The 55,024-nt window shown below is 66.6% G+C and carries 59 protein-coding genes and 2 riboswitches (2 of these 61 cut by a window edge); of the genes, 34 read left to right on the top strand and 25 right to left on the bottom strand.

Translation table 11 applies throughout. From position 1 onward, the window contains the following. The 4 genes in view from AC1REM_RS09060 to xseA are tightly spaced (at most 16 nt apart) and all read right to left on the bottom strand, a layout consistent with a single transcriptional unit that may run on beyond the window. A protein-coding gene (locus tag AC1REM_RS09060) for a carbonic anhydrase (protein ID WP_204939511.1) crosses the window boundary here: on the bottom strand, positions 1–95 show its start. Its footprint begins 580 nt before the window's first position; the window shows 95 of its 675 coding nt (coding positions 1–95); it begins with the start codon at positions 93–95; its stop codon lies off the left edge, out of view. Further along, entirely contained in the window at positions 92–742 is a 651-nt protein-coding gene (locus AC1REM_RS09065; RefSeq protein ID WP_492514322.1) for a DUF4245 family protein, read from the bottom strand. Before AC1REM_RS09065 ends, AC1REM_RS09060 begins: the two co-directional genes overlap by 4 nt. Then, entirely contained in the window at positions 739–996 is a 258-nt protein-coding gene (locus AC1REM_RS09070) for an exodeoxyribonuclease VII small subunit (protein WP_378789534.1), read from the bottom strand. Before AC1REM_RS09070 ends, AC1REM_RS09065 begins: the two co-directional genes overlap by 4 nt. Positions 997–1,012: 16 nt before the next feature. Next, entirely contained in the window at positions 1,013–2,317 is a 1,305-nt protein-coding gene (gene xseA / locus AC1REM_RS09075) for an exodeoxyribonuclease VII large subunit (RefSeq protein WP_492514323.1), read from the bottom strand. Between the two features lie 174 nt (positions 2,318–2,491). On the opposite strand from xseA, the gene AC1REM_RS09080 reads away from it, so the two are divergent. The 4 genes from AC1REM_RS09080 (at position 2,492) to AC1REM_RS09095 (ending at position 6,257) form a co-directional block, all read left to right on the top strand. After that, the gene (locus tag AC1REM_RS09080; RefSeq protein ID WP_492514324.1) at positions 2,492–3,475 is read left to right on the top strand and encodes a 4-hydroxy-3-methylbut-2-enyl diphosphate reductase; all 984 of its coding nucleotides are present in this window, start codon (positions 2,492–2,494) and stop codon (positions 3,473–3,475) included. Continuing rightward, the gene (locus AC1REM_RS09085; protein WP_492514325.1) at positions 3,472–4,233 is read left to right on the top strand and encodes an IclR family transcriptional regulator; all 762 of its coding nucleotides are present in this window, start codon (positions 3,472–3,474) and stop codon (positions 4,231–4,233) included. Before AC1REM_RS09080 ends, AC1REM_RS09085 begins: the two co-directional genes overlap by 4 nt. A 218-nt stretch (positions 4,234–4,451) precedes the next feature. Beyond that, entirely contained in the window at positions 4,452–4,982 is a 531-nt protein-coding gene (locus AC1REM_RS09090) for a DUF6264 family protein (protein ID WP_492514326.1), read from the top strand. A gap of 45 nt (positions 4,983–5,027) precedes the next feature. Further along, positions 5,028–6,257: a hypothetical protein gene (locus AC1REM_RS09095; protein ID WP_492514327.1), complete on the top strand. Its 1,230-nt coding sequence runs from the start codon at positions 5,028–5,030 to the stop codon at positions 6,255–6,257. A gap of 88 nt (positions 6,258–6,345) precedes the next feature. Here AC1REM_RS09095 and fbaA read toward each other — a convergent pair whose 3' ends face one another. Beyond that, entirely contained in the window at positions 6,346–7,374 is a 1,029-nt protein-coding gene (gene fbaA / locus AC1REM_RS09100; protein ID WP_204939519.1) for a class II fructose-bisphosphate aldolase, read from the bottom strand. A 184-nt stretch (positions 7,375–7,558) separates the two neighbouring features. Between fbaA and glpX the strand changes: the two genes are divergently transcribed. Continuing rightward, entirely contained in the window at positions 7,559–8,545 is a 987-nt protein-coding gene (gene glpX, locus AC1REM_RS09105; RefSeq protein ID WP_492514328.1) for a class II fructose-bisphosphatase, read from the top strand. Positions 8,546–8,691: 146 nt separating this feature from the next. Next, positions 8,692–8,904, top strand: coding sequence for a UDP-N-acetylmuramyl pentapeptide phosphotransferase (locus AC1REM_RS09110; protein WP_204939521.1), 213 nt, complete (start codon positions 8,692–8,694; stop codon positions 8,902–8,904). Positions 8,905–8,968: 64 nt separating this feature from the next. Here the strand turns inward: AC1REM_RS09110 and AC1REM_RS09115 are convergent, their stop codons facing one another. The 3 genes from AC1REM_RS09115 to AC1REM_RS09125 all read right to left on the bottom strand — a co-directional run bounded on the left by AC1REM_RS09115 (position 8,969) and on the right by AC1REM_RS09125 (position 11,470). Next, positions 8,969–10,348 (bottom strand): DNA recombination protein RmuC, encoded by a 1,380-nt coding sequence (locus AC1REM_RS09115; RefSeq protein WP_492514329.1) that lies wholly within the window; start codon positions 10,346–10,348, stop codon positions 8,969–8,971. Positions 10,349–10,432: 84 nt separating this feature from the next. Further along, entirely contained in the window at positions 10,433–10,840 is a 408-nt protein-coding gene (locus AC1REM_RS09120) for an ankyrin repeat domain-containing protein (RefSeq protein WP_492514330.1), read from the bottom strand. Between the two features lie 36 nt (positions 10,841–10,876). Next, complete coding sequence (locus AC1REM_RS09125) at positions 10,877–11,470, bottom strand: 3'-5' exonuclease (RefSeq protein ID WP_492514331.1); 594 nt, start codon at positions 11,468–11,470, stop codon at positions 10,877–10,879. A gap of 59 nt (positions 11,471–11,529) precedes the next feature. On the opposite strand from AC1REM_RS09125, the gene AC1REM_RS09130 reads away from it, so the two are divergent. The 6 genes from AC1REM_RS09130 to AC1REM_RS09155 all read left to right on the top strand — a co-directional run bounded on the left by AC1REM_RS09130 (position 11,530) and on the right by AC1REM_RS09155 (position 15,412). Beyond that, entirely contained in the window at positions 11,530–12,270 is a 741-nt protein-coding gene (locus AC1REM_RS09130; protein ID WP_492514332.1) for a class I SAM-dependent methyltransferase, read from the top strand. Positions 12,271–12,340: 70 nt separating this feature from the next. Then, positions 12,341–13,414 (top strand): redox-regulated ATPase YchF, encoded by a 1,074-nt coding sequence (gene ychF, locus AC1REM_RS09135; RefSeq protein WP_204939526.1) that lies wholly within the window; start codon positions 12,341–12,343, stop codon positions 13,412–13,414. A 68-nt stretch (positions 13,415–13,482) separates the two neighbouring features. Beyond that, the gene (locus AC1REM_RS09140; RefSeq protein ID WP_492514333.1) at positions 13,483–13,956 is read left to right on the top strand and encodes a hypothetical protein; all 474 of its coding nucleotides are present in this window, start codon (positions 13,483–13,485) and stop codon (positions 13,954–13,956) included. Next, a complete protein-coding gene (locus tag AC1REM_RS09145) occupies positions 13,953–14,141 on the top strand; it encodes a helix-turn-helix domain-containing protein (RefSeq protein WP_492514334.1) in 189 nt (62 codons plus the stop codon). Before AC1REM_RS09140 ends, AC1REM_RS09145 begins: the two co-directional genes overlap by 4 nt. A gap of 81 nt (positions 14,142–14,222) precedes the next feature. Continuing rightward, positions 14,223–14,762 carry a VOC family protein gene (locus AC1REM_RS09150; protein ID WP_492514335.1) on the top strand — a complete coding sequence of 180 codons (540 nt, stop codon included), beginning with the start codon at positions 14,223–14,225 and terminating at the stop codon, positions 14,760–14,762. 101 nt (positions 14,763–14,863) lie between these two features. Beyond that, positions 14,864–15,412 carry a HEAT repeat domain-containing protein gene (locus tag AC1REM_RS09155; RefSeq protein ID WP_492514336.1) on the top strand — a complete coding sequence of 183 codons (549 nt, stop codon included), beginning with the start codon at positions 14,864–14,866 and terminating at the stop codon, positions 15,410–15,412. A gap of 3 nt (positions 15,413–15,415) precedes the next feature. Here AC1REM_RS09155 and arfB read toward each other — a convergent pair whose 3' ends face one another. Then, positions 15,416–15,856 carry an alternative ribosome rescue aminoacyl-tRNA hydrolase ArfB gene (gene arfB / locus AC1REM_RS09160; RefSeq protein WP_492514337.1) on the bottom strand — a complete coding sequence of 147 codons (441 nt, stop codon included), beginning with the start codon at positions 15,854–15,856 and terminating at the stop codon, positions 15,416–15,418. Between the two features lie 73 nt (positions 15,857–15,929). Between arfB and AC1REM_RS09165 the strand changes: the two genes are divergently transcribed. From AC1REM_RS09165 to AC1REM_RS09175, 3 genes are read left to right on the top strand one after another with little or no spacing between them, the layout of a single operon-like run. Next, positions 15,930–17,585: an ABC-F family ATP-binding cassette domain-containing protein gene (locus AC1REM_RS09165; RefSeq protein WP_492514338.1), complete on the top strand. Its 1,656-nt coding sequence runs from the start codon at positions 15,930–15,932 to the stop codon at positions 17,583–17,585. A gap of 2 nt (positions 17,586–17,587) precedes the next feature. After that, complete coding sequence (locus AC1REM_RS09170) at positions 17,588–17,824, top strand: putative acetyltransferase (protein ID WP_492514339.1); 237 nt, start codon at positions 17,588–17,590, stop codon at positions 17,822–17,824. A 4-nt stretch (positions 17,825–17,828) separates the two neighbouring features. Continuing rightward, entirely contained in the window at positions 17,829–18,515 is a 687-nt protein-coding gene (locus tag AC1REM_RS09175; protein ID WP_492514340.1) for an SDR family oxidoreductase, read from the top strand. Positions 18,516–18,545: 30 nt separating this feature from the next. Here the strand turns inward: AC1REM_RS09175 and AC1REM_RS09180 are convergent, their stop codons facing one another. After that, entirely contained in the window at positions 18,546–18,962 is a 417-nt protein-coding gene (locus AC1REM_RS09180; protein ID WP_492514341.1) for a GNAT family N-acetyltransferase, read from the bottom strand. Positions 18,963–19,078: 116 nt separating this feature from the next. Here AC1REM_RS09180 and AC1REM_RS09185 point away from each other — a divergent pair, with 116 nt between their 5' ends. Continuing rightward, the gene (locus tag AC1REM_RS09185; RefSeq protein WP_492514342.1) at positions 19,079–19,435 is read left to right on the top strand and encodes a VOC family protein; all 357 of its coding nucleotides are present in this window, start codon (positions 19,079–19,081) and stop codon (positions 19,433–19,435) included. A gap of 13 nt (positions 19,436–19,448) precedes the next feature. Here the strand turns inward: AC1REM_RS09185 and AC1REM_RS09190 are convergent, their stop codons facing one another. The 3 genes from AC1REM_RS09190 to AC1REM_RS09200 are packed head-to-tail and all read right to left on the bottom strand — an operon-like array spanning position 19,449 to position 22,480. Next, the gene (locus AC1REM_RS09190; protein WP_492514343.1) at positions 19,449–20,651 is read right to left on the bottom strand and encodes a low temperature requirement protein A; all 1,203 of its coding nucleotides are present in this window, start codon (positions 20,649–20,651) and stop codon (positions 19,449–19,451) included. A 7-nt stretch (positions 20,652–20,658) separates the two neighbouring features. Beyond that, on the bottom strand, positions 20,659–21,690 hold the full coding sequence (locus AC1REM_RS09195) for a S66 family peptidase (protein WP_492514344.1): 1,032 nt from the start codon (positions 21,688–21,690) through the stop codon (positions 20,659–20,661). A 10-nt stretch (positions 21,691–21,700) separates the two neighbouring features. Next, positions 21,701–22,480 (bottom strand): hypothetical protein, encoded by a 780-nt coding sequence (locus AC1REM_RS09200; protein WP_492514345.1) that lies wholly within the window; start codon positions 22,478–22,480, stop codon positions 21,701–21,703. Between the two features lie 56 nt (positions 22,481–22,536). Between AC1REM_RS09200 and AC1REM_RS09205 the strand changes: the two genes are divergently transcribed. Next, positions 22,537–23,220, top strand: coding sequence for a hypothetical protein (locus AC1REM_RS09205; protein ID WP_492514346.1), 684 nt, complete (start codon positions 22,537–22,539; stop codon positions 23,218–23,220). A 147-nt stretch (positions 23,221–23,367) separates the two neighbouring features. Then, a complete protein-coding gene (locus tag AC1REM_RS09210) occupies positions 23,368–23,931 on the top strand; it encodes an alpha/beta fold hydrolase (RefSeq protein WP_492514347.1) in 564 nt (187 codons plus the stop codon). Between the two features lie 4 nt (positions 23,932–23,935). Here the strand turns inward: AC1REM_RS09210 and AC1REM_RS09215 are convergent, their stop codons facing one another. From AC1REM_RS09215 to AC1REM_RS09225, 3 genes are all read right to left on the bottom strand, one after another. Continuing rightward, positions 23,936–24,505: a 1-acyl-sn-glycerol-3-phosphate acyltransferase gene (locus AC1REM_RS09215; protein WP_492514348.1), complete on the bottom strand. Its 570-nt coding sequence runs from the start codon at positions 24,503–24,505 to the stop codon at positions 23,936–23,938. A gap of 74 nt (positions 24,506–24,579) precedes the next feature. Beyond that, positions 24,580–25,014, bottom strand: coding sequence for a hypothetical protein (locus AC1REM_RS09220; protein ID WP_492514349.1), 435 nt, complete (start codon positions 25,012–25,014; stop codon positions 24,580–24,582). Positions 25,015–25,035: 21 nt separating this feature from the next. Beyond that, on the bottom strand, positions 25,036–26,496 hold the full coding sequence (locus AC1REM_RS09225) for an alanine/glycine:cation symporter family protein (RefSeq protein ID WP_492514350.1): 1,461 nt from the start codon (positions 26,494–26,496) through the stop codon (positions 25,036–25,038). Positions 26,497–26,654: 158 nt separating this feature from the next. On the opposite strand from AC1REM_RS09225, the gene AC1REM_RS09230 reads away from it, so the two are divergent. After that, positions 26,655–27,182, top strand: a complete 528-nt coding sequence (locus AC1REM_RS09230) for a Dps family protein (RefSeq protein ID WP_492514351.1) — start codon at positions 26,655–26,657, stop codon at positions 27,180–27,182. Between the two features lie 65 nt (positions 27,183–27,247). On the opposite strand, the gene AC1REM_RS09235 is transcribed toward AC1REM_RS09230, so the two are convergent. Next, the gene (locus tag AC1REM_RS09235) at positions 27,248–27,547 is read right to left on the bottom strand and encodes a Fe-S cluster assembly protein HesB (RefSeq protein WP_492514352.1); all 300 of its coding nucleotides are present in this window, start codon (positions 27,545–27,547) and stop codon (positions 27,248–27,250) included. 186 nt (positions 27,548–27,733) lie between these two features. Between AC1REM_RS09235 and AC1REM_RS09240 the strand changes: the two genes are divergently transcribed. After that, positions 27,734–28,372, top strand: a complete 639-nt coding sequence (locus tag AC1REM_RS09240) for a DUF1345 domain-containing protein (protein ID WP_492514353.1) — start codon at positions 27,734–27,736, stop codon at positions 28,370–28,372. Positions 28,373–28,377: 5 nt separating this feature from the next. Here AC1REM_RS09240 and AC1REM_RS09245 read toward each other — a convergent pair whose 3' ends face one another. Further along, positions 28,378–28,893 carry a DUF6328 family protein gene (locus AC1REM_RS09245; protein WP_492514354.1) on the bottom strand — a complete coding sequence of 172 codons (516 nt, stop codon included), beginning with the start codon at positions 28,891–28,893 and terminating at the stop codon, positions 28,378–28,380. Positions 28,894–28,980: 87 nt separating this feature from the next. Between AC1REM_RS09245 and AC1REM_RS09250 the strand changes: the two genes are divergently transcribed. Further along, the gene (locus AC1REM_RS09250) at positions 28,981–29,118 is read left to right on the top strand and encodes a hypothetical protein (RefSeq protein ID WP_204939546.1); all 138 of its coding nucleotides are present in this window, start codon (positions 28,981–28,983) and stop codon (positions 29,116–29,118) included. Between the two features lie 57 nt (positions 29,119–29,175). Here AC1REM_RS09250 and AC1REM_RS09255 read toward each other — a convergent pair whose 3' ends face one another. Beyond that, the gene (locus AC1REM_RS09255; protein WP_492514355.1) at positions 29,176–30,663 is read right to left on the bottom strand and encodes an MDR family MFS transporter; all 1,488 of its coding nucleotides are present in this window, start codon (positions 30,661–30,663) and stop codon (positions 29,176–29,178) included. Positions 30,664–30,805: 142 nt separating this feature from the next. Here AC1REM_RS09255 and AC1REM_RS09260 point away from each other — a divergent pair, with 142 nt between their 5' ends. Continuing rightward, positions 30,806–32,710 (top strand): ABC transporter ATP-binding protein, encoded by a 1,905-nt coding sequence (locus AC1REM_RS09260; protein WP_492514489.1) that lies wholly within the window; start codon positions 30,806–30,808, stop codon positions 32,708–32,710. A gap of 6 nt (positions 32,711–32,716) precedes the next feature. Here AC1REM_RS09260 and AC1REM_RS09265 read toward each other — a convergent pair whose 3' ends face one another. The 6 genes from AC1REM_RS09265 to AC1REM_RS09290 are packed head-to-tail and all read right to left on the bottom strand — an operon-like array spanning position 32,717 to position 39,244. Next, positions 32,717–33,664, bottom strand: a complete 948-nt coding sequence (locus AC1REM_RS09265; RefSeq protein WP_492514356.1) for a glycosyltransferase family 2 protein — start codon at positions 33,662–33,664, stop codon at positions 32,717–32,719. Between the two features lie 29 nt (positions 33,665–33,693). Beyond that, positions 33,694–34,827, bottom strand: coding sequence for a cysteine desulfurase family protein (locus tag AC1REM_RS09270; RefSeq protein ID WP_492514357.1), 1,134 nt, complete (start codon positions 34,825–34,827; stop codon positions 33,694–33,696). Between the two features lies 1 nt (position 34,828). Further along, positions 34,829–35,680 carry a carboxylating nicotinate-nucleotide diphosphorylase gene (gene nadC / locus AC1REM_RS09275; protein ID WP_492514358.1) on the bottom strand — a complete coding sequence of 284 codons (852 nt, stop codon included), beginning with the start codon at positions 35,678–35,680 and terminating at the stop codon, positions 34,829–34,831. Beyond that, positions 35,680–37,179 (bottom strand): L-aspartate oxidase, encoded by a 1,500-nt coding sequence (gene nadB / locus AC1REM_RS09280; protein WP_492514359.1) that lies wholly within the window; start codon positions 37,177–37,179, stop codon positions 35,680–35,682. The genes nadC and nadB overlap by 1 nt, the downstream gene beginning before the upstream one ends. Next, positions 37,176–38,519 (bottom strand): quinolinate synthase NadA, encoded by a 1,344-nt coding sequence (nadA, locus tag AC1REM_RS09285; protein ID WP_492514360.1) that lies wholly within the window; start codon positions 38,517–38,519, stop codon positions 37,176–37,178. The genes nadB and nadA overlap by 4 nt, the downstream gene beginning before the upstream one ends. Beyond that, positions 38,516–39,244 carry an NUDIX hydrolase gene (locus AC1REM_RS09290; protein ID WP_492514361.1) on the bottom strand — a complete coding sequence of 243 codons (729 nt, stop codon included), beginning with the start codon at positions 39,242–39,244 and terminating at the stop codon, positions 38,516–38,518. The genes nadA and AC1REM_RS09290 overlap by 4 nt, the downstream gene beginning before the upstream one ends. A 249-nt stretch (positions 39,245–39,493) precedes the next feature. Between AC1REM_RS09290 and AC1REM_RS09295 the strand changes: the two genes are divergently transcribed. The 12 genes from AC1REM_RS09295 to AC1REM_RS09350 all read left to right on the top strand — a co-directional run. Then, positions 39,494–41,185, top strand: coding sequence for an ABC transporter substrate-binding protein (locus tag AC1REM_RS09295; RefSeq protein WP_492514362.1), 1,692 nt, complete (start codon positions 39,494–39,496; stop codon positions 41,183–41,185). Between the two features lie 68 nt (positions 41,186–41,253). After that, a complete protein-coding gene (locus AC1REM_RS09300; protein ID WP_492514363.1) occupies positions 41,254–42,249 on the top strand; it encodes an ABC transporter permease in 996 nt (331 codons plus the stop codon). Then, entirely contained in the window at positions 42,242–43,339 is a 1,098-nt protein-coding gene (locus AC1REM_RS09305) for an ABC transporter permease (RefSeq protein ID WP_492514364.1), read from the top strand. The genes AC1REM_RS09300 and AC1REM_RS09305 overlap by 8 nt, the downstream gene beginning before the upstream one ends. After that, positions 43,336–44,196 (top strand): ABC transporter ATP-binding protein, encoded by an 861-nt coding sequence (locus tag AC1REM_RS09310; RefSeq protein WP_492514365.1) that lies wholly within the window; start codon positions 43,336–43,338, stop codon positions 44,194–44,196. The genes AC1REM_RS09305 and AC1REM_RS09310 overlap by 4 nt, the downstream gene beginning before the upstream one ends. After that, complete coding sequence (locus AC1REM_RS09315) at positions 44,193–45,041, top strand: ABC transporter ATP-binding protein (RefSeq protein WP_492514366.1); 849 nt, start codon at positions 44,193–44,195, stop codon at positions 45,039–45,041. The genes AC1REM_RS09310 and AC1REM_RS09315 overlap by 4 nt, the downstream gene beginning before the upstream one ends. Positions 45,042–45,171: 130 nt before the next feature. Then, a riboswitch (glycine riboswitch) is annotated at positions 45,172–45,267 on the top strand. 1 nt (position 45,268) lies between these two features. Beyond that, a riboswitch (glycine riboswitch) is annotated at positions 45,269–45,364 on the top strand. A gap of 56 nt (positions 45,365–45,420) precedes the next feature. Further along, the gene (gcvT, locus tag AC1REM_RS09320) at positions 45,421–46,527 is read left to right on the top strand and encodes a glycine cleavage system aminomethyltransferase GcvT (protein WP_492514367.1); all 1,107 of its coding nucleotides are present in this window, start codon (positions 45,421–45,423) and stop codon (positions 46,525–46,527) included. Next, positions 46,524–46,901: a glycine cleavage system protein GcvH gene (gene gcvH / locus AC1REM_RS09325; protein ID WP_204939559.1), complete on the top strand. Its 378-nt coding sequence runs from the start codon at positions 46,524–46,526 to the stop codon at positions 46,899–46,901. The genes gcvT and gcvH overlap by 4 nt, the downstream gene beginning before the upstream one ends. Positions 46,902–46,957: 56 nt before the next feature. After that, positions 46,958–49,786, top strand: a complete 2,829-nt coding sequence (gene gcvP, locus AC1REM_RS09330) for an aminomethyl-transferring glycine dehydrogenase (protein WP_492514490.1) — start codon at positions 46,958–46,960, stop codon at positions 49,784–49,786. Positions 49,787–50,007: 221 nt separating this feature from the next. Then, the gene (locus AC1REM_RS09335) at positions 50,008–51,684 is read left to right on the top strand and encodes a peptide ABC transporter substrate-binding protein (protein ID WP_492514368.1); all 1,677 of its coding nucleotides are present in this window, start codon (positions 50,008–50,010) and stop codon (positions 51,682–51,684) included. A 103-nt stretch (positions 51,685–51,787) separates the two neighbouring features. Beyond that, a complete protein-coding gene (locus AC1REM_RS09340; protein ID WP_492514369.1) occupies positions 51,788–52,714 on the top strand; it encodes an ABC transporter permease in 927 nt (308 codons plus the stop codon). Then, on the top strand, positions 52,707–53,651 hold the full coding sequence (locus tag AC1REM_RS09345; protein WP_492514370.1) for an ABC transporter permease: 945 nt from the start codon (positions 52,707–52,709) through the stop codon (positions 53,649–53,651). The genes AC1REM_RS09340 and AC1REM_RS09345 overlap by 8 nt, the downstream gene beginning before the upstream one ends. Continuing rightward, positions 53,648–55,024, top strand: partial view of a dipeptide ABC transporter ATP-binding protein gene (locus tag AC1REM_RS09350; protein WP_492514371.1) — the 5' portion only. 309 nt of this gene lie beyond the right edge of the window; only the first 1,377 of its 1,686 coding nucleotides appear in the window; its start codon is at positions 53,648–53,650; its stop codon lies off the right edge, out of view. The genes AC1REM_RS09345 and AC1REM_RS09350 overlap by 4 nt, the downstream gene beginning before the upstream one ends.

The following is a 55,024-nucleotide window of genomic DNA, read 5'->3' on the forward strand; positions in this document are numbered from 1 at the left end:
TCCTGGTTCGGGTGCATCGGGGAGTCGGCGACGAAACGTCGGTTGCCCTCCTGCATCTGGGTCCAAGCGGCCGTGGGGCTGAGCGGGTGCGTCATGGGGTCTCCGAGAGGGCGCGAATCTGCGCGGTGAGGGTTGCGGCAAGCTCCGCCGTCGAATCGGCGGAACGCGAACCGTAGAGGAGCACGTAGTCAGGACCGGCCTGCGTGCCGATCGCGTAGGTGACATTGGCCTGGCCGCGGTCGCCGATGGGGTACACGTCCCAGGTGAGTCCGTCGATGGTGATCGTGTCCTTCGCGGCGATGCCGTTCAGACGCTGCGGCGCCCACGAGGAGTCGGAGTCAAAGGCCTGCGCAATGCGGATGAACCCGGACTCGTTCTCGGCGGACGGGGCGAGCGTGATATCCCAGACAGCAGGTGATCCGCCTTCGAGCTCGGCCTTGTTCACACGCCAGAAGTCGCCGAGGTCGGGGACGATCGCGGGGCTCCCCACAGTGGATTCGACGTTCGCCGCGATCGCGGACACATCGATCTCAGGAGCGGCGACGCGTTCGCCGCGCGGCACCATCAGCACGATGATCAGCACCATGCCGAGGGTCACGAGGATCGCGGCGAGCAGGCTGCGGATCGTTTGACTGGAGCGGTACGCCTTGGTCGCGGCTGCCTTGCGGTCGGCGGTCTCCTGAGGCGTCTCGGGGCGACCGAGCTCGGCGACGATCGGTGCTGACTTCGGGGTGCGGCTCATGAGGAGCTCACCGCCGAATCGCGGGCGGCGTCAAGGCGGCGCTTCGCGCCCAGGAGCCACTGTTCGCAGCGCTCAGCGAGTGCTTCGCCGCGTTCCCACAGGGCGAGAGACTGCTCGAGCGTGGGTGCGCCCTGCTCGAGCTCGGCGACGACGCGAACGAGTTCGTCGCGCGCCTGCTCGAAGGAAAGAGCGGATGCGTCGGAAGGGGTGCTCGCCGGAACGGCAGCGCCCGGCACGGATTCATCGCTCGGCACGGTCACACCAGCTATCTTACCGGCGGCCATCGACATCGCCGCCGCCCGCTTCCGCGGTGAGGTCCCCCTCGGACGTGGCGCGGAACGAACCATGTTCGACCGTCACGGTGACGGCGGTACCCGCGGGAGCATCCGCCGAATCGCGCAGGATCGCGCCATCCGCGCGCTGCGCGATCGCATACCCCCGAGCCAGCGTCGCCGCGGGGGAGAGAGCGCGCAGCGATGCGCGCAGCTCGGCCGTGCGACGACTGCCGCCTTCGATCACACGGGTCAGCGCATCGCGGCTCCGGGCCGACAGCAGGAAGATCTCCTGTGCGCGCTGCTCGATGATCGGCTCCGGCGAGCGCAGCACCGGCCGGGAGCGCAGCTGGTCCAGCTGGGCGATGTCGTGCGCGATCCGCTGCGACAGACGAGTCGTCGCGCGTGAGCGCAGCTGGGCGATCAGGGCGCGTTGCTCGCCGACATCCGGCACCACGCGTTTCGCGGCATCTGTGGGCGTTGATGCCCGCAGGTCGGCGACGTCATCGAGCAGCGGGTGGTCGTTCTCGTGTCCGATCGCGCTCACGATCGGGGTGGATGCCGCCGCGACGGCACGCACGAGCCGTTCATCGCTGAACCCCAGGAGGGTCTGCGGGTCGCCGCCGCCGCGGGCGATGATGATGACGTCGACGTCAGGGTCTGCGTCGAGCTTCGCGAGCGCGGCGAGCGTCTCCGGGACGCAGCGGTCGCCCTGGACCGCGGCGTACTCGGTGCGGAAGCGCACCTGAGGCCAGCGCAGTTCGGAATTGCGATGGACGTCTTTCTCGGCGTCGGACTTCTCGCCCGTGATGAGCCCGATGACGTGGGGGAGGAAGGGCAGTGGCCGCTTGCGGGCTGGGTCGAACAGTCCCTCGCGCCGCAGGTCGGCGCGCAGCTTCTCCAGGCGCTCCAGCTGATCGCCGAGTCCGACGTGCTTCATCGCGGAGACGGTGAAGCTGAAATCGCCGGCCTTGACGAAGTAGTCGGCCTTGACCGCCGCGACGACGTGGTCGCCGATTCCGAGGTCGGAGGGGATACGCCCGCGGACGCTCGACCAGACGCGGATCGAGATCGTGGCATCCGATTGCGTGTCTTTCAGCCGGGCGAAGACGGCGCCGGCGCGCACGTTCCAGGACGTGATCTCGCCCTCGACCCACACCGTGTTCCATCGGCTCACGAAGTCGCGGATCGTGCCGTTGAGGCGGGCGACCGACGTCGGTGCCTCCGCGGTGGAATCACGGGGCGCGACGGAATCTGCCGGCGGAGCCTCGCCTGCGATCGATTCGGGTTCGAAAGTCGTCACCGCGCGAGCCTTTCTGCTGATCTGCCGGGGATGGATGCTGCGCGCGGACTCCGCCTCTGTACAGGTGGGCGCAGATACACTCGAAGAGTGACTTCTACAGCTGTTTCGCTTCCTCTCCCGCGCGTTCCTCGTGTTCGAGGAGCGGCGGCACCGAAGCGCCTTCAGGATAACCCGGTGGTCGGACAGAAGCGGGTGCTGCTGGCAGCCCCCCGTGGCTACTGCGCGGGTGTCGACCGCGCAGTCGTCGCCGTCGAGAAGGCTCTCCAGCGCTATGGCGCTCCGGTCTACGTGCGTAAGCAGATCGTGCACAACATCCACGTCGTCACCGAGCTCGAAGCGCAGGGTGCGATCTTCGTCGAGGAGGTCGACGAGGTTCCCGAGGGTGCCCACGTGGTCTTCAGCGCGCACGGCGTCTCACCTGCCGTCGTCAGCGCGGCAGCAGATCGCGGCCTGCACGCGATCGATGCGACCTGCCCGCTCGTCACGAAGGTGCACCGAGAGGCGGTCCGCTTCGCCCGCGATGACTTCGAGATCCTGCTGATCGGACACGAGGGGCATGAAGAGGTCGAGGGCACTGCCGGCGAGGCTCCGGATCACGTCACGATCGTGAATTCGCCCGACGAGGCCGACACCGTCCAGGTGAAGGACCCGTCGAAGGTCGTTTGGCTGTCGCAGACGACGCTGTCGGTGGACGAGACGATGGAGACCGTGAACCGCCTGCGCGAGCGGTTCCCTGATCTGCAGAATCCGCCGTCCGACGACATCTGCTACGCCACGCAGAACCGTCAGGTCGCCATCAAGAAGGTCGCAGTCGACGCGGACCTGGTGATCGTCGTCGGCTCGGCCAACTCCTCGAACAGCGTGCGTCTGGTCGAAGTGGCGCTGGAGTACGGAGCGAAAGCGGCCTATCGTGTGGACTATGCGGAGGAGATCCAGCAGGACTGGCTCGACGGCGTGGCCACGGTGGGCGTGACCAGCGGCGCCTCGGTGCCCGAGGTGCTCGTCGAAGAGGTGTTGGAGGCCCTGGCCGGTGCCGGCTATGGCGATGTCTCCGAAGTGCGCACCGCCGAGGAGGACCTGATCTTCTCCCTTCCCAAGGAACTGCGTCAGAACCAGGCCGGAGACGATCGACCACTGGGTGGGCGGATCACCCGGTGAGCGCGCGCGAGACGGAGGCCGCGACCCTGATCGGGTCAGTACAGCGTGCGCTCCGTCTCGTGGAAATCGTCGCGAACTCGGCACGGCCGATTCCCGTCAAGGCTCTCGCCACGGCGACGTCCTTGACTCCCGGCACCACCTACAACCTCACCCGCACCCTCATCCATGAGGGGTACCTGCAGGCGCAGCCCGACGGGCTCATCCTCGGACCGCGCTTTCCGAGCCTGTACGAGGGGCGGGACACGCGCGGGGTCTTTCTCGCGCGGGTGAGGGCCGCGCTCAACATCATCACGGATGAGATCGGCGCGACCGCGTACCTGTCGCGCTTCGACGACGGTGAGGTGCATCTGATCGACGTCGTCGATGCTGCGCACGACCCCCGTGTGGAGTTCTGGGTGGGCATGGAAGACAGTGCGCATGCGACGGCTCTCGGCAAGCAGATCCTCTCCGTGGTGCCGGAAGGCGAGCGTCTGGACTATCTGTCGCGGCATCCGCTCGCCGAGCTCACCCCGCGTACCGTGAGCGATCGCCGACTCCTGCTTGCGCAACTCGACCACTCGAAGGACTGGGTCGTGGAGCAGGGCGAGTACTCCATCGGCACCACCTGTCTCGCAGTTCCGGTCATCGCGCCTGGTATCACCGCGTCGCTGGCCATCTCTCTACGTGAAGACCGCCGACCGGTGGACCCCGAGATCATCGCGAAGCTGCAGGCGGTCGCGCGGACCCTGGCGTTCGAGCTGGGTGCCACACAGCTGTAGGGCGCGCCGGTGTTCACTATCTGAATTAACGCCCTCCCCATCTTTGGTCGGAGCCGATATCTTTAGAGTGGCGGTTGGTATACCATCGCCGAGACACACAGCGCAGGCGTCCCCAGCGTCAGCGCTCCCGCCCCGAGGCGTCCCCAACCCTCGGGGCATCATCGTGTCGGCGCGGGCTTCTGGGCGGCCGCACAGCGCTCTCTCGCTACGATGAGCCGGTGTCTGATTCCCGACCGCAGTACGGCGAGTACGCAACCCCTGAAGAGCAGAGCCGGCGTGCAGGGCGGGACCTCGCGCCCGCGGCGCCCGAGGTCGTTCAGCCGCCGGTTCCGCATGCGGTGGCACCTTCGTCGTCGCAGGTGTCGGCACCACGCAGGCGTCCGTTCGACCGGTTGCTGACGATCATGCTCCTCGCCTACGGGCTGGTGACGGTGATCATGTCTGCGATCTCCTATCTCGACGTCGCGAGCGTCATGAACGAGAGCATGCGGATGCTCGGCATCGACGGCGAGTTCACGAACTACGCGCAGGGCAAGATCTGGGGTGTTGTGGCCGGAGTCGTGCTGATCGTTGGATGGATGCTCACCGCCGCGGTGTCGGTGATGCGTCTGCGTAGTGGTCGCCTCACCTGGTGGGTGCCGGTTGCCGGCGCTGTCGTCTTCACACTGCTCGCCGCCGCCGCGCTGACGGTGCCGATGTTCGGCGACCCCGCGTTCGCGGACTATCTCTCGCGCGCTGCGGGAAGCTGACAGACACGCCAAGGTAGCGCGGGGGACCACGGGTAGCCTCGAAGGATGCCAGCCGAACATGTCGCCTTCCATGTCGTTTACGTCTCGATCGAATCTGCCGCAGGCGATGCCACCGCGACAGCCGCGAGAATCCTGCGCGACGAGCGCGTTCTCGCGGGCGTGCGTGCCGCCGACGGCGCCAATGCACTGGCGCTGATCCCCGTCACGGAAGACGGCACCGTGATCGCGCTGGACGCTGAGGACCGTCTGCGCTTCGACCTGTCAGACAGGCGCCTGCGCGAGGCCTTCGCAGCGGAAGGGATCGTCCTCCGTCTGGGCGTGGACGCGCGGGCCGACGAGCCCGGCGACGGAGGGCCGCTGTCTCCGGATCCGAGCGACAACTTTGACGATTTCGCAAGCACGGAGCATGTTCCTGCGCACCCTCTGGGGGAACCTGAACCGGTCCGCGTCGCCGAGTTCTCACGCCGCAGCGCCTGGGCGGCGCGGATCACGGCGCAACTCATCGGCGTCCCTGTGCACTACCGCGAGTCCGGCACCTGGTCGCTCTATCGGTATGCCACGGACCGCGCGCACATGGCACTCTCGGGCAGCCGCGCGGACGGCGCGATCATCGAGCTCAATGTTCCGCAGCGCGGGACGATGCAGTACGACGAAGCGTGGGTCGAGGTGACTTCTCCTGCCTCACCTACGGCGATGTTCTGGCCGAACAGTCAGCGCCTCACGCGTCCCGTGCTTGATATGTCGACGATCGAGGTGCCCGAGAGTGCTGAGCTCTACCGGCGCATGCTCGTCGAAGCCGACGGCACTCAGGACGAGCTCGCTGGCCTCGGAAGCGCCGTGGGCGTGGATCGGGATGCGGCGCTGCGCGCCTGCACTCCCGAGGCGATCGGCGGTGTGCAGGGCGATGTGGAGCGGCTGCGCAACTTCCTCACGGCCTTCGGCGTCCCTTCCGAGCTCATCGATGCGGCGCTCGCCGAGGAACCCGGGGGAGAGGTCTTCACCGGCCGTGGGTGGGGACAGGCGATCGGGGGCCTCCTGCTGAGCGGCTGGAGCGAGACTGTGCCGCTCACCCGCAGACAGCGTCCCCTCGTTCGCGCCGCACGTTGGGTGCGCCAGCGGCCACTCCTGGGAGCAGCGATCAGCACGAGCGAGCTCGCCGGTGGTGTCGCGCTGACGCGATCGCGCTCGAAGGTGGCTCGAGGGTTCGGCGTGGTGCTTGTGATCGATGCGCTCATCGACCTTGTCATCTGGGCGGCGCGCATGCGACGCCGCTGAGTCTGTATCGCGTCGTTCTGCACGAAAGAAGACGGATGCCCCGCTCCTGAGCTCAGGAGCGGGGCATCCGTCTTCGTGGTGAGCGAACTCAGCTCTTGGACTGGCCGTACGAGCCCAGCTGCTTCGTCGACTCGACGATGCGAGCGGCCATCGCGGTCTCGGCGACCTTGCCCCAGGCGCGGGGGTCGTAGAGCTTCTTGTTGCCGACCTCGCCGTCGACCTTCAGGACGCCGTCGTAGTTCTTGAACATGTAGTCGGCGATCGCACGCGTGTAGGCGTACTGCGTGTCGGTGTCGATGTTCATCTTGATGACACCGTTCGCGACGGCGAGAGCGATCTCTTCGTCAGTCGAACCCGAACCGCCGTGGAAGACGAGGTCAAGGGGCTTCGGGCCGGTGCCGTACTTCGCGGCGACCTCTGCCTGGATCTCGCCCAGGAGCTCCGGGCGCAGCTTGACGCCACCGGGCTTGTAGACGCCGTGCACGTTGCCGAAGGTGAGAGCGGCGATGTAGCGGCCCTGCTCGCCGAGGCCCAGAGCCTGAACGGCCTGGTCGACGTCAGCGAAGGTCGTGTACAGGGCGTCGTTCGAACCCTCGTGCGCAACGCCGTCTTCCTCGCCGCCGACGACACCGATCTCGACCTCGAGGATCGCGTTGATGTTCTTCATGCGGGGGAGCAGCGTCTGCGCGATCTCGATGTTCTCAGCGAGGGGAACGGCCGAGCCATCCCACATGTGCGACTGGAAGATCGGGTTGCGGCCCGCCTTGACCTCTTCCTCGGAGGCGGCGATGAGCGGCTCGACGAAGCCAGCCAGCGCGTCCTTCGGGCAGTGGTCGGTGTGCAGGGCCACCGTGATGGGGTAGTTCTTGGCGACCTCGGTCGCGTAGCGCGCGAAGGCGAGAGCGCCGGTTGCGCGCGCCTTGACGGTGTGGCCGGCGAAGTAGTCGGCGCCACCGGTCGTGACCTGGATGATGCCGTCGGATCCGGCCTCGGTCAGTCCCTGGAGGACGGAGTTGATCGTCTGCGAGCTGGAGACGTTGAACGCGGGGTAGGCGAAACCGCCGGCCTTCGCGCGGTCGAGCATCTCTGCGTACTGATCCGGGGTTGCAACGGGCATGGAATCTCCTGTGCTGAGAAGCGGGGGTCAACCCCCACTCTACCGGCGCAGAATTGCGGGTTTCACGGGGTTGATCGCAAGGAGGCGGGGCAAGATCTTCGCGCCTGGCAAGAATCGCGATTCCTTCGTCGATTGTGAGCGGAAAACGTCCGGTCTCTGCGCATGAGTCGCCTAGTCTGGCGGCATGGTGAGTCTGACGGCCGATCTGAGCCCCCTGCGTCCTGACCGTAATCTCGCGCTCGAACTCGTGCGCGCGACGGAGGCCGCGGCCATCCGCGCCGTTCCCTTCATCGGTCGCGGCGCCAAGGAGGCCGCAGATGGCGCTGCCGTCGACGCGATGCGTGCTTTCCTCGGCACCGTGGACTTCGACGGCCAGGTCGTGATCGGCGAGGGCGAGAAGGACGACGCTCCCATGCTCTTCAACGGCGAGAAGGTCGGCACCGGGCGAGGCCCCGCGTGCGACATCGCGGTGGATCCGATCGACGGCACGTCGCTGACGGCCGCGGGCCGACAGAATGCCCTTTCTGTGATTGCGGTCTCGGACCGTGGCACGATGCTCGACGCATCCAGCGTCTTCTACATGGACAAGCTGGTCACCGGCCCCGCCGGTGTCGGTGTGGTCGACATCCGTCTGCCGATCGGTGAGAACATCCGCCGTCTTGCTGCAGCACTGGAGAAGCCGGTCGACGAGATCGTCGTCTCGGTGCTCAATCGTCCGCGCCACGAGCAGCTGATCCAGGAGATTCGGGATGCCGGTGCCGGAACCCGTCTGATGTCCGATGGTGATGTCGCCGGCGGGATCAACGCGGCGCGCCATGGCGCTCGCACCGACATGTGCGTGGGGATCGGCGGCAGCCCGGAGGGCATCGTGACGGCCTGTGCGATCAAGGCGCTGGGCGGGCACATCCAGGGCCGTCTCTGGCCTCGCGATGATGATGAGCGCCAGCGGGGGATCGACGCGGGGCTCGATCTGGACAAGGTCTACGAGGCCGATGACCTCGTCCGCGGGAACAACACCATCTTCGTGGCGACGGGTGTCACCGACGGTCAGCTCGTCGCGGGTGTGCGCCGCGAGAACGGATACGTCTACACCGAGAGCGTGGTGCTGCGCGGTGCATCGGGAACTCTTCGTCGTGTGAACTCGGAGCACCTCGTCTCGAAGTGGCTCTGAGCGGCGCCGGCGGGCTCGTTTCGTTACGGAGTCGGAATTCCGATCCGCAGGCTTCAGGACCTATTCAGCCGCGTCCCTGGCACAATGGAACGGATCTATCACGACAGTGATGCCCGCCCAGGGGTGTCGCGAGAGGGGTGCGCGGAATGGCTTCGGAGAACATCTACCGTCAGACCAACATCAGCGACACCGGTACCGTCACGGTGATCGAGATGGACGCCGCCCGCCGCACCGATGTGCTGTTCCGCGTGCGCCGTGATGAGGGGCACGAGGTCAACGCCTGGTGGCTGATCGGCGCCTTCGTCGCGTTCTCGTCGGCGGTCGTGATGCTGCTGAGCTTCATGCCGGGTGGTGCCTGAGGCCTGAGAAGTCGTCGTTGCGCTCTGCTCGGCGACGTGCTGTTCTCTGCTCAGCGACTCAGCGTCACACCTCGCGGGCTTCGGTGACCTCCGCGTCATCCAGGCGCAGGCGCACATCGCCGATCTCGGCGTGGAGATCGTAGAGGTCGTCGCTCTCGATGGCGTCGAGAACCTCGACATCGCGGAGTCTGCGTTCGACGGCGCGCGTGCGACGGCCTGCTTCTGAGACGGTGTTCTGCGCGGTCTGCAGCTGCTTCCCGAGCTTCTCCCACACCTGCCCGTATTTCTGGAACTCCACCTTCGCCGCGCTCAGGACCTTCCAGACCTCACTGCTGCGCTTCTCGATCGCGAGCGTCCGGAAACCCATCTGGAGGCTGTTCAGCAGCGTCATCAGCACGGAGGGGCCGGCGACGGTGATGTGGAACTCGTTCTGCAGCCGGCTCGTGAGCCCGGGGCGCCGCACGACCTCGGCGAAGAGGCCCTCGGTCGGCAGATACATGATGGCGAAGTCGGTGCTGTAGGGCGGTTCGACGTACTTGTCAGCGATGAGTTTTGCCTGCGCCAGGATCACACGTTCGATGTTCTTGCTCTGGACGTCGATCTCGTTCTTGTCGCCGCGCTCCTGCGCCTCCAGCAGGCGCTCGTAGTCCTCCTGGGGGAACTTCGAGTCGATCGGGAGCCAGACCGGCTGGTCGTCGTCGCGCCCGGGGAGGCGGATCGCGAACTCCACGCGCTCCGACGAACTCGGGCGCACCGCCACGTTCTCGGCATACTGCTCGGGCGAGAGCATGTCTTCCAGCTGCCGGGAGAGCTGCACCTCGCCCCAGCTGCCGCGATTCTTCACGTTCGTGAGCACACGCTTGAGCCCGCCGACGTCAGAGGCGAGCGTCTGCATCTCGCCGAGCCCCTTCTGCACCTGCTCAAGGCGGTCGCTGACCAGGGCGAAGGACTCTCCCAGACGCTTCTCAAGGGTGCCTTGCAGCTTCTCATCGACGGTCTCGCGCATCTTCTCGAGCTTGGCCTCATTGCCGTTGCGCATCTTCTCGAGTTCGTCGCGCAGCAGGGTCTGCATCTCGCTGTGCCGAACGGCGTTCGTCTCGGTGAGCGCGTGGATGCGTTCGAGCATCCCGGTGAGCGCGTGGGACAGTGACTCCTGCAGCGCGCGCTGCTCTTCCCGCCGGGCGACGCGGTCGCGCTCCTGTGACTCGGCCTGCACCTGCGCCTGACCCATGACGCGCTGGTCGAGCAGGCTCTGCCCCGTCATGATGGTCTCTTTCAGCTCCATGCGCTGCGCACTCAGCTCTGCCCGCGTCTCCGCGCCGAGGGAGTCCCCTCCGGCGGTCGTGCCGGCGGAGACCTGGCGGCGCAAAGCGATCACGAGAACGAGCACCACGATCAGCAGGATCACCGTGGTGATCCCCAGCAGGGTCGTCAGCGTTTCCATGGAGCCTCCTTCAGTCGGCGGGAATCGCGCTGTGGCCTGAGCGTAGCGGGGGCCACAGACATCGCCGGGAGGGCGCCGACGGACTCAGCGCGCGGCGTACTCGTCGAGGATCGCGCGCATGCTCGCAAGGCCGAACTGATCGGCGGTCGCGGCTGCCGTGTGCATGCCCGCGTTCTGGTCGGCGCCTGCGTCCAGCAGCATCCGCAGGAGCTCTTCGTTACGCCGGAAGACCGCGCAGGTCACGGCCGTCTGACCGTTGGCGTTGACGATGTCGAGCGCGGCGCCACGGTGGATCAGGTCGGCAACGGTGGCGGTCTGCTCCGCGTAGGTGGCGACGATCAGCATGGTGTCGCCCCGCGGGTTCTGCACATCGATCGGCACGCCCGCGTCGATCATCTCGCCCAGCGGTTCTGTGCGACCCTGGCGGGCGAGGTCGAAGGTGCCCTCGATGACCTCAAGAGAGAGTGCGGAGTCGTCAGCGAGGCTCGTCATGATTCCATTGTGGCGCGTGCAGCCGGAGATGCGAGCTCAGGCGACGGCTTTTCGAACCTCGTCAACGGGCGAACCGGTGACGGTGATACGGAGCATCTGCGCGAGCTCATAGATGTCTGTTGCGTCGAGGCGAGCCGCGGCGTCGATGGCGATCTGCGCGCAGGCGCGCGCATCCGCCAGCGCATCGTGATGCGCGAAATCGCCGAAGCCAGCCGCAGCGGCCGCAACCGGCAGACGATAAGAGTCCAGCGAATAGGTCTTTCGCGCCACCTGCAGGGTGCACAGGGAGCGATAGGGCGGAAGGGTGTCGCCGGTGACCTCCGACGCGGTGCGCAGCACCTTCATATCGAAGCTCGCGTTGTGAGCGACGAGGACGTCGGCGCCTGCGAAGGCGCAGAGCCGATCGAGCTGCTCACTCCAGGTCGGGGCATCGGCGACCTGGTGGGGTTCGATGCCGTGGATGCGTACGTTCCACTCCTGGAACTCGTCGTGCCCCGCGGGTGGGCGGATGAGCCATCCGGCCGACGCCACCACCTGGCCGCCACGAACGCGAACGAGGCCGACGGAGCACGCAGATGCGGGGGAGGAGTTCGCCGTCTCGAAGTCAATAGCGGTGAAGTCCAGGGGCACGTACCTACCTTCTCTCGCGCTCTCCTGACCGGCGCGCAGGCACGCCGTAGGCTGGTCCCATGACTGATGAGCGCGCAACGTCCTTCGGTTCCCAGGCCCGCAGCTACGAGGCGGGCCGGCCGGAGTATCCGTTCGCGGCGGTGGCGTGGATGCTCGAGACGCTGCCGGCAGGCGCGAGCCGCGTCGCCGATGTCGGTGCGGGAACGGGGAAGCTGACGCGTGCACTCGTCGGCGCCCCGAGCGCGGAGATCGTGGCGATCGATCCCGATCCCGCGATGCTTGAGAGCCTCCGCCTCAACGTGCCCGGTGTGCCCACCTTCATCGGAACCGCGGAGCAGCTGCCGTTGCCGGATGCCTCTCTGGACGCGGTCGTGCTCGGACAGGCGTGGCACTGGGTCGAGCCGGTCGCAGGGTCTCGCGAGGTCGGCAGAGTCGTGCGTCCCGGTGGGACGCTCGGGCTGATCTGGAACATCCGCGACGAGAGCGTCGAGTGGGTGACCCGCCTCACCGAGATCATGCATGCCAGCAGTGCGGAGGAGACCCTCGCCGATGGTGGTCCGGCGGTGCATGCGCCGTTCGGCCCGCTGGAAGAGAGCGAATGGCCATGGACGCGCACGATGACCCGTGCGCAGCTGCACAGCATGGCCACCTCTCGGAGCTATGTGATCACGGCCTCGGAAGAAGAGCGCACGCGGATTCGGCGAGAGATGAACGCGCTGTTCGACGATCTCGGAATCGACGCGGAGGGCACGATCGAGCTGCCCTATGTGACTCGGGCGTTCCGCGCGACGCGTCTCTGAGGGCGCGGCGGACCCGGCCTGGCGAGCGGAGAGCCGTTGATCGGGCGGCATCCGCGTAGACTTGCACCCCGTGGCTCTTACTATCGGAATCGTCGGCCTGCCCAACGTCGGCAAGTCCACCCTTTTCAACGCTCTGACCAAGAACAACGTGCTCGCGGCGAACTACCCGTTCGCGACGATCGAGCCGAACGTCGGGGTCGTGAACCTGCCCGACGAGCGACTGAAGACGCTCGCCGAGATCTTCGGCAGCGAGCGCATCCTCCCGGCGTCCGTGTCGTTCGTCGACATCGCGGGCATCGTGCGTGGCGCGAGCGAGGGGGAGGGCCTGGGCAACCAGTTCCTTGCCAACATCCGTGAGGCCGATGCGATCGCGCAGGTCGTGCGCGGCTTCGTCGACGACGATGTCGTGCACGTGGATGGTGCGGTCAACCCGAAGAACGACCTCGAGACGATCAACGCCGAGTTGATGCTCGCTGACCTGCAGACCATCGAGAAGGCGCTTCCGCGCTACGAGAAGGAGGTCAAGCGCAAGACTCTCGACCCCTCCGTGCTCGAGGCTGCGACCGCAGCTAAGGATGCACTTGAGCGTGGCGAGCTGCTTTCGCAGACCGGTCTCGATCTGGCGCCGATCCGCGAGCTGGGCCTCCTTACCGCGAAGCCCTACATCTACGTGTTCAACGTGGACGAGTCGGTGCTGACGGATGCTTCGCGCAAGGCCGAGCTGGAGGCGCTGGTCGCACCCGCCCAGGCGGTCTTCCTCGATGCGAAGATCGAGTCCGAGCTGATCGACCTCGACCCCGAAGACGCCGCCGAGCTCCTCGAGGCGACGGGGCAGACCGAGTCCGGTCTTGACCAGCTGGCACGCATCGGCTTCGCGACCCTCGGCCTGCAGACCTACCTCACCGCCGGACCCAAAGAGTCGCGCGCATGGACCATCCCGCAGGGCGCCAAGGCTCCGCAGGCCGCGGGCGTCATCCACACGGACTTCGAGAAGGGCTTCATCAAGGCGGAGGTCATCTCGTTCGCAGACCTCGTCGAGACCGGCTCCGTCGTCGAAGCTCGCGCCAAGGGCAAGGCCCGCCTCGAAGGCAAGGACTACGTCATGCAGGACGGCGATGTCGTGGAGTTCCGCTTCAACGTCTGAGCGTTCTGCGGTTCACCGACTCCTAGCGTCTGTACTCTCTTCGCAAGTGATCTTTGCGAACGGAGCGCATGTACGAGGAACGTCACCCCGACTCGCGTGTGCTGGAGTGTGTCTGGCAGGCGCGGGCGACGCGAGATGAGCGCTACCTCGTCCCGGCGGTCGAGTACTGGGATCTGTGGTTCGCCCGCGAGCCGGATGGGGAGACTCTCGCCGGCCTGACGGGCCCAACCCTGGGACACCGTTGGATCCGCTCGACGGTCGGTGAACACAGCTGGGGAATCCAGCTGAAGGCTCACATGGTCCTGCCCGGAGTGAGCAAGGAGCTCCTGCGAGGCGGGGAGCAGCGCCTCGTTGTCGAGGACGGGCACGTCACGTTGGGGCAGCATGTCGTGCCGTTCCCAGAGTTCGAGGATCTCGAGAGCTTCGCACATCGTCTCCTGGAGCTTGACGTGCTGCGCGACGACGACGACGTCCGCGGATGCTCTCCGGCGATGACGCGGGCTACTCGGAGAGGCACCGTCAGCGCCGGGTGCGGGCCGTGACAGGGCTCACGCGCAAGCAGATCGAGCAGCTGTCGCGAGCGCGTGCAGCGTTCAGCCTGCTGCTGCAGGGCGTGCCGCCGACCGAATGCGCTGCGCGCTGCGGGTTCGCGGACCAGGCTCACCTGACGCGTTCGCTGCGCGCTTTCCACGGACAGACGCCCGCCCAGGTGCTGTCGGGCCGATGATGGCGGAATTGTTCAAGACGGTGACGTTCGCTCAGTGATGAACTGAGGACATCGCACCCTTACCGAGTATTGGAGCAAACGATGTCCGCACCCGCCGTCCCAGCCGCCCCCGAGGGCTACGCAACCGTCAATCCGTTTATCATCACGACCGGCGCCGATGAGTTGACCCGGTTTGTGATCGAGGTCTTCGATGGTGAGGAGCGCGCAGAGGCCCGCACGATCGATGAGGACGGACTGCTGCTGCAGGCCGAGGTGCGCGTCGGCACGACCACCATCATGCTCGCCGAGCGCAAGCCGGACTGGCCGTTCACGCCAAGCCTGCTCCAGGTGTACGTCGATGACCTCGACGTGGTGCTCGAGCGCGCCCTTGCACGCGGGGCACGCCTGGTCACGAAGCCCACAGACTTCTTCGGCACGCAGTTCGCCCGGGTGCAGGATTCGAGCGCGAACCTCTGGTGGATCTGGCAACACCGTGATGCGGCCTGGGACGCCGATGACGAGGAGAGCGAGTGGACGGCAGAGGGCGTCGATCAGGGATGGGGTGAGGTCTCGCCTGAGCTCGCTTACATCCACGACACGTTGCTCGAGGCGATGACCGCACTGCGCGACCCCAGAGCCTGAGCAGCGCGTCGTCGACAAGTGCGGGGGAGAAGTAGGGGGCCGTCGAAGCAGCGACCGCTTCAACGTCTGAGCGGTGTCGGGCAGGAGCCTAGAGTGGAATCGTGACCCGCACTCCCGAAGAACCCGCATCCGTTCCCGTCGAACTTCCTCTTGAGAAGCGGCTGGCGGTGGCCGTCGAGCGCTACGGCGAGGCGAACGTTGTCGAGCGTGCGCTCTCCCTGCTCGCGGGAAACTACGAGGGCGAGGACTTCCTGCTCTTCGTCGGCGGCGAGCACGCGCAGGGCATCCTGGACGGCGCGCCGGTGCTCTACTGGCCCGAGCTCTGGGGTGCGCGTGCGCTTCTCTACGTCTGGGACGAATCGGCAGCCCCGGCCATCATCGAGACGTTGAGTAACCCTGCATGGCGTGTCCGAGAGATGGGAGCCCGCGTGGCCGCTGCTCGCGAGCTGCCCGCGGCATCCGCTCTCGCCGGACTGCTCGGAGACCAGGTTCCCCGCGTGCGCGCGGCCGCGGCACGAGCGCTGGGCGCTCTCGGCACCGCCGATGAGATGGCCAGCATTCGCCGGCTGCTGAAAGACCCGGAGATTGAGGTACGCCGCGCCGCGCAGCAGAGCCTCGATGCTCTTCGTGGGCGCTTCCCGAAGCCCTGAGCGCTACTCTTGGCCTGGTCGCCTGCGCCCGAGCTTGATCTCGGATCGCTGACGCTTTCCCTCAAGTCGTCGACGTTGCGACCCCTTCGTCGGACGCGTCGCGCGTCGCGTGATCGGCGGCACGACCGCGTCGCGGAGCAGATCGGCGAGGCGCTGTCTAGCCGCCGCTCTGTTCTGTCGTTGCGAGCGCTGCTCCGCGGCACTGATGGTGATCACCGTGCCGGAGAGTCTCGTCGCCAGGCGGTCGACGGCTCTTGCACGCTGCGTCTCGGTGAGCGCCGTGGTCGTCGCCAGATCGAGGCTGAGCTGCACGCGCGAATCGGTGGTGTTGACGCCCTGCCCGCCGGGCCCGGATGCATGGGAGAACCGTTCGACCAGCTCGCTCGCGGGCACGGTGAAGCCATGCGGCGCCCCAGGGCCCGGAGGTACATGCAGGTCTGGCATGTGTTCAGTCTGCCGCAGTGGGCACGCTCGTCGCGGAGCAGTCGGGTTGTGCCGCGACTGACAGGATAGAAGAATGACCGCAACGCTCGTCGCCAAGGGCCTGGCTGGGGGCTACGGCCACCGCACCCTCTTCGATTCCCTTGATCTGACGGTCGCTCCCGGTGACGTCGTTGGAGTCGTGGGAGCGAACGGTGCGGGCAAGTCGACGCTGCTCCGCCTGCTTGCCGGCATCGACGAGCCCCAGGCAGGCACGATCTCGTTGGCCCCCACAGACGCATTCGTCGGCTGGCTTCCGCAGGAGCACGAGCGCGTCGAAGGTGAGACGGTCGTCGAGTACATCGCGCGTCGCACCGGGTGCGCGCAGGCGACGAGCGACATGGATGCCGCGGCAGCCGCGCTGGGGGATCCTTCGCTGTCGAAGGTCCCGGGCGCAGATCCGGCCGACATATATTCCGCGGCCCTCGAGCGCTGGCTAGCAAGTGGCGCCGCAGACCTTGATGAGCGCGTTCCCGCGGTGCTTGCTGACCTCGGACTCGAGGTCGAGGGTGCAGCACTGATGACGTCGCTTTCGGGTGGGCAGACGGCCCGCGTCGGTCTCGCAGCGCTCCTGCTCTCACGCTTCGACATCGTGCTGCTCGATGAGCCGACGAACGACCTCGATCTCGACGGTCTCGAGCGTCTCGAATCCTTTGTGCGGGGCCTCCGCGGCGGTGTCGTGCTGGTCAGTCATGATCGCGAGTTCCTCGCACGCTGCGTGACCCGCGTGCTCGAACTCGATCTGGCGCAGAACTCCAACCGTGTGTACGGCGGTGGCTACGACGCCTATCTCGAGGAGCGCGCGACCCGGCGTCGCCAGCAACGCGAGAAGTATGACGAGTTCGCCGACAAGAAGGCCGATCTCGTCGCACGTGCGAGAACGCAGCGCGAGTGGTCGAGTCAGGGCGTGCGCAACGCCATGCGGAAGGCACCCGACAACGACAAGATCAAACGCAAGGCATCCGCGGAATCCAGCGAGAAGCAGGCACAGAAGGTGCGCCAGATGGAGAGCCGCATCGCACGTCTTGAAGAGGTCGAAGAACCGCGCAAAGAGTGGCAGCTCGAGTTCGCGATCGGTTCTGCGCCGCGCTCGAGCTCGGTTGTCTCCACGCTCAGCTCCGCCGTCTTCCGGCAAGGCAACTTCACGCTTGGGCCGGTGTCGCTGCAGGTGAATGCGGGGGAGCGCATCGGCATCACGGGGCCGAACGGGGCGGGTAAGTCGACGCTGCTGCGGGCGCTGCTGGGCACGCAGCATCCCGATGAGGGAAGCGCCAGCCTCGGTGCCAGCGTGCAGATCGGAGAAATCGATCAGGCGCGCTCGCTGCTGGTCGGCTCCACGTCTCTCGCCGACACATTCGAGGCGATCGTTGGCGACATGACCTCGGGCGACGTGCGCACACTGCTGGCGAAATTCGGCCTCAAAGCCGACCATGTCGGTCGGCCGGTCGAAGAGCTCTCGCCGGGGGAGCGCACGCGCGCCGGCCTCGCTCTGCTGCAGGCACGCGGCATCAACCTGCTGGTGCTCGACGAACCGACGAACCACCTCGATCTGCCTGCGATCGAGCAGCTCGAGCAGGCGCTGGAATCGTACGAGGGAACGCTGCTGCTCGTGACACACGACCGGCGGATGCTCGCTGCCGTGCAGACAGATCGCCACTGGCGCGTGAACGCCGGGAAGGTTTCGGAGCTGTAGTCGTGTCAGACCCTGTGGAGTTCATTCGCTCTGCCGCCCTCGGGACGCGGATGACGGTGCGTACCCGCATCGAGGGTGGGTACACCGACGCCGTCGGCTACCTGCGTGAGCGCGACGACCAGCACTGTCTGATCGAGACACGTCGCGGCCTGGTGACGATCGCGTTGGCGGACGTGCACCTCGCGAAAGAGGTGCCGCCTCCGCCGCCACGGCGCGCCCCACGCGCTATGCCACGATAGGGGAGTGGCTGTTCATCTCCTCACCGGCGCAGGGTCCGGAATCGGTGCTCTTGTCGCGAAACGCTTGCACGCACGGGGCGACGAGCTTGTGCTTCTTGCCCGGGATGCGGGTCGCGCCCGTTCGCTGGCAGAGCAGTTTCCGGGCGCGCAGACCCTTGTCGGAGACCTCTCCGAGCCGGGGCGCCTCTCGTGGGCGCTCTCGCACCAGAGCCTTCCCGCACGGCTTGACAGCCTCGTGCATGTCGCAGGGATCGTCGATCTGGGAGCAGTCGCGGATACGCCGGTGAACTTCTGGGAGTCTCAGCTCGCCGTGAACCTCGTCGGGCCGGCGGAACTCACCCGTCTCCTGCTGCCCCAGCTGCGTCTCACGCGCGGGCAGGTGCTGTTCGTCAACTCCGGTGCCGGGTTGCGCACCTCAGCAGGATGGTCCGCGTACGCGGCATCCAAGCACGGTCTGCGCGCGCTGGCTGATGGGCTGCGCGCAGAGGAGGCCGAGCACGGCATCCGCGTCGGCACGATCTATCCGAGCCGCACCGCCACTCCCATGCAGGAGCGCGTGTTCCAGCAAGAAGGTCGCGAGTACACCACAGCAGGATTGATTGATCCGGATGTCGCCGCGACCACGATCCTGGCGATGCTCGATCTCCCGCGCGGCGCGCAGCTGACGGATGTGACATTGCGCGCAGAGTGAGCGTGCCCGTCTTCGTTCGCGGGGCGCGATCTAGCGCAGGCGCATCCCCGTGGTCGGAGCAGTGTCTACGAACCCGAGCTGTTCGTACAGTCGGCGACCAGGGGGATCCGCAAGGAGCGTGATGTACGGGTCCGCCGGTGCGGTGTCATGGATCCGTGCGATGAGGGTGTCCATCACAGCCCGACCGAGTCCCATCCGCTGATGGTCCGGATGCGTCGCGATGTCGGCGATGTGGAAGTACCACCCTCCGTCCCCGATCACGCGGCCCATCGCGACGACCTGGGCGGTGGAGCGTTCGCGGATGTGGCAGAAAAACCAGGTGCCGGCGATCGCGGCAGCTCCCTGTTCAACCGTCTTGGGTGAGAGTCCTGCACTCGTGCGCAGCGCGACATAGGCATCCACGGGCGGTGCGTCGTGGATCATTTCGTACCGGTCGGCGAGAGTCATGGAGAACATTGTTCCAGCCGTGCAGACGATGCGTCCCCTTCCGGCCGCGCACCGAGCGCTCGCGTGTCCGACCCCCGCCCTACGATGAAGGCAACTCATCCTCAGGAGGTTCACCCGTGGCTCACCCTCAGCATCATGCCCTCAGCTACGTCGAGTTCGGCGTGGACGATCTGGCCGCGACGCAGGCCTTCTACGAAGCCGCGTTCGGCTGGAAGTTCAATGACTACGGCCCGACATACCGAGGGATCCAGGCTCCCGACGGCGTAGGCGAGGTCGGCGGCTTGGATGCCGGTGCGCAGCCCGGTCAGGGGCCGCTGGTCCTGCTCTTCTCGACGGATCTGGATGCCACTGTCGACGCGGTTCGCACCGCAGGGGGAGTCATCGTCGCCGGGCCCTACGAGTTCCCTGGCGGCCGACGCTTCGAGTTCGAAGACCCGAGCGGCAATCGACTGGGCGTCTTCGCAGAGGCGTGACGACCCACATCCCTCACCCGTCGTGGCGGGCTGTCTCCAGGTCTGCCAGTGACCGTGCTCGCGCCCGTTCACGTTCCATGACGGCGACGGCGACGCACAGGAGTACGGCGGTGCCGGCGACAGTGAACACGGGTGCGATGGCGCACAGCAGGACTCCTACTGCGCAGACGAGGAAGATCGCGGATGCTGCGCCCGACACCTGCCCGCGCAGCAGCACAGCCCAGGCCATGACCATGTAGACCGCCACGGGGATCGTGAAGGCCAGGGACGCCGTCGCGACGGTGAGACGCTCAGCCTCTCCGGTAAGCAGGTCGAGTTCGACCTCGATTCCCGCAGATACAGCGCCGATCGCCGCGAAGATGAGGTAGTGCGCGTATCCGAAGGCGAAGCCGCGGGAGTTGCGCGTGAGGCGTTCGCCCTGCGCCCGGGAGAAGTAGACCCACCACAGTGCGGCGGCCGTCACGATGCCGGCGACGGCGAGACCGATCAGGCCGTCGACACGGGCTTCGCCGTTGCGTGCGCCGATGATCGAGTTGGCAGAGGCGAGCAGGCTTTCGCCGAGCAGGATGAGCGTGAACAGACTGAATCGTTCCGCGATGTGGTGCGGATGCCATGGTGTGCGCCGCGCGTGCTCCGCCCACAGCGGTACGAGCAACTCCAAGGCCACCATGATCCAGAAGGTCCAGAATTGTACGGGGGCGTCGAGCAGCAGGCGGGCCAGCCACAGCACCTGCACGATCGCGATCCCGGCGGCGTATCGCAGCGCGATGGACCTGTTCTCGGGGTCGGACAGCGCGAGCCGCAGCCACTGTGTCATGAGGGCCAGTCGCATGATGACGTAGCCCCAGGTCACGGTCGTCCAGTCGCCCTCCGTCATCGCATCGTGGACCCCTGCCGCCAGTACGAGCACGCCGGCCATCTGCGCGATGGTCGTCACGCGATACAGCCAGTCATCCGTGTCGAACGCCGAGGCGAACCAGGTGAAGTTCATCCAGGCCCACCAGATCGCGAAGAACACCATCGCGTACGACAGCGTCGTCTCGGCGGCGTGCCCCTCCGCGATGCCGTGGTGCAGACTCTGCGAGGCCTGCGAGACCGCGACCACGAAGACGAGGTCGAAGAACAGCTCCAGGGGGCTTGCGACGCGGTGCGATTGGCGCGGGTCCCGCCCCGACATGCGGATCAGGCCGATGCGGTGCAGCAAGTCTGTGGTCATGGCGTCCTCACGCAAGCGTCTGGGTCAGGGAACGGATGCTGCGCGTCATGCGCACACGCCCGAGTGCGCCGTTCACGATGGGCATGAACGGCTGCACATGCCCGCACTCGACGTCGCCGATGAGCGGCACACCGAGTCCGCCGAGTGCATCGAGAATGGCCTCGCGCTGGGTCATGTACTCGGTGTCGGGAGCGCGAGTCCGCCCGATGAGGACGGCGTTCGCGCGGTCGAAGAAGCCGGCGAGCCGCATTCCATGCAAGGCGCGGCACGTGGTGAGCGCATCCTTGCTCGACGCCTCGACGTACACGATGAGCCCCTCGGGGGCATGCCCTTCCACGAACGACGGCACATCGCCATAGGGGGTTCCTGCGACGTTGCACAGGGTGTCGATGCATCCGCCGATCAGCCGGCCCGTCACATCCACGTCGTGGGTGCCGCCATCGAACCGTGTCCACGTTCCCTCGGTGTCCAGGGTCATCTCCTCGACGTCGGGGTGGGTCAGATAGTTGTCCCAGCCGACGGCCCGGAATCGCCCCGGAGGCGTCTGTGTGAAGCTCCCGCCCTCCGGCAGCGCCGTGATGTCCTCCCAGCCGAGGAGGCCGTCGGGCACACGGTAGGGGGTGTCCATCAGATTGTTGCCGTGCACCGTGGCGACGCCGGTCAGGAGGGTGAACGGCGTCAGCAGTGTGGAGATGTCGGAGAATCCGACGAACCACGTGGGCTCTGCCGCGATTATGACCTCCCAGTCCAGGAGTGGAAGGAGGTCGATTGCCGTCACTCCACCCCACGGCGGGACGACGGCACGGATGCCCGGATTCGTCAGGAACATCTGGAGTTCGCGGGCGCGTTCGGGCGCCGGTGCACTCACATGGCGCGTGCCATCCATGCAGGAACCGACGACGACGTCGAATCCGCGGTCGCGAAGCCCGGCGATCGCGAACTCCAGCCGTGCGCGTTCGGTATCCGTCACCCCACTGGAGGGCGAGGTGACGGCGATCGTGTCACCCGGAGCAAGCGGTGCGGGATAGCGGATGGGCACGGAACTCCTCTCAGGACGCAGACGTCGGTGCGGTGGCGGGCTTCTGAAGTGCGGTGAGGTCGTGAACCTCGTCCACGGGACATCCGGGAACCGACGCGATCGCGCGGAGCGGAACGTGCTCCGCCAGGCGCAGCGGGGAGGCGATGATCCCGCCGCCCCAGAAGACCACGCTGGCCACTCCCCAGGGCATCACCTCGTCGCAGACGACGCGCCCCGCGGCGTCGAGCACCAGCATCCGCTGTCCGTGCTCTCCGGGGTACGGGCTCGTCGCGCCGACCGTCATCCCGTCTCGCTCATCGAGAACGCGGCTGACGCCTTCCCGTGCGGATGCGGCATCGACGAGCCGCGCGGACGCGGACACGCGGCGCCGACGCCCCACGGGCTCCCATGCCGGCAGCGATACGAGGATGTCGGTGGCCTTGGCGTCGTTGCCGACGGCCACGACGTCGTCCGAAACGCGCTGCATCGACGTGTTGTGTCTGCCGATCTTCGCGGTGAGCTTTCGCGTGACCGTGAGCAGCGCGAGATCGACCTCGAACAGACCGAAGTCGGTGAGGAGGAGAGCGCGGCTCCCCGGGAGTGACAGGGCGTCACGGAGCATCCCGCGGACGCCCGTGAGGATGCGCCAGCTGCCATCGGTGAGACGGAGAACACCGACGCGCACGGCCGCGATGCCATCGACCCACGACGTCAGGAGAAGGTCGCCCTCGAGAAGCAGAGTCGTCGTGCTGTAACCGTCCGGATTCTCCCCGCGTGCCGGAACGGGAAGATCGAAGGCCTGACTGGACATGACGTCATCTTAGAGCCGCGGATGCGAGCCCCCGGCTGCTCGCTAGCATGTCGGTCATGGGACTCTCGAGTGTCGTCACCTATGACGGTCTTCCGGCGTCGTCCGGCGGCGCCCACGCGCTTCGCACGAAGAAGCCTGCTGACGCATGGTCCTCGATCGGGAGGTTTGTCGATGCGTGCCTGGTGCCGCTGTCCGATCGCGTGACACTGCGCCTCTGGGCGGGCGGCCCCACAGAAGCGACAGGACACCTCATGGACTTCGCATCGTCCCAGCTGGGCGGGCCCTCTCGACGCGACCGCACACGGACCGAATGGAATGTGCGCCCCGAAGCATTCGATGCCGTGCTCAGCGCACTCACCGAGATCGGCGCAGCTGGCGTCACCGCGCACGGACATTCCCTTGCCGCGCTCGTGCGCACGGTCGAAGGACGCCTGATCGACCCTCGTACCGGCGCGGCCTACGCGAACATCGCCCCCGAGGCTTTCGACGATTTCGCCGTGGACGACTACGGCCGTCGCCTCGGACGGTCCGGCACCCGCGCATCGATCGGAACGGCCGGATCCTCTCTGTCTCTCTGGGTCAATCTCCCCGACACGGATGAGGAACTCGCACGCGCCGCAGGACATCTGCAAAAACACCTTCCGTTCCGACTCTCAACGAAGCACTGGCGCCGCTGGCAGCGGACCAGGGACGGCCAGAGCTACCGCTCAGCCAAGATCACGTCGCCCCTTGCGACGTAGTTCCGCTGTCGTGCCGTCCGCGGCTTGTCGACCGCGGAGGCGCCTGCGGCGAGCCGATCGATGTGGGTTAGCCTTGATCGCAGTGAGGTGACTTCGGCGATGGCGACGAAGACGCGCCGGATGACGCCAGAGGAAGGCAGACGACACATGACGCAGCATCGCATCTTCGAGACCGAAGGCCGCGCCATCCCCTACATCGAAGAGGGATCGGGACCGATCGGGCTCGTGCTCATCGCGTCGGAGTCGCTTGAGCGCGACGGCCTCGGGACCGTCACGCACTACCTCGATGAAGAAGCAGGCTTCCGCGTCGTGCGCGTGGGTCAGAGCGCCGATCGCTCCGCTGTCGCCGACCGCATCGCCGACGTCGAGGCGGTCATCGATCACCTCGGATTCGCAACGACCTGGATCGGCGGCTACGGCGCAGGCGGAACGATCGCCCGTGAGTACGCGAACACCCACACCGAGCGTCTGAACGGTCTGCTCCTGCTCGGCGTCGAAGACGTCGAGATCCCGCTCGCGCCGATGATCCCCGTGCTGATCGTGCAGGCCACCGAAGACGCCACAGCTCCCTTCGCGAACGGCGAGAAGCTGCAGGCCACGGCGCCCGATCGTGCCAGCATCAAGACGGTCGAGGGCGCTGATCACCTGTTCCCGGTGACGCATCCGATCGAGACCGCTGTCATCATCGAGGAATACCTGGACTGGGACTGACGCCTCAGACGGCTTCTTCGCGCAGTCGCGGTTCGATGCGGTGCTGGGGGCGGAGCCCTGCCTTGTCTGCGTAAAACTCGCGAATGCGGTCCATGTCCGCAGGGATGTCACCGGTGAGCTCGATCGTGGGGCCGAGTCCCGTCGTCATGGTGGTGCGATCGACGTATCCGAGAGTGACCGGCATGCCCGTCTCCCGGGCAATGCGATAGAAGCCGCTCTTCCAGTGCGTGTGGCCCTTGCGAGTCCCGTCGGGGGTCACGACCAGACCGAAGGTCTCGCCTGCGCGCACACGCGCCACGACATCGCCAACGACGCGGCTGGGGTCGGATCGATCGACCGGGATGCCCCCGAGGCGACGCATGATCGGTCCGCGCCATCCGGTGAACAGGCTGCTCTTGCCGAGCCAGCGCACATCGATCCCGAGGCGCCAGGCGATCGCGAGCATGAGGACGAAATCCCAGTTGGATGTATGCGGAGCACCGATCAGAACGGTCGGAAGAGTGGGCGCTGCCTCCGTCTTCAGAGTCCAGCGGCTGAGCGCCCAATACATCCGGGCCAGAGTACGGCGAAGCATCCGTCCACGCTAGGACAACCCGTATGCAGGGTGCGGCATGCGTCGATCGGGGGAGGAGCGGATGCGGCCTGGTCTCAGTTCGCAGCCGCCCGGATGTACTCCGTGACCTTCTTCTCGGTCTCGGGCGTCCACGCCAGCAGCGCGAAGGAGGTCACCCACATGTCTCCCTCGTCGAGGTGCGCGGCCTCTTCGAAACCGAGGGTCGCATACCGGGACTCGTACTTCGACGCGGCCTTGAAGAAGACCACGACCTTCCCCGCCGCATCCGTGTAGGCCGGGAACCCGTACCAGGTCTTCGGCATCAGGTGGGCTGCGACGTCGGCCACCACGCGGTGGATGCCCTCCGCGAGCTCACGGTCATTCGGCGGCATCGCGTCGATCGCCTCGCGGATGGCCTTCTCGCCGGCTTCGCGGTTCTTTCCGGCCTTCTGCTCGGCGCGCAACTCGGCGGCGCGCTGTTTGACCGCCTCGCGCTCCTGCGCGGAAAGCCCTTCGCTCTTCTCAGCCATGTGTGCTCCTTCGGTCAGGGATCAGCGGCGGCGCGGCAGGTCGATCGGACCGGTCACGGAGAGCTCATCCTCCCAGACTTCGATCCCCTTCACATCCGGCATCCGCGCCTTCGTGAACACCGGATCCAGACCTGCGCGGCGCTGCTCGGTGTAGTCCTTGAGCAGACGGAACGCGACACCCGAGAGCAGCGCGATCGCGATGAGGTTCACCAGCGCCATGATGCCCATGGCGCCGTCGGCGAAGTTCCAGACGACATCAGCCGAGACCACCGACCCGACGAAGACGGCGAGGATCGCCAGCACGCGGTACGACAGCAGCGCGGCCGGGCGCCGCGTGATGAACTCGATGTTCGACTGTCCGTAGTAGTAGTTGCCGAGGATCGAGCTGAACGCCAGCAGGAAGATGATCACGCTCAAGAGGACGTTCGACCATTCGCCCAGGGCGCTGACCATCGCGCCCTGCGTGAGCGAGATGCCCCGCTCCGCATTCGCGAGATCGGGCACCGAGACCAGCACGATGAATGCAGTGATCGAGCACACCAGGAACGTGTCGAAGTAGACGCCGAGGGTCTGCACGAGGCCCTGCTTGACGGGGTGCGTGACCGCGGCGCTCGCACCGGCGTTCGGAGCCGACCCGAGACCGGCCTCATTCGAGAACATGCCGCGCTTGACGCCGGTGAGGATGATGTAGCCGAGAGCCGCGCCGACGATCTCGTTCGGGCCGAACGCCTGGGTGAAGATCGCCCCGAAGACCTCGGGCAGACGCTCGATGTGGATGGCGACGATCACGAGCCCGACCAGCAGATACAGCAGCGCCATGAGCGGCACGAGCATCTGGGTCACCGACGCGATGCGGCGCACGCCGCCGAAGATGACGGCGGCCATCAGCACGGCGAGCACGCCGCCCACGACCCAGGGCAGCCAACTGAGCTCCATGCCGCCGAAGCTGCCGGCGAGCGTCGCCTTAATCGTGTTGGCCTGCAGCGAGCTGAACGCGACGGGGAAGCAGACGATGAGGATCACCGCGAACAGCACGCCCATCCACCGGGCGCCGAGACCACGCTGCATGTAGTACGCGGGACCGCCACGGAAGCCGTCGGCATCCCTCGTCTTGTACAGCTGCGCGAGCGAGGACTCGATGAACGACGACGCACCACCGATGAAGGCCATGAGCCACATCCAGAACACCGCTCCCGGGCCGCCGATGGCGATCGCGGTACCGACACCCGCGATGTTGCCCACGCCGACACGTGACGCCGCCGAGATCGTGAACGCCTGGAACGCCGACACGGACTGCGGCGTGCCGTCGGCGGTGCGCGGTGTCTTGTCGGTGAGAGTCCGGAGCATCTCCGGGATCAGACGGAACTGCACGACGCCCGAGCGCACGGTGAAGTACAGTCCCAGCGCGACCACGACGGGGAGCACCGCCCACGTCCAGAGATTGTCGCCCCAGGTCAGCAGCCACTCATTCACAGCATCCATAGCCGTCAGTATCGCGGCACATCCGCGCCTCGAACCAGAGGCGCGCCCCTGGCAAAGTCAACCCCCTCGTCTCGCACCTGTCTCCGACGTAGCGTCGTGCATGGCGCAGATCAGGCGTCGAGACCGAATCGGCAGGACAGAGAACGAGGAGAGCAACGATGGCAAAGACCACCCGTCGACAGAACGCAGAACACGGTTTCACCGCATCCGGAGACCTCGCCACGGCACTCCAGCGGGTGCTGGTCGACCTGCTCGACCTCGCCATGCAGGGCAAGCAGGCGCATTGGAACGTCGTCGGACGGAACTTCCGGGACATGCATCGCCAGCTCGACGAGATCATCGACGCCGCTCGCGGTTTCAGCGACACGGTCGCAGAGCGCATGCGAGCGATCCACGCGGTTCCCGACGGCCGCACCGCGACCGTCGCCGAGGCCTCGAGCCTGCCGGCGTTCCCGGAGGGGGAGGTATCGACGGACGATGTCGTCGACCTGATCACGGAGCGCCTGGAGGCGGCCGTGCAGACCATGCGCGACGTGCACGACGGGGTCGATGAGGAGGATCCCACGTCGGCGGACATCCTCCACGCCGTGATCGAGAGCCTCGAGCAGTTCGCCTGGATGGTGTCCGCGGAGAAGCGCACCCCGGCCAAGACCACGGCGCGCGCGAAGTCGGCGTCTAAAGGCTGACAACGCACGCGAGACAACAAGGAACGCCGCGGCCCCCTCGGGGACCGCGGCGTTCCTGTCTCCGTTCAGACGGTCTGCGCGAGGACGGCGAAAGACACCGCGCCCTCATCGTCGACCGCTGCATCGAGGACCTTGTCAGAGAGAGCGACGGCCGCCTGCTCCTCCAGGAAGATACGTGCGCCGGACGCCTCGACAATGGCATCGGCGGCCTCCGGCGCGGAGGCGACGTCGACGGCGAATCGTGCTGCGCCGTCTGCTCCCGGTTCATCCGTCGTGTGGATCCGCAGTCCTGCCTCAGAGGCGCTGCTGCGTCGGCTGACGAGCGTCGTGACGATCGCGGTGGCGTTGTCGGTCAGAGTGAGCATGCTGCTGTCCTTCCGGTTGCGTGAGCGATGCGGATGCATCGCCTGCATTCCACGGTTGTCGAGGCCGAGAGCTCTCACAACCCGCACGCGCCCATTCGGAGGGCTTTCACACGAAGCCCGTATCGCCCGTGCAAGAATCCGCGCGCGTCCGCACGCGGGCGGGCATCGCGGGCTACCATTCGGGGCATGAAGCACCCCGAGCGCAGGCAGGTCCGGTGGCGGGCAAGTGCGTCGGCACTGGGTGGAGTCGTCGTCGGGATCACGGCCGGATCCGTCTGGGGAATCGCCGCTGGAATCCTCGCCGGCTGGGGAACGCTGGCCGTGGTCAACGTCGTCTGGGTTCTCCTCGAGGTCTGGCACATGGATGCGGCCCAGACACGCGACCATGCGACGGCGGAGGACCCTGGCCGCCGCACAGCGAGACTGATCGCCACGATCGGAAGCGCCGTCAGCCTCGCGGCCGTCGTGGTGGTGGTCGTGCAGGCGCGCAACGCGCACGGGATCGACGCGCTCGCGCTCGCGGGAATCGCGATCCTCAGCGTCGTGTCCTCCTGGGCGCTCATCCAGGTCGACTACATGCTGCGGTACGCGCACCTCTTCTACCAGGACGATGCCCGAGGGATCGACTTCGCCCAGCAGGAAGACCCGGAGTACACCGACTTCGCCTACTTCTCGGTGGGCCTCGGCATGACCTATCAGGTGGCGGACACGACGGTGCGGTCGAACGCGATTCGTCGCGTCGTGATCGCGCAGACGCTTCTTGCCTACCTCTTCGGGGCCGTCATTCTCGCGACGATCATCAATCTCATCTCCACGCTGGGCTGACGTCTCTAGTCGTCGGAGTCGCGTGTGCGCCGGTGTCGGACCACCATCGGCACGACCAGCCACAGGATGAGGACGAGCAGGGACGACGCCACGAGAGTGATGAGTGCCGCCGTACGGTGCATCGTGAAGTCGATGATCAGCGTGGTCACGCCCACGCTCAGCGCACCGATCACGAGCAGATCGACCCGAACGATCAGCGCCGCATGCCGCACCAGAACGGGTTTCAGCTGCTTGCCGAACAGTGCGCGGTGCAGTCCCACCGGCGCAAGGGCGAGGACCGTCGCGAGCGCGGCCAGCAGCACCAGGATGACGTAGAGGCCCACCTGCGCGGCATCGAGCTCTGTGAATCGGGGCTGGAACGCGACGGCGAGCAGGAATCCCGTCAGGATCTGCGTACCTGTCTGCATCACGCGGAGCTCCTGCAGGAGCTCCTCCCAGTTGCGGTCGGCGCGCTCGATTGCCGTCTCCTGACGCCCGTCATCGCGATCGTCGTGCCTGTGTTCGTCCGGCTCCGAGGTCATGCCCCTCATCTTGCCAGCGCGGGGCGCGTCCCACGAGCAGAATCTGTGCCTTGGCCCATGTGCGGAGGATCGGCGTAGCATGGGGGAATGACCACGCCGACCCCTCCCGCATCCGCACCCCTCACGACTCCGCTTCAGGCGCCGCCGGGGTCGCTCAACCTGCTGCCGGTCGATGAGACGGCAGGCGGATGCTGCGGCGGAGGCGCCTGCAGCACGGGACTCTGAGCCACGACGACAAGAACCCCCGCACACGGATGTGCGGGGGTTCTTTCGTGTGTGCAGTCAGTGACCGTGGCCGGCCGGCGCCTCGTCGGGGTTGTCGGCGGGCTTGCGGATGAAGAACGCGCCTACGATCGTGATCGTCGCGATGATCGCACCGAGCACGAAGGCCAGACGCGAACCGTGCGCCACGGCCTCCGGGACGTGGCTGCCGCCGCCGGCGTTCACCGCGACCGTGAACACGGCCATCATCACGGCGATGCCCGCGGCACCGGCCACCTGCTGCACCGTGCCGATCACCGCGCTGCCGTAGGAGTAGAACTTCGGCTGCAGCGAGGCCAGCGCTGCCGTGAACAGCGGCGTGAACGACAGCGCGAGTCCGACGGAGAGCGCGGTCTGCGCCACGACGACGAGCCAGAGAGGCGTCGCCTCGGTGAACGACGTGAACAGCCACAGCATGCTCGCCGCCATGATCGCACCGGGAACCAGGAGGATCCGCGTACCGTGCAGGTCGTAGATCCGGCCGATGAGCGGACCGAGCAGACCCATGGCCAGGGCGCCCGGGAGGGCGACGAGTCCTGCGTCCATCGCGGGCAGGCCCATGGCGTTCTGCAGGAACAGCGGCACGACCGTGATCGATCCGAAGAAGGCGAGGGCCAGCAGGAACATCTGCGCCATCGACAGCGTGAAGTCGCGCGAGCGGAACACGCGCAGGTCGAGCAGCGCGTCATCCTTCTTCTGCAGCACGACCTGGCGCCACAGGAACAGAGCGAGACCCACGACTCCGACGCCCAGAGCGATCAACAGCGGGGCAGGGGAGACGGCGGTGCCCGCGAGCGCGCCGATCTGGCTGAGGCCGAAGACGAGACCTCCGAAGCCGAGAGCCGACAGCAGGATCGAGAGCACATCGATCGGAGCATCCATCGTCTCGCCGACGTTCGTCAGCCAGCGCCATCCGATGAAGAGTGCGACGAGCGCGATCGGGAGCACGATGAAGAAGATCGAGCGCCAACCGAGGTGGTCGAGCAGGAAGCCGGACAGCGTCGGGCCGATCGCCGGGGCGAGCGACATCACGATGCTGACCCGGCCCATCATGCGACCGCGCGCCGCGGGCGGCACGAGGTTCATGATGGTCGTCATCAGCAGCGGCATCATCATCGCGGTGCCCGCCGCCTGCACGACGCGTGCGACGAGGAGCATCTCGAAGCCGAAGGCGAGTGCCGCCATCAGCGTTCCCGCCGAGAACAGCGCCAGCGCGGCGAGGAAGATCTGCCGCGTCGTGAAGCGGCGCAGCAGGAATCCGGTGATGGGAATCACGACGGCCATCGTCAGCATGAAGGCGCTCGTGACCCACTGCGCGGCAAGTGGGGAGATCTCGAGGTCGTCCATGAGGTGCGGGATCGCGATGCCCATGGTCGTCTCGTTCAGGATCGCGACGAAGGCCGCGGTCAGAAGCACCCAGATCACGCGCATGTCGCGACGCGGGATCAGAGTCTTGGCCTCCTCAACGGAGGAGATCACGGGGGTCGCCCCGGTGTCGACAGCAGACAAGGATTCCTCCGGGAGAAAGTGGTGGGATGGTGCACGAATGTGCGAAGACTTTCGAGGATAACGGCTCCGGGCGACATTTCATTCCGTCCTGAGCGAACCGCGTCGAGACGTCCGACGGCCTGGCTACGCTGAAGGAATGAGCATGCATGGCGGCGCGGGCGGACGCGGCGGAGGATTCCGCGGGGTCGACGAGGCGGCGCAGAAGCGAGAGAACGCCGCGGCGCCCGTGATCGAGAGACTCGGCGCACGGGTCGTCGCGCTGTTCCGTCCCTACCTCGGACGCATCGTCATCACCGGTCTGCTCGTCATCTTCGGCGCAGCGATCGCCGTGATTCCGCCGTTGCTCGTCCAGCGCATCTTCGACGACGCGCTCTTTCCCCTCGAAGGCGGTGCGCCGCAGCTCAACCTGCTGGTGATGCTCGTCTCCGTGATGATCGGGCTCTTCCTCCTCTCGGCCGGACTCGGCGTCGCGCAGACGTGGTTCACCTCGACCGTCGGAAACAGCGTCACGGGTGACCTCCGCGTGCGTCTGTTCGAGCATCTACAGGCCATGGAGCTCGGGTTCTTCACCCGCACGAAGACCGGCGTCATCCAATCCCGGCTGCAGAATGACGTGGGCGGCGTCGCCGGTGTGCTCACGAACACCGTGACCAGCATTCTCGGCAACGTGGTCACCGTGATCGCCTCGCTCGTGGCGATGATCCTGATCGACTGGCGCCTCACCCTGATCGCCGTCGTCCTGATGCCCTTCCTCGTGCTCGTGCAGCGAAAGGTAGGGCAGGTGCGCGCGCGCATCGCGGGGGAGACCCAGGAATCGCTGTCCGAGCTCAGCTCGATCACGCAGGAGACACTGAGCGTCTCGGGGATGCTGCTGTCGAAGTCGTTCAACCGGCAACGCACCGAGTCATCCCGCTACCAGCGCGAGAACCGCAATCAGGTCGTGCTGCAGGTGCGCCGAGCGATGAGCGGGCAAGGGTTCTTCGCCGTCGTCCAGGTGATCATGGCGAGTGTTCCTGCTGTCATCTACCTCGTCTCCGGCTACTTGATCACGGGCGGCAGCGATGCCATCACCGCCGGAACGATCGTCGCCTTCACGACGGTGCAGGCGCGTCTGCTGCAGCCGCTTATGGGCCTCATGCGCGTCGCGCTCGACCTTCAGACGTCCAAGGCGCTGTTCGCGCGAATCTTCGAGTACCTCGACATGGTTCCGCAGATTCAGGATACCCCGGGTGCGATCACTGTCGCCGAGGCTCCGGGGCCGCGAGGGCGCGTTGAATTCCGTGATGTGGTGTTCCGCTACCCGGATGCGATGGCGGACTCGCGCCCGACGCTGCAGGGAGTGTCGTTCGTCGCCGAGCCCGGGCAGCACGTAGCGTTCGTGGGCCCGTCGGGTGCGGGGAAGACCACGATCCTGTACCTCGCCCCGCGCCTGTATGAGGCGCATGACGGGCAGGTCCTGTTCGGCGGCGCGGACGTGCGTGCGCTGACTCAGGCGTCGATCATCGACGACGTGGGCATCGTCTCGCAGGAGACGTACCTCTTCCATGCGACGATCCGCGAGAACCTGCTGTATGCGAAGCCTGATGCGACCGAGGACGAGCTGATCGCCGCGTGCACGGCGGCGAACATCCACCACATCATCGCGGGCTTCGAGCACGGCTACGACACCGTGGTCGGTGAGCGCGGGTACCGACTCTCGGGTGGCGAGAAGCAGCGCATCGCGATCGCACGGGTGCTACTGAAGGATCCGCCCGTGCTTCTGCTCGACGAAGCGACCTCGGCCCTGGACACGGTCTCCGAGCGCGTGGTGCAGGAAGCACTCGACGAGGCGGCGCGAGGACGCACGACGCTGTCGATCGCGCACCGCCTGTCGACGGTCATGGCCGCCGATGTCATCCACGTGCTGGAGGCGGGACGCATCGTCGAATCGGGGACCCACCGTGAACTCATCGCGCGGGGTGGGCTCTACTCCGATCTCGCGGCGCAGCAGCTGGCGGCGTCGCATGTGCTGCAGGACGAGGAGCGGATCGCCGCCGAGAGCGACTGAGGCGCGTCACCATGTGAGAGCGTCCGCCAGGTTCGGATCCGGTCGGGCGTCCGCGAACTCAGGAAGCGTCCGCGTCCGGGCGAGGAAATCCTGCAAGAGCGCGGAGTACTCCGCGTCCGGATGCGTGGCCGCGATCTCGAGCAGCGGCGGAGCATCCATCGCAAGGATCAGGCTGAGACGTGCGCGCACGGCGTCTGCCGCACCGGCATCCCGCAGCACCTCGATCCCACCCCAGAGGGCGGTGAGATAGTCACGCAGGACCGGCACCTGGTTCTTGCCTTGAGAGAGGGAAGATCCGTCGGCCCGCAAACGCCAGTGCACGAGCACATCCGGGATCACATCGAACGCCCGCGCCTGCGTGTACATCAGTTGCGCGACGACCTGGTCCTCATAGGCGACTCCGGTGGGAAACCGCAGGTCTTGCCAGAACTCGGTCCGGCTGACCTTCGACCAGGCGACGATGTTCGCCGACGCATCCGGATGCTGCATCAGCGTCGTGGCGCGACGCTCGGGTGCGGTCGCGGCGGCCGTCCACGGCTGCACGCGGCCGGGGTGGTAGGCGATGCCGTCCCACCGCGAGCGCACGTAGGCACCGGCGACGAAGTCGCTGCCAGTCTCGCGGAGCGTGTGCGTCGTGCGTGCGATGGCGTCGCGGGTCAGCTCATCGTCCGCATCCAGAAACCCGAGGAACGGGGTGTTGACGTGTTCGAGTGCGAGGTTGCGTGCCGCACCCAGCCCGCGGGATTCACGTTGAGACAGCAGAGTGAAACGGGGATCCCGCACAGCGGCCTCGGCGAAGATCTCGCCGGTGGTGTCGACGGACCCGTCGTCGACGAGGATCGCGCGCCAACGCGGCTCGGTCTGCGCCCGCAGAGAGTCGAGAGCGGCAGGGGCGAAGGGGGCGATGTCGCGACCGGGCACGATCATCGTGACGATCGGGGCAGAATCGGGCACGTTTCGAGTGTAGGCGGCTGCAGCGGTCGTCAGCCGACGGCGGCGACGGATTCCGCCACGAGCCACGCAAGCTGCGCAGGGGCGTCGGGGGAGAGCTGCTCTCGCCCGAATGTGAAGCGCAGCGACGTGTGTGCGACTTCGGGAGCGATGCCGATGGCCAGCAGAACGGGGGAGGGCTCATCGCTGCCGGCGGCGCACGCCGAGCCGCTGGAGGAGACGACGCCGCGGCGCTCGAGCTCCAGCAGGACGGACTCTCCGCTGGTTCCTGCGATCGTGAAGCTCGCCGTGGCGGGCAGGCGATGCACGGGATCGCCGGTGAGCCGGGCGGTGGGAACGAGACGCAGCACCTCGGTGATGAAGGTGTGGGTCGCTGCACGGACCCGATCGGAGACATCCTCTCGCTCGCTCTCCGCGAGCTCCAGGGCGGTGGCGAGACCCACAGCGCCTGCGACGTTCTCTGTGCCGGAGCGACGTCCGCGCTCCTGGCCGCCGCCGTGCAGCAACGGCTCCAGCGGCACACGTCCGCGCACGATGAGTGCGCCGATGCCCTGGGGGGCGCCGAGCTTGTGCCCGGCGATCGAGATCGCGTCCGCACCGATCCCGGCGAGCGGCAGCCAGCCGGCGGACTGGACGGCGTCCAGATGGAGCGGAATGCGATTCTCCTGGGCGATCGTGGCCAGGGCTGTGGCGTCCTGCACGGTGCCGATCTCGTTGTTCGCGTGCGCGAGCGAGATGAGTGCGGTGTCCTCTCGCAGCGCGGCGCGGAGCGCCTCCGGTTCGACACGACCATGTGCGCCGAGCGGAAGGAGCGTGATCTCGACGCCGTGGAAACGGCGTAGATACGACGCCGATGCCCGCAGCGATTCGTGCTCGATCGCTGTCGTGATGAGGTGCCGACGCCCGGATTCGAGCGCTGCCAGTACGATCCCCTTCATCGCGAGGTTGTTGGCCTCGGTGCCGCCCGAGGTGAAGACCACATCGCTCGCGCGCATCCCGAGGACCCGCGCGACGCGCGTCCTGGCATCGGAGAGGACCGCCGCCGCCGCCTCGCCCACGGTGTGATGGCTGGAGGGGTTGCCCACCGGACCCGTGAGGTGCGGCGCCATCGCGGCGAGCACCTCCGGGCGCAGAGGTGAGCTCGCGGCATGGTCGAGATAGAGCACGTCAGTCGATCCGGATGTCCAGACCGAGGTCGAGTGACCGGGCCGAGTGTGTGAGTGCTCCGACCGAGATCACCTGCACACCGGTCTCAGCGATCGCCCGCACGGTGTCCAGGTTCACGCCGCCGGATGCCTCCGCTGTCGCCCGTTCGCCGATCAACGCGACGCCCGCGCGCAGGTCGTCGAGCGTGAAGTTGTCCAGCAGCACGGTGTGCGCGCCTCCAGCGAGGACATCCGGGATCTGGTCGAGTCGATCGACTTCGATCACGATGTGCGTGGTGTGCGGAAGCTGCGTGAAGGCCGTGCGCAGCGCCTGCGCGAGGTCGTCTCCGGTCCGTCGGATCACGGCGAGATGGTTGTCTTTCGCCATGACGGCGTCCGACAGCGTTGTGCGGTGATTGCTGCCTCCGCCGCTGCGCACCGCGTGGCGTTCGAATGCGCGGAGCCCCGGCGTCGTCTTGCGAGTGTCGGCGATGCGCACGCCCGTACCTTCGACCGCAGCGACGTAGGCGGCCGTCAGGGTTGCGATTCCACTCATCCGCTGGGCGAAGTTGAGCCCGATGCGTTCCGCCGTGAGCACGCTGCGCGCGGAGCCTGTGACCGTTGCGAGCACATCACCGGCGACGAAGGTGTCGCCATCGGCGAAATGCAGATCGACCGCGACATCCGGATCCGTCAGCGTGAAGGCGGCTGCGAACACCTCGCCGCCGCTGAAGACGCCGGGCTCTCGGGCGACGAGGTCGGCGACGGCCTGCGTCTCGGCCGGGATCAGTGCCGTGCTGGTGACATCGCCCCACGGGGCGTCTTCCTCCAGCGCGGCAGTGACGACGCGGGTGAGGGTGGCGGCGGTGAGCATCAGAGTCCGATCAGTGCAGGAGCGGGAGCGATATGGTGAGCGCCCACCGAAGAGGTACGGGTGAGTGCGGCGGATGCGGTTGCTTCCGCGACGAGGAGGAGATTGGCGTCTTCGTGGGCGGCGACCGTCGTCGGCCGCGGCATCGTCTTCCGCCAGTTGGCGATCATCGCTCGCGCGTGTGTCATGCCCTCGACGGTGCGGAGGAGTCCCACGTGATCCCACATCAGCTGCTGGAGAGCCGCGCGCGTGAACGGCGGGGCATCGACGAAGTCGTGCACTGCGGGAGCATCCACGGTCGCCAGTTGCGGGAGCGCGGCGGGGGTGTCGAGAGCGGCGGCGGCCCGTGCACCGAACACGGCGCCCTCCAATAGGGAGTTCGATGCGAGGCGGTTGGCGCCGTGCACGCCCGTTCGGGCTGCTTCGCCGACGGCGAAGAGCCCCGGGATGCTCGTACGGCCGTCGAGATCTGTGGCGATGCCGCCCATCAGGTAGTGCGCAGCGGGTGTCACGGGGATCGGCTCGCGAGCCCAGTCGAATCCTCGCTCGCGGGTGACGCGGTCGATCGTCGGAAAGCGCCGCGCGAGCGTCGTCGCGATCGTGTCCGGCGTGCCCAGCACAGTGGCATCCAAGCGCACGTCAGAGTGCTGTTCCGCCGCCTGTCGCGCGATCGCCCGGGCGACGACGTCGCGTGGTGCGAGTTCTCCGCCGGGATGAGCGTCGAAGGCGAAGCGTCGACCCTCATCGTCGATCAGAGTCGCGCCCTCACCGCGCACAGCCTCCGACACGAGGAACGGCACCCCAGGGCTGGCAAGAATCGTCGGGTGGAACTGCACGAACTCCAGATCTGTCACCGCCGCGCCGGCGCGCAGTGCCGCCGCGATCCCGTCGCCGGTGACATCGAGAGGGTTGGTGGTGCGTGCGAAGAGCTGACCGGCGCCGCCGGTCGCGATGATCACCGCATCGGCGAGAAGCTCCTGCTCACCGTCCGCCGTCAGGACGCGGATGCCGCGCACTTCGGTGGGTGCTTCGCCCAGGAGGAGATCGCAGAAGAAGGTGTGCTCGTGCACGACGATGTCGCTCGCCTGCACGGCTGCGACAAGAGCGCGCGAGATCGCGGCACCCGTGGCGTCGCCGCCCGCATGCACGATACGGGGAGAGGCGTGCGCCGCCTCATGTCCGCGCAGCAGAGCGCCGTCGGGGCCGCGGTCGAAGTCGACGCCGCGCTCGAACATCTCCGCGATGCGGGCGGTGCCTTCCTCGACGAGGACATCGACCGCGGCAGGGTCGCTGAGCCCCGCACCCGCCTGAATCGTGTCGGCCGCATGGGCTGCAGGCGAGTCGTCGGGGCCGTACCAGCCGGCGACGCCGCCCTGGGCGAGGGGGGTGCTTCCGCCGCCGAGGGCACCCTTGACGACGAGAGCGACCCGGTGTCCGCGCTCACGGGCGTGCAGTGCTGCGGTGAGTCCCGCGACGCCGGCGCCGACCACGATCATGTTCATGCGCGTGGTGCGGCATCCTGCGTCGCGACCGGTGGCTTCGCCGCCAGCATCCGCTCCAGTGCGACGCGCGCCGGATCGGCGACATCGACGCTCACCTGGATCCGGTTGGGAGTCCGCCCCGCGACGAGCTCTTCCAGCACCCATGCGAGATACCCCGGGTGGATCCGATACATCGTCGAACAGGGGCAGACGACCGGGTCGAGGCAGAAGATCTCGTGCTGGGGGTACTGCGCCGCCAGACGTCGGACCAGATTGATCTCGGTGCCGATCGCGAACGTGGTCGGCGTCGTCGCCGCATCGATTGCGCGACGGATGTAGTCGGTGGAGCCTGCCTCATCTGCCGCGTCCACGACCTCCATCGGGCACTCGGGGTGCACGATCACGCGCACACCCGGGTGCTCGGCGCGCGCCTGATCGATCTGCGCGACCGTGAAGCGGCGGTGCACCGAGCAGAAGCCGTGCCACAGGATGACTCGCGAGTCCGTCAGCGTCTCGGCGTCGTTGCCGCCGAAGGGACGGCGGGGGTTCCACATCGGCATCTGCTCGAGTGGCACGCCCATGGCCTTCGCTGTGTTGCGGCCCAGGTGCTGGTCCGGGAAGAACAGTACGCGACGTCCGCGCGCGAACGCCCATTCCAGGACGGTCTGGGCGTTGGAGGATGTGCACACGATGCCGCCGTTGCGCCCGACGAAGCCCTTGATCGCCGCCGAGGAGTTCATGTAGGTCACGGGGATGACGGGAAGCAGGCCGTCCGCGTCGACCTGGTCGAGGGGGCCGAGCACATCAGCGAGCTGCTCCCAGCACTCTTCGACCTGGTCGATGTCGGCCATGTCGGCCATGGAGCATCCCGCGGCGAGATTCGGCAGGATCACGGCCTGCTCGGGCTGTGAGAGAAGATCGGCGGTCTCAGCCATGAAGTGCACGCCGCAGAACACGATCGCCTCGGCGTCCGGATGCTCCTTCGCCGCGGTCGCGAGCTGGAACGAGTCGCCGACGTAGTCGGCGTGGCGCACGACCTCTTCCCGCTGATAGAAGTGACCGAGGATCACCAGACGGTCGCCGAGGGTCGCGCGCGCCGCCTCGATGCGCGCGTGCAGCTGCGCTTCGTCGGCTTCGCGGTACGCCTGCGGCAGCTCGCCCTGGCGTGGTGCCCCGGTCGGGATGACATCGCCCATCGACGAACCTGGACCGTAGCCGGGGCGGGTGTCGAAGTCCCACGGCCCCGCGGCCAGATCGGTCGAACAGGTCGCATCCGTGGACGCGCCGGCGACGATGGACTGGATCGCGTGGTCGACGGAAGGGTCACGCAGGGCAGGAGTGGTGAGCGTGCTCACGGTCATGGCGTCCTTGTTTCTTCGGGTGCGAGCGGGCCGCGGTCGGCGAGCTCGACGTCGGTGTTGTAGCGGTACAGGCGGGCGGGTCGGTGGCTTCCGGTGCGGAAGCGGTCGGTGGGGATGAGAGTGCCAGATGCTTCGACCTGGCGGCGGAAGTTCGCCGGATCCAGACGGCGCTGCAGGATCGCCTCGTAGGCGTCCCGAAGCTCAGCGAGGGTGAACTCCGGGGGCAGGAACCCATGGGCGACGCGGCTGTAGCCGACTTTGTTACGCAGACGCCACAGCGCGTAGTCGATGATCTGCGCGTGATCGAAGGCCAAGGGGGGCAGATCGGCGACCTCGAACCACTGCACGTTCTCCGGCGCATGACCTGCGGCGCGGTAGGCGGCGATCTGCCGGTCGACGGCATCAGAGGGGAGCAGTGCCCAGTAGACGACCGAGATCGCCCGTGTGGGGGAGCGGTCGACGGCACCGAAGGCGTAGAGCTGCTCCAGGTAGCTCGGCGCAAGGCCCGTGGTCTCCGCGAGCGTGCGGGATGCGGCTTCTTCCAGGCTCTCCCGTGCGCCGAGCCAGCCGCCGGGCAGAGCCCAGTCGCCGAGATGAGGCTCGCGCGTGCGCCGGACGAGAGGCAGCACGATGTGCGGTGCCTCCTCCTCGGACTCGCGACGCAGCGTCAGGGTGACAGCAGACACCGCGACGCGGATCGAATCCTCGTTCCTAGTTTTGGTCATTGCGACTCTAACCTCCGAGCATGATCTTATAGTCTCGGTGACTCGAACACTGCATTTCTTACGCTGCCGCCCCCTGTGTGGGCACCGGCGCGGGGGCTGAGTCCGAAACGTTATCTTCGCCGGGCGATGCGCGCTTGTATGCCGTTTGAGAATTTGTTAGGTTGCTGTCCTAACAAACCCCATCCGGGGTGCGTCCTCAATGGGGAGCAAGTCCCTCCTGCAGTGCAGCACCGAGAGGAAAGTAAGAGAATGAACCGAAACGGCAAGCGCATCGCGCTCACCGCTATCGCGGGAGCATCCGCTCTCGCAATGGGTCTGACCGGCTGTGCCCCGGCCGCCGGCGGCAACGGGGGCGAGGGTTCCAGCGACCGCGCTCTCCGCGTCTGGGCCGGAAGTAACACCCCGATCGAGACGAACTTCAACCCGTACGCACCGCTCCCGCTTCACGGCGCGCTCGGTCCGATCCTTGAGCCGCTGTTCTTCTTCAACAAGACGGCAGACACCGAACCCGTTGGTCTCATCGGTGAGTCCTACGAGTACAACGAAGACGGCACCGTCATCACGGTCAAGATCAAGGACGGCCTGAAGTGGTCGGACGGCAAGCCCCTCACGGCTGACGACGTCGTCTTCTCCTTCACGTACGAGGCGAACAACCCGAGCGGCAACGGCCTGGTCTCGGCTGAGGCCACCGACGACACCACCGTCGTCCTGACCTACCAGACGGCGCAGTACACCACTGAGTTCCAGCGCATGGGCTCCAGCTACATCCTGCCCGCGCACGTGTGGAGCGAGGTCGCCGACTACATGACCTTCACGAACGAGAACCCGGTTGGCTCGGGCCCCTACGTCGTGGAGAAGGTCACCAAGGAGTCCTACACGCTCGTCGCGAACGAGAACTACCGCGACGCGGCAGACCTCGGCGTCAAGAAGGTGCAGTACATCGCCGTCGACAACAACCAGACCGCGCAGGACCTCCTCGCCGCTGGCAAGCTCGACTGGGCCGGTATGTTCATCCCGAACCCCGAGTCGGTCACCGGCAACGGCAAGATCACGTGGATCAACACCCCGCAGGACCCGACCGTCCTCTACACCTGCTCCAACGCTGCCCTCGGCTGCGTCGGCGAGCAGACCGACGTCGCCGTGCGCCAGGCGCTGAACCTCGCGATCGACCGCGCCACGGTCAAGGAGAAGGCCTTCGTCGGCATGGCAGGCGAGATTTCCCCGACGTTCGCACTCGTTCCGCGTGACCAGAAGTGGATCGCCGACGACGCCAACGAGGTCAGCCCGCAGGAGGCCGACGCTTCCGGCGCTGGCGCCATCCTCGAGGCAGCCGGCTACACCAAGGATGCCGACGGCTTCTACGGCAAGGACGGCGTCGCCATCGAGCTCTCGCTGATCTCGCCGGACGGCTGGACCGACTACAACGACGCGGGCAAGCTCATCCAGGAGCAGGCAGCTGCGGCTGGCATCAAGGTCAACGCCTCGACCGTCCAGCAGCAGGAGTGGTCCGACGCTCGTCAGACCGGTCAGTACGAACTGATCATGGGTGGTGTCATCGGCACCTCCGTCGCTGACCCGTTCCAGATCTACCGCGACTGGTTCGGCGGCGAGATCGTGCAGTCGACGAGCCCGGTCGGCACCGAAGTTCCTGCAGGCCGCTGGAACTTCAGCCGCTACAGCAACCCCACGGTTGACGCTGCGGTCCAGGCCGCGACCAGCACCAACGACGAGGCGGAGAAGCAGGCTCTCTACGGCACGATCCAGACCGAGATCGTCCGCGACCTGCCGTACATCCCGCTCATCATCAACGCGACGCAGACCTTCATGAACACGAAGGACTTCACGGGCTGGCCGTCCGAGGACAACCTCTACGCCTTCCCGCCGTCCTGGGGTGCGATTGCGGCAGGATACATCCTGACGCAGCTCGAGCCGGCCAAGTAACTCCGCAGTACACGCAGTAACGAGCAGTAAGGCATGAAGACGTTGGAAGCAGGAAGAGTGAGAGTGACATGAAGTTCTATGCACGAAGGATCGGGTTCTACGCGGTAACGCTGTGGGCCACGATCTCCCTCAACTTCCTGCTTCCACGTCTCATGCCGGGCGACCCCGCCGACATCATGATCGCGAAGCTGCAGCGAGCTGGTGGCGAGGTCTCCGAGAACACCATTCGCAACATCAAGCTTCTCCTGGGATCAGACGACACCTCGCTCTGGGACCAGTACCTCGGCTATTGGGGGCGGATGTTCCAGGGCGACCTGGGCGTCTCCGTCACCCGGTATCCCACTCCGGTCACCGACCTGATTGCCGAAGCCCTTCCCTGGACGCTGATCCTGGTCGGCACGGCGACAATCATCTCGTTCATCCTCGGCGTCGGCCTCGGCGCCTGGGCCGGTTGGAAGCGTGGCACCTGGGTTGACCACATCATCCCGGCAACCACTGTGCTCCAGTCGATCCCTTACTTCTGGCTGGCACTCATCCTCGTCTCGGTGTTCGCCGTGGGCCTGGGCTGGTTCCCCATCTTCGGCGGCTACGACGTCTTCGAGTTCTCCGACGGCCCCGAGCTTTCCTGGGCCTTCATCGCCGATGCGAGTCGCCACGCCCTTCTTCCCGCGATCACGATCGTCGTGAGCTCCGTTGGCGGCTGGCTCTTCGGCATGCGCAACATGATGGTCTCGACGCTCGCCGAGGACTACATCACGACCGCAGAGGCGAAGGGTCTGCGCCCGCGCCGCATCCTCACGACATATGCAGCCCGCAACGCAGCGATTCCGTCGATCGCCGGCTTCTCGATCACGCTCGGCTTCGTCGTCGCGGGTTCCATCGTCATGGAGCAGGTGTTCACTTACCCCGGCGTGGGCAAGCTGATGTTCCAGGCCGTGACGAACAGCGACTACGCGCTCATGCAGGGCGTGTTCCTCGTGATCACGATCGCTGTGCTCGCCGCCAACTTCTTCATGGACCTCGTCTATGGCTTCATCGACCCGAGAGCACGCCAGAATGTCTGACATCAAGAGCAACGACACTGCTGAGAGCTCCGATTCCCTCACGGCCGAAGAGCTCACGACGTCCAACGTCATCCTCAAGGAAGCGCCCACGACCGGCGCTCCCAGCACTGTGGCCCTCGCCACCCAGCGCAAACCGCGACGCGGCTTCCGGGCCATGCTCCCGACGCTGTCGCCGAAACTGCTGATCGGAATGGTGCTCGTCGGCGCGATCGTGCTGTTCGCGATCATCGCGCCGTTGTTCACGCAGAACCCTCGCAACTCAAAGAATCCCGCGTTGGCAGAGCCGTCTGCCGAGCACTGGCTCGGCACGACCAAGCTCGGCTACGACGTGCTCGCGCAGCTGGCACACGGCGCACAGGGCTCGCTCAAGGTCGGTCTCATCGCCGGTGCGATCGCGATCGTCCTGTCGCTGATCTTCGGTGTGCTCGCCGGATATCTCGGCGGCTGGAAGGAAGACACGCTCGCGCTCGTCACGAACATCATGCTCGTGATCCCCGGTCTTCCCCTGGTCATGGTCATCGCGGCCTTCGCGCCGACCCGCAGCCTTGACCTCGTCTCCGTCGTCCTCGGTATCACCGGCTGGGCCGGTGCCGCGTACGTGCTCCGATTGCAGACACGATCGCTGCGCACCCGCGACTACGTCCTGGCGTCCCGCGTCGCCGGCGAGAAGTCGTGGCGCATCATCCTCGTCGAGATCATGCCGAACCTTCTGCCGCTGCTCGCGTCGCAGTTCCTGTTCGCCATCATCTTCGCGATCCTCGGCGAGGCGGGTCTGTCGTACCTCGGCCTCGGCCCGACGGACTCGATCACGTGGGGAACCATCCTCAACGACGCGCAGTCCGGTCAGGCCCTCGGACAGGGCGCCTGGTGGTGGTTTGTCCCGCCGGGAGTCCTGATCGCACTCCTGGGCTGTGGCCTCGCGTTGATCAACTTCGCGATCGACGAAATTATCAACCCCAAGCTGCGCAACGCCCCCGCGGCCGCGCGCAGCGTCCGCAAGGCCACGAAGGCTGGCCGCGGCGTGACGGGTGCAGAGGGCTCCGCCCACGCACCCGCCACCGCATCGCACTCGACCGGAGCCGACGCATGACCGCCGAACCCGTCCTCACCGCCCGTAACGTCTCCATCGAGTACGAGGTCGACCCGCCGGTCAAAGCCGTGCGCAACGTCACGCTGACGCTGAACCGCGGCGAGATCCTTGGCCTTGCCGGCGAATCCGGCTGCGGTAAGACGACGCTGGCATACGGCCTGAACCGTCTGCTCAAGGCTCCGGCGCTCATGACGAGCGGCGAGATCACCTTCCATGACCGCTCCGGCGCCGACATCGATATCGTCGGCCTGGAAAACGAGCAGCTGCGGGCCTTCCGCTGGGACAAGATCTCCATGGTGTTCCAGGGAGCCATGAACTCCCTCAACCCGGTGATCAGCGTCAAGGCGCAGATCTACGACATCTTCGACACGCACCGTCCCGGGATGTCGAAGCGGGAGAAGAAGGCTCGTGCCGAGGAGCTCCTGCAGCTGGTCGGTGTCGACCCGAACCGTCTGACGAGCTTCCCGCATGAGCTGTCCGGCGGCATGCGCCAGCGCATGATGATCGCCATGGCGCTCTCGCTCGACCCGCAGGTCATGATCATGGACGAGCCCACCACGGCGCTCGACGTGGTCGTCCAGCGTGGCATTATCCGCGAGATTATGCGACTGCGCGAGAAGCTCGGCTTCGCCGTGATCTTCATCACGCACGACCTCCCGATGCTGATCGAGATCAGCGACCGCATCGCGGTCATGCTGCAGGGACAGATCGTCGAGCAGGGCACGGCGGCAGAGATCTACCACACCCCCCAGCACGAGTACACGAAGCGCCTGCTCTCGAGCTTCCCGAGCCTCCGCGGTGAGCGCGGCGACTTCGTGCGCACGGGCAGCCAGGTCAGTCAGGAGCAGGTCCGATGAACGAGACGATCCCCGCAGCGACGCTCGAAGCGCGCAATCTCGTCAAGGACTTCAAGCTCCGCTCGGGACTGAAGACCTCGATCCTCCACGCCGTGAAGGATGTCTCGTTCACGCTGGAATCCGGCAAGACGATCGCCCTCGTCGGCGAGTCCGGCAGCGGTAAGTCCACGATCGCCCGCATGCTGATGAAGCTCGAGACGCCGACCTCGGGCAGCATCCTGCTCGACGGCGTCGAGACGCCCAACAGCGGCCGCGCGATCGCGAACTACCGCTCCGAAGTGCAGATGATCTTCCAGGACCCGTTCGCCTCGTTGAACCCGTTCCACACGATCATCCACCACCTCGAGCGCCCGTTGCGCCTGCACCACCCGGAGCTCTCGAAGAGCCAGGTGCGCGATCGTGCGCACGAGCTGCTCGAGCGTGTGCGCCTGAGCCCCGCCGACAACTACGCCGACCGTCGTCCGCACGAGCTGTCGGGCGGTCAGCGTCAGCGCGTGGCCATCGCCCGCGCGCTCGCTCCGGGTGCACGTTTCATCGTGGCCGACGAGCCCGTGTCGATGCTCGACGTGTCAATCCGTCTCGGCGTTCTGAACCTGCTGGCCGACCTGCAGCGTGAAGACAACCTGGGCGTGCTCTACATCACGCACGACCTGGCGACGGCCCGTCACTTCAGTGACGAGATCATGGTGCTCTACCGCGGCGACGTGGTCGAGCGTGGTCCGGCGGACGAGGTGATCCTCAACCCGCAGCACGAGTACACCAAGACACTGCTGAACGCGGCACCCGAGCCCGAGAACCTCGGCAAGCTGCGTGACGAGGTCCGCCGCGAACTGGCCGGCCTCTGAGTAATCGGTTCCCCCGACGAACGCCCGCGTGACCGCTTCGGTCCGCGGGCGTTCGTGTACCCCGCCGGACGCTAGACTGACTCCCGTCGAGTCTGTTCTGCATGCCCGACCACAATTGAAGACGGGCCGAATGACCCCCGCGGGAGAGCCCCGGCGAACGCAGCCGGGCACCGAAGGAGCAAGCCTCCCCGCCAATCTCTCAGGTACCGCGTACCGCGCGGGTCCGGCCACTCTGAAAAGCGATCGAGAGTTCTTGATCCGCCGACGGTGAAAGCTGCCTCTCCTCGAGGCGGCGAAACTCTCAGGCCCATGACAGAGGGGGAGTTCTCGGATGTCTCGCGACCGCGGGGCGTCCTTCCGACCGCACGGGAGAACTTTCATGTCCGATCCCCGCTACACCCCGCTCCGCGCGCAGCACGAAGCCCTTGGTGCGTCCTTCACCGACTTCGGCGGCTGGCAGATGCCGGTGCGATACACGTCAGATCTCGCCGAGCACCATGCCGTGCGTCAGGCTGCCGGGCTGTTCGACATCTCGCACATGGCCGAGTTCCTCATCGAGGGAGAGCAGTCCGCCGCGTTCCTCGACTACGCCCTCGCCGGACGCTTGTCCGCCCTGCCGATCGGCAAGGCGAAGTACTCGCTGCTGCTGGCGGAAGACGGCGGCATCATCGACGACGTGATCGTCTACCGTCTCGCGGACGAGCGTTTCCTGGTCATCGCGAACGCCGGCAACCGCGCACCGGCAGCGGAGGCGTTCTCAGCCCGCACATCCGACTTCTCCGTGAGCTTCGCCGACGCATCCGATGAGTACGCGCTGCTGGCCGTGCAGGGCCCGGCCTCCGAAGCGATCGTCGCCGCGATCGACGGAATCGAAGACCTCTCCACGCCCTGGACGGAGCAGAAGTACTACGCGTGGGCGGATGCCACTTTCCACGGGTCTCCGCTGCTGATCGCCCGCACCGGATACACCGGTGAGGACGGTTTCGAGCTCATGGTGCGCGCCGACGACGCACCCGCGCTCTGGGAATCGGTCATCGCTGCGGGCACCCCGCACGGTCTGGTGGCGGCCGGCCTCGCAGCCCGTGACACGCTGCGCCTGGAGGCGGGGATGCCGCTGTACGGTCACGAGCTGTCCCTCGACACGAAGCCCGCTCAGGCGGGCCTCGGTCGTGTGGTGGTCACAGACAAGGAGCGCTTCGTCGGACAGTCCGGTGTCGCCGTGGCATCCGATGCTCCCGTGCTCGTCGGACTCGTCGCCGAGGGCAAGCGTGCTGGCCGTGCCGGATACGCGGTCGTCGCCGAAGACAGCACGGTTCTCGGTGAGGTCACGAGCGGCGCTCTCAGCCCGACGCTCGGCCACCCGATCGCCATGGCCTACGTCGAGCCCGGCCATGCCGAGATCGGCACCCAGCTTTTCCTTGATGTGCGGGGCACCAAGATCCCCGCGACCGTATCCGCTCTGCCTTTCTACCGGAGGATGAAATGACCGATCTCAGCACCCTGTCCTACACCGAGGAACACGAATGGATCGCCGCGGAGGGGACGACCCTCACGATCGGGATCACCGACTACGCCGCAGAGAAGCTCGGTGACGTCGTCTTCGTGGAGCTCCCGGCCGTCGGCACCGCGGTCACCGCGGGCACCGTCGTCGGCGAGATCGAGTCGACGAAGTCGGTCGGCGAACTCTACGCTCCGGTCGATGGCACGATCGTCGAGATCAACGACGCCGTCGTCGACGACCCCTCGCTCGTCAACGCCGCACCCTTTGAGGGCGGCTGGCTGATCAAGGTCGAGGCGGCTGCGGGCGCGACCGACGGTCTGCTGAACCGCGACGCCTATGTCGCACTCACGGAGGCGTGAGAGTGACCGCATTCGCTGATCGCCACATCGGCACGACAGCCGCGGCGCAGTGGACGATGCTCAGCACGCTCGGCATCGAACGCGGAGACGGAAGCGAATCTTCCGTCGATGCGCTCATGCGCCGCGCTGTGCCGCAGTCCATCTGGCGTGACGCGGCCGCCACATCGACGCTTCCGGTCGCCGCCTCCGAGGCGGAGGCACTCGCCGAGTTGCGTGCGCTCGCGTCGCGCAACACCGTGAACCGTTCGATGATCGGCCTCGGCTACTACGGCACGCACACCCCGAGCGTGATCCAGCGCAACATCCTGGAGAACCCGTCCTGGTACACGGCCTATACCCCGTATCAGCCGGAGATCTCCCAGGGGCGTCTCGAGGCGCTCATCAACTTCCAGACGATGGTCGCTGAACTCACCGGACTCTCGACGGCGAACGCGTCGATGCTCGATGAGTCGACGGCAGCCGCTGAGGGGATGCTCCTGGCGCGTCGCGCATCCAAGGCCGCGTCGAACGTCTTCGCGGTCGATGCGGATGCGTTCCCGCAGACGAAGGCACTGCTCGCCACGCGCGCGGATGCCGTCGGCATCGCGCTTGTCGAGGTGGATCTCGCCGGGGGAGAGGTACTGCCCTCCGACCTCTTCGGCGTGTTCGTGCAGTACCCCGGTGCCTCGGGACGCGTGTGGGACCCCACAGCGGTGATCGATGCCGCCCATGTTGCGGGCGCTCAGGTCGTCGTCGCCGCCGATCTTCTCGCTCTCACGCTGGTCGCTTCTCCGGGTGCGCTCGGCGCAGACGTCGCAGTCGGGACGACCCAGCGCTTCGGCGTTCCGATGGGCTTCGGCGGCCCGCACGCCGGCTACATGGCTGTGCGCGCGGGTCTGGAGCGGCAGCTTCCGGGCCGTCTGGTCGGTGTCTCCCAGGACGCGGACGGACGCCCCGCCTACCGCCTCTCGCTGCAGACCCGTGAGCAGCACATCCGCCGTGAGAAGGCCACGTCGAACATCTGCACCGCTCAGGTGCTGCTGGCCGTCATGGCCTCGATGTACGCCGTCTATCACGGCCCCGAGGGACTGCGGAAGATCGCCTCCGAGACGGCTGCCAACGCCGCGCTGTTGCGCGACTGGCTCGTCGAGGCGGGGGCGGATGTCGCCCACGACGCGTTCTTCGACACCTTGACCGTTCGCGTGCCCGGCCGGGCCGCTGAGTACGCGCAGCAGGCACGAGACGGCTTCGGCATCCTGCTGCGGGTGGTGGATGCGGACACGATCGGCATCTCCGTCGATGAGACGACGACCACCACCGAGCTTCACCAGGTGGCGATGGTCTTCGGCGGCAAGCAGGAGCGTGTCTTCGGGTTCACCGACGGCGCCGCCAACGCACTGCCGACCGCTCTGGTGCGTGAGGACTCGTACCTGACGCACCCTGTCTTCCACGCGCATCGCAGTGAGACCGCGATGATGCGCTACATGAAGGCTCTCGCCGACCGCGATTACGCGCTGGACCGTGGCATGATTCCGCTCGGTTCGTGCACGATGAAGCTCAACGCGGCGACGGAGATGGCTGCGATCACGTGGCCGGAGTTCGCGGGCATCCATCCGTTCGCCCCCGCTGCGGACGTGGAGGGCTACCTCGAGCTGATCGATCAGCTCGAGGCCTGGCTCGCCGATGTCACCGGCTACGACGCGGTGTCCCTGCAGCCGAACGCCGGTTCGCAGGGTGAGCTCGCGGGGCTGCTCGCGATCCGCGGCTACCACCTCGCCAACGGCGATGAGCAGCGCACGGTGTGCCTGATCCCGTCGTCGGCGCACGGCACGAACGCGGCATCCGCGGTTCTCGCGGGAATGAAGGTCGTCGTGGTCGCCTGCGATGATCTCGGCAACGTGGATCTCGCCGACCTGCGCGCGAAGATCGCCACACACGCTGCCGAGCTCTCCGCGCTCATGATCACCTACCCGTCCACCCACGGCGTGTACGAGCATGACGTGCTCGACATCACGGCGGCGGTGCACGAGGCCGGAGGGCAGGTGTACATCGACGGTGCGAACCTCAATGCGCTGCTTGGCTACGCGCGCTTCGGTGACCTCGGCGGCGACGTTTCGCACCTCAACCTGCACAAGACCTTCGCGATCCCTCACGGCGGTGGCGGTCCGGGCGTAGGCCCGGTTGCCGCGAAGGCGCATCTCGCGCCGTTCCTGCCCTCGCACCCGCTCGCGCAGCGCGCGGAGCACGCGGGCGGATACACCTTCGAGGGTGGTGTGGTGTCGGCGGCTCCCTACGGGTCTGCGGGCATCCTCCCGATCTCCTGGGCGTACGTCCGGATGATGGGGGCAGACGGCCTGCGCAACGCGACGGCCGCAGCCGTGCTGTCGGCGAACTACATCGCCGCGCGGCTCGAGCCCCACTACCCGGTGCTCTACACGGGCGAGAACGGTCAGGTCGCGCACGAGTGCATCCTTGACCTGCGTCCGCTGAGGGATGCCACAGGCGTCACGGTCGATGACGTCGCCAAGCGACTGATCGACTATGGGTTCCACGCGCCGACCATGTCGTTCCCCGTCGCGGGGACGCTCATGGTCGAGCCGACCGAATCCGAGGACATCGGCGAGATCGACCGCTTCATCGACGCGATGATCGCGATCAAGCACGAGGCGGATGCTGTGGCATCCGGTCGCTGGCCAGCGGACGACAACCCGCTTGTGAACGCGCCGCACACGGCGGCGGCACTCCTGATCGGGGAGTGGGAGCACGCCTACGCGCGAGAGGACGCCGCCTACCCGGTGCGCAGCCTCGTGGCAGGAAAGTACTGGCCGCCGGTGCGTCGCATCGACCAGGCATACGGTGATCGCAACCTCGTCTGCGCGTGCCCGCCGATCGAGGCGTTCGCGTAACGACGAGACCCGCAGATACTGAGCGCTCTGCGCGGTGTCGACCCGTTTTCGGGAAGGCATCGCGCAGGGCGCCGTTCGGCGTTCCCACCCGCGGATGATCACCACTCAGTAACGGTTTATTCACCGAGTTGGAGATGGGCGGCGGCGCGGTTACCCTCAAGTATCCCTACGCGTTCAACGAAGAGCGTGCAGATTGCTATCTATCGTCCACAGGAGGACAAGTGAAGCGCAACAAGATCGCCCTTTCGGGTGTCGCGCTGCTCGCAGCGGGTACCCTCGCACTCGCGGGCTGCGCAGCAGGTGGTGGCGAGTCGGACGGCGGCGGAAACGCCGGCGGTGCGGCTGACCCCGATGCCATCATCACCACGAACGGCAGCGAGCCGGAAAACCCGCTCATCCCGACCAACACCAACGAGGTCGGCGGCGGAAAGATCCTCGACAGCATCTTCGCTGGTCTGATCTACTACGACGCAGATGGCGCTCCGGTCAACGACATGGCCGAAGAGATCATCACGGAAGACCCGCAGAACATCACGGTCAAGCTGAAGAAGGGCCAGAAGTTCACCGATGGTGAAGAGGTCACGGCTGACAACTTCATCAAGGCGTGGAACTACGGTGCACAGTCGGAGAACGCACAGCTCTCGGGCTACTTCTTCGAGGACATCGAGGGCTTCGTCGTCGATGCAGGCGACCCCGACAACCCGGATGACGACATCTTCGGCGCGCAGGGCGACATGGCCGGCCTCAAGCAGGTCGACGACTACACGTTCACCATCACGCTGAACAAGCCCGCGTCGGACTTCGCGCTCCGCCTCGGCTACTCGGCGTTCTACCCGCTGCCCGATGCCGCGTTCGAGGACATGGAAGCCTTCGGTCAGAACCCGATCGGCAACGGCCCGTACATGATCGACGGTGCCGACGCGTGGCAGCACGACGTGAAGATCGACCTCGTTCGCAACGACGACTACCAGGGCGACCGCAAGCCCGCCAACGGCGGTCTGACGATCAACTTCTACGCGACGCAGGAAGCTGCTTACGCAGACCTGCTCTCGAACGAGGTCGACGTCATCGACGCGATCCCGACGAACTCGCTCGCCGTGTTCACCGACGAGCTCGGTGACCGCGCTGTCAACCAGCCGGCAGCCGTGTTCCAGTCGTTCACGATCGGTCAGTTCCTCCCGCACTTCAGCGGCGAGGAGGGCGAGCTGCGTCGTCAGGCGATCTCGATGGCCATCAACCGCGAAGAGATCACCAAGACGATCTTCTCGGAGACCCGTACCCCCGCATCCGACTTCACCTCGCCGGTCATCGACGGCTGGTCGGACTCGGTTCCCGGCTCGGAGGTTCTCGACTTCAACGCCGAAGAGGCGAAGAAGCTGTGGGCTCAGGCTGACGCCATCGCACCGTGGGAGGGCGAGTTCAAGATCGCCTACAACGCCGACGGCGGACACGACGCCTGGGTCGACGCAGTGTCGAACCAGATCAAGAACACGCTGGGCATCGAGGCATCGGGCGACCCGTACCCGACCTTCCAGGACCTGCGTACCAAGGTCAACGACCGCACGATCACCACGGCTGCTCGCTCCGGCTGGCAGGCGGACTACCCGGGTCTGTACAACTTCCTGGGCCCGCTCTACGCAACCGGCGCAGGCTCGAACGACGGTGACTACACGAACCCCGAGTTCGACGCCGCGATCAAGGCCGGCATCAGCAACCCGGACGCTGCAGGTCAGCTCGAGGACTTCACGAAGGCTCAGGAGATCCTGTTCAACGATCTCCCCGCCATTCCGCTGTGGTACTCGAACGTGACCGGCGGTTTCAGCGAGAACGTCGACAACGTGAAGTTCGGCTGGAACTCCGTGCCGATCTTCTACGAGATCACGAAGGCCGCTAAGTAGGCCTGACCGAACTCACCTACGAGGCGGTGGCGAATCTCTCGTCACCGCCTCGTAGGCTGTACTCGTGTCTAACCTGCTAGCGGTCCCAACGAAGGGATAGCGGATGCTCGGCTATATCCTGAGACGTCTCCTGCAGGTGATCCCGGTGTTCTTCGGGGCCACCCTGCTCATTTACTTCCTCGTGTTCGCCATGCCTGGCGACCCGATCCTCGCCATGTTCGGCGATCGCACACCCAACCCGGCGGTCGTCAACCAACTGCGCGAGCAGTACCACCTGAATGACCCGTTCCTGGTGCAGTACTGGTACTACATCACCGGTGTGCTCCAGGGCGACCTCGGCACGACCTACTCGGGTCGTCCCGTGTCCTCGGTTCTCGCGGACACTCTCCCCGTCACCGGACGCCTCGCCGTCATGGCGATCGGCATCGAGTTCGTGCTCGCGATCATCATCGGCACGGTCTCCGCGTTGCGCAAGGGCAAGATCTTCGACAACGCGATGCTGATGATCGCTCTCGTCGCGATCGCGATCCCGATCTTCGTCGTGGCCTTCCTGGCCCAGTACTTCCTCGCGATCCAGTGGGGATGGTTCAAGCCGACTGTCGGCGCGAACAACGACTGGGGCGGACTCTGGCTCCCCGCGATCGTTCTGGGATTCAGCCTCTACGCGGTCAGCATGCGTCTGATGCGCAGCTCCGTCATCGACACGCTCAACCAGGACTGGGTGCGTACGGCCTACAGCAAGGGACTGTCGCGTAACCGCGTGATCCCCGTGCACGTGCTGCGCAACTCGCTGATCCCCGTGATCACCAACTCGGCCACCAACTTCGGTGTGCTGCTGGTCGGTGCGACGGTGACCGAGGGCATCTTCAACGTCCCCGGCGTCGGCAACACGCTCTTCGAGGCGATCCGACGTGGTGAGGGGCCGACGGTCGTGTCGTTCGTGACCGTCTTCGTCATCCTCTACGTGCTGGTGAACCTGCTCATCGACCTTCTCTACGGTCTGCTCGACCCAAGGATTCGCTATGTCTGATCCCACGACACAGAAGCACTACGTCGCCCCGGTGGAGACACAGTCCATCGCCGTCGATGCGGTTCGCGTCGCCGACAAGCCCAGCAACCTCTGGCGTGACGCATGGCGTGACCTGCGCCGCCGTCCGATGTTCTGGTTCTCGGTGGTCCTCGCCGTGTTCTTCCTCGTGATGGCCCTGTTCCCGACCTGGTTCACGCAGGTGCCGCCGAACGCGGACTGCCAGCTCTCGAACAGCAACGGCGGTCCGACGGACGGGCATCCGCTCGGTTTCACGTTCCAGGGCTGCGACATCTACGCGCGCATCGTCTGGGGCGCCCAGACCTCGCTGTCGGTCGGTCTGCTCGCGACCCTGATCTCGTCGGTCCTCGGCCTGATCATGGGTGCACTCGCGGGCTTCTACGGCGGATGGCTGGACTCGGTCCTGTCTCGCGTCGGCGACATCTTCTTCGCCATTCCGTACATCCTGGCCGCTGTGGTCGTGATGACGGTGCTTCGCGACCAGCGTTCCGTCTGGGTGCTGGCAGTGGCGATCGGTGGTTTCGCCTGGGCATCCACCGCCCGCGTGGTGCGAGCGGAGATCCTCCGAGTGCGGCAGGCAGACTTCGTCATGGCCTCACAATCGCTCGGGCTCTCGAAGTTCCGGACGCTGCTGTCGCACGTGATCCCGAACGCGATCGCACCGCTGCTGGTGGTCACGACGCTCGGACTCGCCGCGTCGATCGTCGCCGAGGCGACGCTCTCGTTCCTCGGTGTCGGTCTCGGCAGCACGACCATGTCGTGGGGCAATGACATCAGCCAGGCGCAGAACTCTCTGCGCGTGGCGCCGATGGCACTCATCTACCCGTCGATCGCTCTCACCCTCGCGGTGCTGGCGTTCGTGAGCCTGGGCGAGCTCATCCGAGACGCCCTCGACCCGAAGGCGAGGGCCCGCCGATGAGCGAGAACACGTCTACGCAGAACTCGACACCGCTGCTCAGCGTTCGCGACCTCACCATCGCGTTCCGCGGGCAGGACGGCATGCGCGAGGTTCTGCACGGAGTCAGCTTCGACATCTTCCCCGGCGAGACCGTCGCCATCGTGGGAGAGTCGGGATCCGGCAAGTCCACGACGGCCACCGCCATCGTGAATCTCCTTCCGGGTACCGGACAGGTCACCGGCGGCAGCATCACGCTCGAAGGGCGTGAGCTGACGACGCTGAGTCGTACGGCGATGGAAGCGGTGCGCGGCCGAGACATCGGCTTCGTCCCGCAGGACCCGATGTCGAACCTCAACCCGGTGTGGAGCGTCGGCTTCCAGGTGAAGGAGGCGATCCGCGCCAACGGCATCGCCCGCGGTCGTGAGGACGTCAAGGCACGCACGATCGAGGTGCTGCAGCAGGCTGGTCTTGCCGACGCCGAGCGTCGTCTGCACCAGTACCCCCATCAGTTCTCGGGCGGCATGCGTCAGCGTGCACTCATCGGCATCGGTCTCGCGGCGGACCCGAAGCTCCTGATCGCCGACGAGCCGACCTCGGCTCTCGACGTGACGGTGCAGCGGGTCATCCTCGACCACATGGCGTCGTTGACGCGTGACCGCGGCACCTCGGTGCTGCTCATCACGCACGATCTCGGGCTCGCTGCAGAGCGTGCCGAGAAGATCATCGTGATGAACAACGGCAACATCGTCGAAGCAGGTCCCAGCCGACAGATCCTGGAAGATCCGCAGCACCCGTACACGAAGCGTCTCGTCGCCGCCGCGCCGAGCATCGCCTCGAAGCGCATCCAGGCCGTCGTCGAAGACCGCGGTGTGGAGACGATGGATGCTCTCGCGGCGATCCCGCCGACCGTGCGGGTCGAGGGGCTCACCAAGGACTACAAGATCCGACAGGGCGGCTTCCGCAGCGAAGCATTCCGCGCCGTCGACAACGTGTCCTTCGAGATCCCGAAGGGCAAGACGCTGGCGCTGGTCGGCGAGTCGGGTTCGGGCAAGTCCACGGTCGCCAAGATGGTGCTCAAGCTCGAGGAGCCGACCGCCGGCACGATCGAGATCGACGGACGCGATGTCTCGCGACTCTCGGGTGCACAGGCGTTCGGTCTGCGTCGCCGCATGCAGCCGGTCTTCCAAGACCCGTACGGGTCGTTGGATCCGCTGCGCAACATCGGCAACACGATCGCGGAGCCGCTGCAGATCCACAACGTCGGAGACCGTAAGTCGCAGAACGCGCGCGTGCTCGAACTGCTCGACCAGGTCGCTCTGCCGCGTGTGCTCGCGACTCGCTACCCGAACGAGCTGTCCGGTGGTCAGCGTCAGCGCGTCGCGATCGCGCGTGCC

It is taken from the genome of Microbacterium sp. GW823-FHT02G05 (assembly GCF_058797175.1).

Bases quoted from the DNA above. Each gene is read 5' to 3' on its own strand.
- AC1REM_RS09065 (WP_492514322.1), bottom strand. From the start codon at position 742: ATGAGCCGCACCCCGAAGTCAGCACCGATCGTCGCCGAGCTCGGTCGC.
- AC1REM_RS09095 (WP_492514327.1), top strand. From the start codon at position 5,028: ATGCCAGCCGAACATGTCGCCTTCCATGTCGTTTACGTCTCGATCGAA.
- fbaA (WP_204939519.1), bottom strand. From the start codon at position 7,374: ATGCCCGTTGCAACCCCGGATCAGTACGCAGAGATGCTCGACCGCGCG.
- glpX (WP_492514328.1), top strand. From the start codon at position 7,559: ATGGTGAGTCTGACGGCCGATCTGAGCCCCCTGCGTCCTGACCGTAAT.
- AC1REM_RS09110 (WP_204939521.1), top strand. From the start codon at position 8,692: ATGGCTTCGGAGAACATCTACCGTCAGACCAACATCAGCGACACCGGT.
- AC1REM_RS09115 (WP_492514329.1), bottom strand. From the start codon at position 10,348: ATGGAAACGCTGACGACCCTGCTGGGGATCACCACGGTGATCCTGCTG.
- AC1REM_RS09120 (WP_492514330.1), bottom strand. From the start codon at position 10,840: ATGACGAGCCTCGCTGACGACTCCGCACTCTCTCTTGAGGTCATCGAG.
- AC1REM_RS09130 (WP_492514332.1), top strand. From the start codon at position 11,530: ATGACTGATGAGCGCGCAACGTCCTTCGGTTCCCAGGCCCGCAGCTAC.
- AC1REM_RS09140 (WP_492514333.1), top strand. From the start codon at position 13,483: ATGTACGAGGAACGTCACCCCGACTCGCGTGTGCTGGAGTGTGTCTGG.
- AC1REM_RS09150 (WP_492514335.1), top strand. From the start codon at position 14,223: ATGTCCGCACCCGCCGTCCCAGCCGCCCCCGAGGGCTACGCAACCGTC.
- arfB (WP_492514337.1), bottom strand. From the start codon at position 15,856: ATGCCAGACCTGCATGTACCTCCGGGCCCTGGGGCGCCGCATGGCTTC.
- AC1REM_RS09165 (WP_492514338.1), top strand. From the start codon at position 15,930: ATGACCGCAACGCTCGTCGCCAAGGGCCTGGCTGGGGGCTACGGCCAC.
- AC1REM_RS09180 (WP_492514341.1), bottom strand. From the start codon at position 18,962: ATGACTCTCGCCGACCGGTACGAAATGATCCACGACGCACCGCCCGTG.
- AC1REM_RS09190 (WP_492514343.1), bottom strand. From the start codon at position 20,651: ATGACCACAGACTTGCTGCACCGCATCGGCCTGATCCGCATGTCGGGG.
- AC1REM_RS09200 (WP_492514345.1), bottom strand. From the start codon at position 22,480: ATGTCCAGTCAGGCCTTCGATCTTCCCGTTCCGGCACGCGGGGAGAAT.
- AC1REM_RS09205 (WP_492514346.1), top strand. From the start codon at position 22,537: ATGGGACTCTCGAGTGTCGTCACCTATGACGGTCTTCCGGCGTCGTCC.
- AC1REM_RS09210 (WP_492514347.1), top strand. From the start codon at position 23,368: ATGACGCAGCATCGCATCTTCGAGACCGAAGGCCGCGCCATCCCCTAC.
- AC1REM_RS09215 (WP_492514348.1), bottom strand. From the start codon at position 24,505: ATGCTTCGCCGTACTCTGGCCCGGATGTATTGGGCGCTCAGCCGCTGG.
- AC1REM_RS09220 (WP_492514349.1), bottom strand. From the start codon at position 25,014: ATGGCTGAGAAGAGCGAAGGGCTTTCCGCGCAGGAGCGCGAGGCGGTC.
- AC1REM_RS09225 (WP_492514350.1), bottom strand. From the start codon at position 26,496: ATGGATGCTGTGAATGAGTGGCTGCTGACCTGGGGCGACAATCTCTGG.
- AC1REM_RS09230 (WP_492514351.1), top strand. From the start codon at position 26,655: ATGGCAAAGACCACCCGTCGACAGAACGCAGAACACGGTTTCACCGCA.
- AC1REM_RS09235 (WP_492514352.1), bottom strand. From the start codon at position 27,547: ATGCTCACTCTGACCGACAACGCCACCGCGATCGTCACGACGCTCGTC.
- AC1REM_RS09240 (WP_492514353.1), top strand. From the start codon at position 27,734: ATGAAGCACCCCGAGCGCAGGCAGGTCCGGTGGCGGGCAAGTGCGTCG.
- AC1REM_RS09245 (WP_492514354.1), bottom strand. From the start codon at position 28,893: ATGACCTCGGAGCCGGACGAACACAGGCACGACGATCGCGATGACGGG.
- AC1REM_RS09250 (WP_204939546.1), top strand. From the start codon at position 28,981: ATGACCACGCCGACCCCTCCCGCATCCGCACCCCTCACGACTCCGCTT.
- AC1REM_RS09260 (WP_492514489.1), top strand. From the start codon at position 30,806: ATGCATGGCGGCGCGGGCGGACGCGGCGGAGGATTCCGCGGGGTCGAC.
- nadC (WP_492514358.1), bottom strand. From the start codon at position 35,680: ATGCTCACCGCCGCCACCCTCACCCGCGTCGTCACTGCCGCGCTGGAG.
- nadB (WP_492514359.1), bottom strand. From the start codon at position 37,179: ATGAACATGATCGTGGTCGGCGCCGGCGTCGCGGGACTCACCGCAGCA.
- nadA (WP_492514360.1), bottom strand. From the start codon at position 38,519: ATGACCGTGAGCACGCTCACCACTCCTGCCCTGCGTGACCCTTCCGTC.
- AC1REM_RS09290 (WP_492514361.1), bottom strand. From the start codon at position 39,244: ATGACCAAAACTAGGAACGAGGATTCGATCCGCGTCGCGGTGTCTGCT.
- AC1REM_RS09295 (WP_492514362.1), top strand. From the start codon at position 39,494: ATGAACCGAAACGGCAAGCGCATCGCGCTCACCGCTATCGCGGGAGCA.
- AC1REM_RS09300 (WP_492514363.1), top strand. From the start codon at position 41,254: ATGAAGTTCTATGCACGAAGGATCGGGTTCTACGCGGTAACGCTGTGG.
- AC1REM_RS09305 (WP_492514364.1), top strand. From the start codon at position 42,242: ATGTCTGACATCAAGAGCAACGACACTGCTGAGAGCTCCGATTCCCTC.
- AC1REM_RS09310 (WP_492514365.1), top strand. From the start codon at position 43,336: ATGACCGCCGAACCCGTCCTCACCGCCCGTAACGTCTCCATCGAGTAC.
- AC1REM_RS09315 (WP_492514366.1), top strand. From the start codon at position 44,193: ATGAACGAGACGATCCCCGCAGCGACGCTCGAAGCGCGCAATCTCGTC.
- gcvT (WP_492514367.1), top strand. From the start codon at position 45,421: ATGTCCGATCCCCGCTACACCCCGCTCCGCGCGCAGCACGAAGCCCTT.
- gcvH (WP_204939559.1), top strand. From the start codon at position 46,524: ATGACCGATCTCAGCACCCTGTCCTACACCGAGGAACACGAATGGATC.
- gcvP (WP_492514490.1), top strand. From the start codon at position 46,958: ATGCTCAGCACGCTCGGCATCGAACGCGGAGACGGAAGCGAATCTTCC.
- AC1REM_RS09340 (WP_492514369.1), top strand. From the start codon at position 51,788: ATGCTCGGCTATATCCTGAGACGTCTCCTGCAGGTGATCCCGGTGTTC.
- AC1REM_RS09345 (WP_492514370.1), top strand. From the start codon at position 52,707: ATGTCTGATCCCACGACACAGAAGCACTACGTCGCCCCGGTGGAGACA.